At 49.1% G+C, this 57,671-nt stretch carries 29 protein-coding genes (2 of these 29 only partly in view); 22 read left to right on the top strand and 7 right to left on the bottom strand.

What is annotated here, in order from left to right; translation table 11 throughout:
* Positions 1-305: the 5' portion of an FMN-binding protein gene (locus LA360_RS12445; RefSeq protein WP_022200995.1), read on the bottom strand. The gene continues 133 nt to the left of window position 1, outside the view; 305 of the gene's 438 nt are visible here — the first part of the coding sequence; the start codon lies at positions 303-305; its stop codon lies off the left edge, out of view.
* 53 nt (positions 306-358) lie between these two features.
* On the opposite strand from LA360_RS12445, the gene addB reads away from it, so the two are divergent.
* The 3 genes from addB to LA360_RS12430 are packed head-to-tail and all read left to right on the top strand — an operon-like array spanning position 359 to position 8,731.
* Positions 359-3,943 (top strand): helicase-exonuclease AddAB subunit AddB, encoded by a 3,585-nt coding sequence (addB, locus tag LA360_RS12440; RefSeq protein ID WP_112482027.1) that lies wholly within the window; start codon positions 359-361, stop codon positions 3,941-3,943.
* A complete protein-coding gene (gene addA / locus LA360_RS12435; RefSeq protein WP_112482025.1) occupies positions 3,921-7,772 on the top strand; it encodes a helicase-exonuclease AddAB subunit AddA in 3,852 nt (1,283 codons plus the stop codon). Before addB ends, addA begins: the two co-directional genes overlap by 23 nt.
* Positions 7,773-7,786: 14 nt before the next feature.
* On the top strand, positions 7,787-8,731 hold the full coding sequence (locus LA360_RS12430; RefSeq protein ID WP_022200992.1) for a ketopantoate reductase family protein: 945 nt from the start codon (positions 7,787-7,789) through the stop codon (positions 8,729-8,731).
* Between the two features lie 99 nt (positions 8,732-8,830).
* Here LA360_RS12430 and thyA read toward each other — a convergent pair whose 3' ends face one another.
* Positions 8,831-9,661, bottom strand: a complete 831-nt coding sequence (gene thyA / locus LA360_RS12425; RefSeq protein ID WP_002587015.1) for a thymidylate synthase — start codon at positions 9,659-9,661, stop codon at positions 8,831-8,833.
* Between the two features lie 143 nt (positions 9,662-9,804).
* Between thyA and LA360_RS12420 the strand changes: the two genes are divergently transcribed.
* The 12 genes from LA360_RS12420 to LA360_RS12365 all read left to right on the top strand — a co-directional run bounded on the left by LA360_RS12420 (position 9,805) and on the right by LA360_RS12365 (position 35,321).
* Positions 9,805-10,296, top strand: coding sequence for a dihydrofolate reductase (locus tag LA360_RS12420; protein ID WP_022200991.1), 492 nt, complete (start codon positions 9,805-9,807; stop codon positions 10,294-10,296).
* Positions 10,297-10,303: 7 nt separating this feature from the next.
* Entirely contained in the window at positions 10,304-10,798 is a 495-nt protein-coding gene (locus LA360_RS12415; RefSeq protein WP_022200990.1) for a dihydrofolate reductase, read from the top strand.
* Between the two features lie 152 nt (positions 10,799-10,950).
* Complete coding sequence (locus tag LA360_RS12410; protein ID WP_022200989.1) at positions 10,951-11,862, top strand: aldose 1-epimerase family protein; 912 nt, start codon at positions 10,951-10,953, stop codon at positions 11,860-11,862.
* Between the two features lie 74 nt (positions 11,863-11,936).
* A complete protein-coding gene (locus LA360_RS12405; protein WP_022200988.1) occupies positions 11,937-12,827 on the top strand; it encodes a sulfide/dihydroorotate dehydrogenase-like FAD/NAD-binding protein in 891 nt (296 codons plus the stop codon).
* Positions 12,827-14,215 carry an NADPH-dependent glutamate synthase gene (gene gltA, locus LA360_RS12400; RefSeq protein WP_002587020.1) on the top strand — a complete coding sequence of 463 codons (1,389 nt, stop codon included), beginning with the start codon at positions 12,827-12,829 and terminating at the stop codon, positions 14,213-14,215. The genes LA360_RS12405 and gltA overlap by 1 nt, the downstream gene beginning before the upstream one ends.
* A gap of 182 nt (positions 14,216-14,397) precedes the next feature.
* Positions 14,398-14,556 (top strand): hypothetical protein, encoded by a 159-nt coding sequence (locus LA360_RS12395; protein ID WP_160116332.1) that lies wholly within the window; start codon positions 14,398-14,400, stop codon positions 14,554-14,556.
* 539 nt (positions 14,557-15,095) lie between these two features.
* Positions 15,096-27,386 carry a SpaA isopeptide-forming pilin-related protein gene (locus LA360_RS12390; protein ID WP_112482235.1) on the top strand — a complete coding sequence of 4,097 codons (12,291 nt, stop codon included), beginning with the start codon at positions 15,096-15,098 and terminating at the stop codon, positions 27,384-27,386.
* A 204-nt stretch (positions 27,387-27,590) separates the two neighbouring features.
* Positions 27,591-28,730, top strand: coding sequence for an MATE family efflux transporter (locus LA360_RS12385; RefSeq protein WP_022200986.1), 1,140 nt, complete (start codon positions 27,591-27,593; stop codon positions 28,728-28,730).
* Positions 28,731-28,978: 248 nt separating this feature from the next.
* Positions 28,979-29,671 carry an iron-sulfur cluster assembly scaffold protein gene (locus LA360_RS12380; protein WP_002569846.1) on the top strand — a complete coding sequence of 231 codons (693 nt, stop codon included), beginning with the start codon at positions 28,979-28,981 and terminating at the stop codon, positions 29,669-29,671.
* Between the two features lie 27 nt (positions 29,672-29,698).
* Complete coding sequence (locus LA360_RS12375) at positions 29,699-30,709, top strand: GGGtGRT protein (protein WP_002587023.1); 1,011 nt, start codon at positions 29,699-29,701, stop codon at positions 30,707-30,709.
* A gap of 377 nt (positions 30,710-31,086) precedes the next feature.
* Positions 31,087-34,323 (top strand): HD domain-containing protein, encoded by a 3,237-nt coding sequence (locus LA360_RS12370; RefSeq protein ID WP_002587024.1) that lies wholly within the window; start codon positions 31,087-31,089, stop codon positions 34,321-34,323.
* 8 nt (positions 34,324-34,331) lie between these two features.
* Entirely contained in the window at positions 34,332-35,321 is a 990-nt protein-coding gene (locus LA360_RS12365; RefSeq protein WP_057571744.1) for a tRNA-dihydrouridine synthase family protein, read from the top strand.
* Positions 35,322-35,417: 96 nt separating this feature from the next.
* Here the strand turns inward: LA360_RS12365 and LA360_RS12360 are convergent, their stop codons facing one another.
* Entirely contained in the window at positions 35,418-35,927 is a 510-nt protein-coding gene (locus tag LA360_RS12360) for a superoxide dismutase family protein (RefSeq protein WP_022200984.1), read from the bottom strand.
* Between the two features lie 277 nt (positions 35,928-36,204).
* Between LA360_RS12360 and LA360_RS12355 the strand changes: the two genes are divergently transcribed.
* From LA360_RS12355 to LA360_RS12340, 4 genes are all read left to right on the top strand, one after another.
* Entirely contained in the window at positions 36,205-37,275 is a 1,071-nt protein-coding gene (locus LA360_RS12355) for a hypothetical protein (protein ID WP_112482023.1), read from the top strand.
* A 59-nt stretch (positions 37,276-37,334) separates the two neighbouring features.
* Positions 37,335-37,838, top strand: coding sequence for a transcription elongation factor GreA (gene greA, locus LA360_RS12350; RefSeq protein WP_022200982.1), 504 nt, complete (start codon positions 37,335-37,337; stop codon positions 37,836-37,838).
* 134 nt (positions 37,839-37,972) lie between these two features.
* Positions 37,973-39,298: an MATE family efflux transporter gene (locus LA360_RS12345; protein ID WP_022200981.1), complete on the top strand. Its 1,326-nt coding sequence runs from the start codon at positions 37,973-37,975 to the stop codon at positions 39,296-39,298.
* Between the two features lie 71 nt (positions 39,299-39,369).
* Positions 39,370-40,584: an AfsR/SARP family transcriptional regulator gene (locus tag LA360_RS12340; protein WP_112482021.1), complete on the top strand. Its 1,215-nt coding sequence runs from the start codon at positions 39,370-39,372 to the stop codon at positions 40,582-40,584.
* Between the two features lie 153 nt (positions 40,585-40,737).
* Here the strand turns inward: LA360_RS12340 and LA360_RS12335 are convergent, their stop codons facing one another.
* Positions 40,738-41,883, bottom strand: coding sequence for an AAA family ATPase (locus LA360_RS12335; protein WP_022200979.1), 1,146 nt, complete (start codon positions 41,881-41,883; stop codon positions 40,738-40,740).
* Between the two features lie 611 nt (positions 41,884-42,494).
* Here LA360_RS12335 and LA360_RS12330 point away from each other — a divergent pair.
* Positions 42,495-51,704: a doubled motif LPXTG anchor domain-containing protein gene (locus tag LA360_RS12330; RefSeq protein ID WP_146774944.1), complete on the top strand. Its 9,210-nt coding sequence runs from the start codon at positions 42,495-42,497 to the stop codon at positions 51,702-51,704.
* A gap of 274 nt (positions 51,705-51,978) precedes the next feature.
* Here LA360_RS12330 and LA360_RS12325 read toward each other — a convergent pair whose 3' ends face one another.
* From LA360_RS12325 to LA360_RS12315, 3 genes are read right to left on the bottom strand one after another with little or no spacing between them, the layout of a single operon-like run.
* A complete protein-coding gene (locus LA360_RS12325) occupies positions 51,979-53,406 on the bottom strand; it encodes a 6-phospho-beta-glucosidase (protein ID WP_022201867.1) in 1,428 nt (475 codons plus the stop codon).
* 26 nt (positions 53,407-53,432) lie between these two features.
* Complete coding sequence (locus LA360_RS12320) at positions 53,433-55,346, bottom strand: beta-glucoside-specific PTS transporter subunit IIABC (protein ID WP_022201868.1); 1,914 nt, start codon at positions 55,344-55,346, stop codon at positions 53,433-53,435.
* Between the two features lie 24 nt (positions 55,347-55,370).
* Positions 55,371-56,204 carry a PRD domain-containing protein gene (locus LA360_RS12315; RefSeq protein WP_112482017.1) on the bottom strand — a complete coding sequence of 278 codons (834 nt, stop codon included), beginning with the start codon at positions 56,202-56,204 and terminating at the stop codon, positions 55,371-55,373.
* A gap of 347 nt (positions 56,205-56,551) precedes the next feature.
* Here LA360_RS12315 and LA360_RS12310 point away from each other — a divergent pair, with 347 nt between their 5' ends.
* Positions 56,552-57,190, top strand: coding sequence for a hypothetical protein (locus tag LA360_RS12310; RefSeq protein ID WP_022201870.1), 639 nt, complete (start codon positions 56,552-56,554; stop codon positions 57,188-57,190).
* A gap of 208 nt (positions 57,191-57,398) precedes the next feature.
* A protein-coding gene (locus LA360_RS12305) for an SDR family NAD(P)-dependent oxidoreductase (protein WP_022201871.1) crosses the window boundary here: on the top strand, positions 57,399-57,671 show its 5' end (the start). It continues 552 nt past the right edge of the window; only the first 273 of its 825 coding nucleotides appear in the window; it begins with the start codon at positions 57,399-57,401; its stop codon lies beyond the right edge, outside the window.

The raw sequence follows: 57,671 nt of genomic DNA, 5'->3' as shown, positions 1-57,671 counted from the left end.
AGGGTGGGCTGCATCAGCGGGTACATGGTTGTGACGGCTTCGCTTAATGGAACCAGGTCAATGGAGGTGATGCGGTTGGCATCCACAGTTACCTTTACATTCACATCTTCGCTGCCAAGGGTCAGGGCCGCGCTGTATACGCCCGGCAGGTAGCCTGCAGGTTCAGCGGAAACGGAAACGTTGTCCTTCCCAGGCCGGAACATGATGAAACAGAGGGTAATTAAAAGGATGGCAAGGCCTACGAAGATTGCGGTGTAGATGATTTCCTTCATCCTTAGTACCACAATTTTGGTTTTAGAGCTCATAGTCAGGACCTCTAAGATAGTTTGTTAAAGCTTATGTGGCAGAGCGGGAAAATATGAGAAGTTTTCGTTGTCCCGCCTGCCGGAAGGAGAGAGAAAACGTGGCGTTACAGTTCATATTGGGAGGGGCAGGCTCGGGAAAGACCAGGATGCTCTATGACAGGGTCATAAGGGAGTCCATGGAGCATCCGGAACAAAAGTACCTGGTGGTGGTGCCGGAGCAGTTTACCATGCAGACACAGAAGGAAATCATCCGGCTCCACCCCAGACACGGGATTATGAATATAGACATCCTCAGCTTTAAGCGTCTGGCTTACCGGGTATTCGAGGACCTGGGAGTCAGAATCCCGGTTGTTCTGGATGATATGGGAAAATCCATGGTGCTGCGCAAGGTGGCAGGATTAAAGAGAGGAAAGCTGTCCCTCTATAAGGGCCATCTGGAGCAGTCCGGCTTCATCAGCCAGCTTAAGTCCCAGATTTCGGAGCTGTCCCAGTACGGTATCACGCCGGACATGCTGAGAGAGGTGCGGGGGGAGACGGACGCCCCTCTTCTGGCCCAGAAGCTGGAGGATCTGGAGGTGATTTACAGCGGTTTCAGGGAGTATATAGAGAGCCACTACATCACGGCAGAGGAGATTCTGGACATTCTGTGCAGGGAGCTTCCAAGGTGGGAGCCCCTTAAGGACAGTATCATTCTTCTGGACGGATACACTGGCTTTACTCCGGTTCAGTACAGACTGGTGGAGCTGTTCCTGATGCACGCCAGGGATGTGGTGTGCACGGTTACCATTGATTCCAGGGAAAACGCCTACAAGGAGAGCAGTATCCAGCATCTCTTTTATATGAGCCGCCATACGGTGTGCCGTGTGGCCTCCATGGCAAAGCGGCATGGAATACCGAAGAAGGAGGACATAATCTGTAACCGGCGTCCGGCCTGGCGGTATGATGAGAGCCCGGAGCTGGATTTTCTGGAACAGAACCTGTACCGGTATTCTGGCAGAACCTGGGAGGGGAATGTGGAGCGCATCCAGGTGTACAAGGGACGCAACCCGGCAGGGGAGGCAGCCTATGTGTGCAGCAGGATTGAGCAGATGATAAAGGAGGAAGGGATGCGTTACCGGGATGCTGCCGTTATTACCGGGGACCTTCCATCCTATGGACGGGAGCTGGCCCACCAGTTCGATGAGGCCGGGATTCCTTATTTCCTGGATGATAAGAAGAGTATTCTGGAAAATCCCATGGTGGAGCTGATACGGGCAGCGCTGGAGATGGTGAAGGATTTCTCCTACGAGAGCGTGTTCCGGTATCTGAAGACAGGTCTGGTGTATGAGAAGGATGGGAAGCGGATAGAGTCAGAAGCGGACGGGAACACCGCACAGGCAGATGATGAGAACATATTTGACGGTTCCAGGGAACATGTGGAGCAGATGACGGACCGGCTGGAAAATTATGTGCGGGCTCTGGGCATCCGGGGGTGGAAGCGCTGGGATTCCTGTTGGGAACGGCAGTACAGAGGCGGAGAAAAGCTGAACATGAAGGAGCTGAACGGATACCGTATGTGGATTCTGGAGCCGCTGCGGCCGCTGCGGGAGGCTTTTAAGGCAGAGGAAGCCACCATTGCCTCTGTCACGGCAGCCCTGCGCCAATTTTTAGAGCATATGAGGCTGAGGGAAAAGCTGGAGGAATACAGGGATTTCTTTCTGGAGCGAGGAGAGCCGGGGGATGAGAACCTGGCCAGGGAATACGGCCAGGTCTATGACCGTGTTCTGGAACTGTTTGAACGGCTGGAAGGACTGCTGGGGGCGGAAAAGGCGGACATGAAGAACTATATCCAGATTCTGGACGCCGGTTTCCAGGAAATCCAGGTGGGAGTGATTCCGGCCACGGTTGACCAGGTCATGGTGGGGGATATCACCCGAAGCCGTCTGGAGGCAGTGAAGGTACTGTTTTTTGTGGGGGTGAACGAGGGTACGGTTCCTCAGAGAAAGAGCGGAGCAAGCCTTTTATCGGACCGTGACAGGGCGGCTCTCAGAAAAATGGATATAGAGCTGGCTCCCACAGTGAAAGAGGATGGCTGTATTCAGAAATTTTACCTGTATCTTATGATGTCAAAGCCCTCCGGACAGCTGGTGATCACCTATGCCGGACTTACATCGGACGGCAAGAGCCAGAGACCCTCCAATCTCATGGGCGAAGTGGGAAAGCTGTTTCCGGGAATGGAAATCCTGGACGAGCATTCCGTGGAGTGGCCGGTGCGGACCGGGAGGGATGCCAGGGAGCTGCTTATAAAGGGACTCCGGGGAATGCAGGAGCCGGGTGAGGATGACAGGGAGCGGGAGGAAGCGGCCTTTATGCAGCTTTTCCAGCATTTTTATACATCGGCGGAGCACCGGGATAAGGTGAGGCAGCTGGTGGACGCTGCTTTCTATTCCTATGAGGAAAGGGGAATCGGCCGGGCGGCTGCCAGGGCCCTTTACGGCAGGGAACTACAGGGCAGCGTGACCCGTCTGGAACAGTTTGCCTCCTGTGCCTACGCCCATTTCCTGCGGTATGGACTGGAATTGATGGAGAGGCAGGAGTACGAGCTGGAAGCGGTGGACATGGGCAACCTGTTCCACCAGTCCATCGACAGGTGCTTTGCCTGTATGAAGGACAGGGGGCAGGATTGGCGGGATTTGACCGAAGAGGGGAGAAAGAGCCTTGTAAAGGAATGCGTGACCCAGGTGACGGAGGAATACGGCAACACAATCATGTCCAGCTCAGCCCGCAACGCGTACCTGGCAGGAAGGGTGGAGCGGATTACGGACCGCACCATATGGGCTCTGGCAGAGCAGGTGAAAAAGGGCGATTTTGAGCCGGTGGGGTTCGAGGTGTCCTTTTCAGCCATTGATAACCTGAAGGCCATGCGCATCGGCCTGTCAGAGGATGAGGAGCTGCAGCTTCGGGGGCGCATTGACCGCATGGACCTGTGCAGGGACGAGGATCATGTCTATGTGAAGATCATTGATTATAAGTCAGGAACCACATCCTTTGACCTGGCCGCCCTGTTTTATGGATTGCAGCTCCAGCTGGTGGTTTATATGGACGCGGCGGTGGAGATGGAGGAGAGGAGACACCCGGACAAGGAGGTGGTGCCTGCCGGCATCTTCTACTACCACATAGGTGACCCGATAGCGGATAAGCAGGAAGGCATGGATGAAAAGGATATCGAGAAACAGATATTAAAGCAGCTCAGGATGAACGGGCTGGTAAACAGTGAACTGGATATTATCCATCATCTGGACAGGGAGATTGAGAAGGAATCCGATGTGATACCCGTAGCAATCAAGGACGGTTATGTCCAGGAAAGCCGCTCGTCCGTGGCCAGCACCAGACGCTTCCAGGACCTGCGCCGGTTCGTGAACCGGAAGCTCAGGGAGGCCGGGCAGGATATCCTGATGGGAAATGTGGACTTAAAGCCTTACAAACAGGGAAACAGGACGGCCTGCGACTACTGTCCCTACCATGCTGTGTGCGGTTTTGACACCAAGACAGCAGGCTATGGATACCGCAAGCTCAAGGGGCTTAAGCCTGAGGAAATCTGGGCGGAATTGGAAGCTGAAGGAGACGAGGAAACAGATGGCAGTGAATTGGACCAGTAAACAGCAAGAGGTAATAGACAGCAGGAACCGGAACCTACTGGTGTCCGCGGCAGCGGGCAGCGGCAAGACGGCCGTGCTGGTGGAACGTATCATCCAGATGATAAGCGAAGGAGACCGTCCACTGGATATTGACCAGCTGCTGGTAATGACGTTTACCAATGCGGCCGCGGCAGAGATGCGGGAGAGGATAGGCGCCGCGGTGGAGCAGAAGCTGAAGGAGCGTCCTGAGGACGAGCATCTGTGGCTCCAGGCCGCCCTGATTCCCCAGGCTCAGATTACCACCATTGACAGCTTCTGCCTGAATATCATCCGCAGCCATTATAACAGCCTGGACATAGATCCGGCCTTCCGCATGGGGGATGAGGGGGAGCTGTCCCTTTTGAGGGGGGACTGTATGGGTGAAATGCTGGAAAACTGCTACGATGAGGCGGATGCGGAATTTGCCAGATTCGTGGAGCATTTCGGCCGCGGAAAATCAGACCGGGGAATTGAGGATGTGATTCTCCAGGCGTGGCAGTTTTCCCAGAGCCATCCATGGCCGGGGGAATGGCTGGCATCCTGTCAGAAGGAGCTGGAGGAGGAAAGCATCCTGGAAATGGAGGAAAGCCCCTGGATGGTTTTTCTGATGGAGGATGTGGCCAGACAGATGGAGGAGCTTTCCGGGCAGTTGGGGGAAGCACTTCAGGTGTGCCTGGAGGAAAACGGCCCCCTGGCATATGAGCCCATGCTCATAAGCGACAGGAGTAAAATAGAGGCCATAGGAAGGGCCGCGGCCACAGGAAGCTTTGAAGCCCTGTATAACAGCCTTCAGAATATGAGCTTCGGCCGTCTGGCATCCATACGGAGCAAGGATATTGACGGTGATAAGAAGGCATTTGTAAGCGCATGCAGGGACCGGGTCAAGAAGGCCGTGGCAAAATGCAGGGAACTCTACGGCCAGCAGAGCCCGGAGGAAGTGGTGGAAAGCATGAGAGGGACCAGAACGGTCATACGGGAACTCTTAAGGCTTACAGGTATGTTCGACCAGGCGTACAGGGATGCCAAGAGGGAGCGGAACGTACTGGATTTTAATGATTTGGAGCATCTGGCGCTGGAGGTTCTGTATGAACGGGAGGAAACAGGGGACGGGGAGGAGACGGTTTTCCGCCGTCCGTCTCAGGTGGCAGACGAGCTGAGCCGGCAGTATGAAGAAATTTTGGTGGACGAATATCAGGACAGCAACTATGTCCAGGAAGCATTGATTACCGGCATTTCCAGGGAACGGTCCGGCCATCCCAACGTGTTCATGGTGGGGGATGTGAAGCAGAGTATATACAGGTTCCGTCTGGCCAGGCCGGAGCTGTTCATGGATAAATACGAAACATATTCCAGGGAAAGGGGACCGCGCCAGATGATTGAACTGCAGCAGAACTTCCGGAGCAGGGAGTCTGTGCTGACCAGTGTCAATGATGTGTTTTATCAAATCATGACAAAGAACCTGGGAGGAATCACCTATACGCCTGAGACAGCCCTTTATCCCGGCGCGAAATTTGAGGAGGTGAGCGGGAAAACGGTTTTGGACCCGGAGGCGGATGCGGGAAAGTCCGGCAGCCGGGAAGCAGCACCGGTTTCCTTAAAAGCCGGAACGCCTACGGAGCTTCTTCTTGTGGATACGGGCGCGGACACACTGAGACAGCTGGATGAAGATTCCCTTGATTATACGGCAAAGGAGCTGGAAGCCCGGCTGATTGCCGGAAGGATACGCCAGCTGGTAAGCGAGGACCAGGGGATTTTGGTGTGGGATAAATCCAGGGGAGGTTACCACAGGGCACGTTACGGCGACATGGTTATCCTTCTCAGAAGCATGAGCGGATGGTCAGAGGTGTTTGTAAATGTGCTGATGAATGAAGGCATCCCGGCGTTTGCCCAGACCAGGACCGGATACTTCAATACGGTTGAAGTGGAGACGATTCTCAGCCTTCTGTCTGTTGTTGATAATCCCATGCAGGATATTCCGCTGGCCGCAGTCATGCGCTCGCCCATTGTGGGAATGGACGATGAGGAGATGGCCTGGATGATGGCCGTCTACAAGCGGAATTCCAAAAAGGGCCAGGACCGGGGGGTATACGGGGCGTGGAAGCTCTGGCTGGAGGAAGGATGGATCACAGTGGGCTTATCCGGCATACCTGTAAAGACTGCCCACTCTATATCGTTTAAATCCCGAAGGCTGTCGGTCCTTATGGAACGGCTGCGGGGGGAGGCGAGACATCTGCCCATCCATGAGCTGCTGTACCGGGTATACAGGGAGAGCGGATATTACGATTACGTATCCGCCATGCCGGCCGGGGAGACGAGACGGGCCAACCTGGACATGCTGGTGGAAAAGGCTGCTGCCTATGAATCCACCAGCTACAAGGGGCTGTTTCATTTTGTAAGGTACATTGAAAAACTGAAGAAATTTGATACGGACTTTGGAGAGGCCAGTGTGGCAGGTGAGCAGGACAACACGGTGCGCATCATGAGTATTCACAAGAGCAAGGGTCTGGAATTTCCTGTGGTATTTCTGGCAGGTCTGGGCAAGCGGTTTAACAAGCAGGATGCGTACGGCCAGATTCTTCTGGATGCGGATTTAGGGGCGGCGGCGGATTTCCTGGATTTGGAGCTGCGGGTCAAGGCGCCAACTCTTAAAAAGCAGGCACTTAAGCGCCGGACGGAGCTGGAAACAATGGGGGAGGAGCTCAGGGTGCTCTATGTGGCCATGACCAGGGCAAAGGAAAAGCTGATTATGACAGCCGCGGATAAGTCACTGGAGAATAAGCTGGGAAAATGGAAGGATATCCCCCTGTCCCAGGGCCAGCTGCCCTATACCATACTGGCTTCGGCCAACTCCTGTCTGGACTGGCTCCTTATGGCGCAGCCCGCAATCCCGGCTTCCCATATGGAAATGCGCCAGATTCAGGTAAAAGACCTGATTGGCGAGGAAATCACCCGGCAAATCATACGGAAGATGAAAAAGGAAGATCTTCTGAACCTGGATGGGAAGAGAGTGTACGATGCTGCATTCGGAACACGTCTCAGGGAAGTACTGGAATATGAGTACCCGTATGAATCGGATATCGGACTGTACGCCATGGTGTCTGTATCCGAACTCAAAAAGCAGAGCCAGATAGGACGGACAGAGGATGCCATTGGAACGGACAGTGGTAATCTGGAGGGAATAGCCCTTGGTGAGTTAAAGGCGCTGACCGGGAGCCGGGATATGACAGGCTCCGGCCCCGGGGAATCCGGAGAACAGAAAAAAACAGTCTCGGCCGGTCCAAACCGGGCAGCCCTGCGCGGAACCGCATACCACGCAGTCCTGGAGCACATCCATTTTCATGAGATACACGGCCTGGCAGAGGTAAAGCCGGTGGTGGATAAGCTTCTGGAGGGCGGGTTCCTGGACCAGGAGGCCCATGACTTCATCAATCCCAAGGTCATTTGGAATTTCCTGTCCAGTCCCTTGGGAAAGCGTATGGCGAAGGCACAGTCAGAGGGACGTATCCATAAGGAGCAGCAGTTTATCATAGGTATACCTGCCAGGGAAATGGGACTGGGTGACTCAGATGAGCTGGTACTCATACAGGGAATCATCGATGCCTATCTGGAGGAGGAGGACGGACTGGTCCTGATTGATTATAAGACAGACCATGTGCCGGAAGGAGATCCGAAGCAGGGAGCAAAGATGCTGGCAGAGCGCTACAGGGTCCAGCTGGACTATTATGAGCGCGCGTTGACACAGCTGACTGGGAAACATGTAAAGGAGCGCATTATTTATTCCCTTGCGCTTCAGATGAGTATTAACGTATGAAAGAAGGAATCAGGATGAAACAGAAAAGAGAAATAAGGACCGTATCCCTCATTGGACTGGGAGCCATCGGCTGTTTCCTGGCCAGTCATCTGGGCCATTTGCTGGGGAGTGATTTGCGCGTGATTGCGGGAGGAAGCCGCCGCGAGCGCCTGGAGCGGGAGGGAGTTATAGTCAATGGGGTCCGCCACCATTTCAATATTGTATCACCGGAGGAAAACTGCGGTCAGAATTATCCGGATTTAGCTATTATCATCACCAAGTTTCCGGCGCTGCCCCAGGCTCTGGAGGACATGAGAAACCAGATTGGGCCGGATACCCTTATTATGGCTCCGCTAAACGGGGTGGAGGCAGAGGATAAGGTGGCAGAGGTATTTGGCTGGGATAATCTGCTGTATTCCCTGGCAAAGGTAAGCGTGGTCATGAAGGACGGCTGCGCCTCCTTTAATCCAAAGGCTGCCCGGATTGAAATGGGAGAAAAGCACAATGAGACAATGTCCCCCAGGGTACAGGCCGTGAAGGAACTGTTTGAACGGGCGGGCATACGTACCGTTGTCCCGGAGGACATGGAACGGGCCATCTGGTATAAATACATGTGCAATGTCAGTGAGAACCAGAGCGCCGCTGTCCTGGGCATTCCCTTCGGGGCCTGGAGCGTAAGCGCCGATGCCAATTTCATCCGTGAGGAACTGATGCGGGAGGTTATAGCCATTGCCCGAAAGAAGGGAATCAGCCTTTCAGAAAAGGATATGGAAAAACAGGCCAGCATTCTTAGGGATGTGCCGCCTGAAAATAAGCCGTCCACCCTCCAGGACATTGAGGCGGGCCGCAAGACGGAGGTGGAGATGTTCGGAGGCACCATCATCCGCATGGGCCGTGAGCTGGGAGTGCCTACGCCTTATAATGAAATGTTCTACCATGGAATCAAGGTGCTGGAGCAGAAGAATGAGGGGCTGTTTTAGGAACATACGGCGTCAGATGCGCCGGGGGAAGGCAGACGGAAATAAAGAAAGACGGATGGACCGCTGGAATTGGCCATCCGTCTTTTGTTTACAGCCTGTTTATATAGCCACAGGAATCTTCTCGCCGAAGGTGTGATACTGATAATTTTCCAGCCGGAAGCTGCCAGTGGTGAACTGGTAGAAATCCTGGATGGAAGTATCCATGGCCAGGGTTGGACCTGGGTAAGGCTCCCGCTTCAGCAGCTCCTTTACCATCGGTATATGCCGGTCGTAGATATGGGCGTCTGCAATGACATGGACCAGTTCGCCGGGTTTCAGACCGCTTACCTGTGCCAGCATGTGGAGCAGGACAGCGTACTGGCATACATTCCAGCTGTTGGCTGTCAGCATGTCCTGGGAGCGCTGGTTTAAGATGCCGTTCAGGGTTTTTCCGGAGACATTAAAGGTCATGCTGTAGGCACAGGGATAGAGGTTCATCTCGCATAAATCATGGTGGTTGTAGATGTTGGACATGATTCGGCGGCTTAAGGGATTGTGCTTCAGATCATACAGGATGCGGTCTACCTGGTCAAAATCCCCTTCCTTATAATGATGCTTTACACCCAGCTGGTAGCCGTAGGCTTTGCCTATGCTGCCGTCCTCATCTGCCCATGAATCCCAGATGTGGCTGTTCAGGTCATGGATGTTGTTGGATTTCTTCTGCCATATCCACAGAAGCTCATCCACCGCCGACTTAAAGGCAGTGCGCCGCAGGGTGATGACGGGAAATTCCCTGGTAAGATCGTAGCGGTTCACGATGCCGAAGCGCTTGATGGTGTGGGCCGGGGTGCCGTCCTCCCATACGGGACGCACGTCATAGTCTGTATCCCAGACGCCGTGCTCTAATATATCGTTGCAGTTTTGTATGAATATCTGGTCTGCGTAGCTCATGTTCATTGTCCTCCATTTTAAATATGGAACCATTATAACAGAGGACACCTTTTCTTTCAAAGGGTTTCATGATATAATCTGTCAAGACCGGTGAACGGGGCAGGGATGAACAGACATTAGAAGAAAATGGGAGGTACTCATATATGAATCTGATTGTTGCAGTGGATGAAAAATGGGGAATTGGTAAGGACGGCGGTCTCCTCGCGCATCTCCCGGAGGATATGAAGTATTTCAGGGAGACGACCAGGGGAAGGACCGTGGTCATGGGACGCAGGACACTGGAGAGCTTTCCGGGGGGAAAGCCCCTGAAGAACCGTGTGAATATGGTCCTTTCCAGAGATGAGGCGTATGCCCCTGAGGGCGTCCGGGTGTACCATAGTGTGGAGGATGTGCTGGAGGCATTAAGGGACTGCCGTGAGGAGGATGTGTTCATCATCGGCGGAGGCATGATATACAGGGAGTTTCTTCCATATTGCAGTAAGGCATATGTGACCTACATTCACCGCGCCTTTGATGTGGACACGGATTTTGAAAATCTGGATCAGGATGAAAACTGGAAACTGGAGTCGGTCAGCGATGGTAAGGAGCATGAGGGTATTTCGTTTGAATTCAGAGTATACAGAAGGGTAAGGTGAGGGGACATTGAATCTTTGCGTGACAGCGGACAGGCATTGGGCCATTGGCAAGGACGGAAGGCCTCTGGTGACCATTCCGGCCGACCGGCAGATGTTCCTTAAGGAGACAGCCGGCAAGGTGGTGCTTATGGGGCGCAGGACCCTGGAGGGACTGCCGGGAGGGCAGCCCTTTGGAAACCGGGTAAATATTGTCCTGACCCATGATATGCAGTATAAGGTAAAGGGCGCGGTAGTCTGCCACAGCCTGGAGGAGGCGCTTAAGACGCTGGAGAATTACGACGAAAGTGATATCTATATCATAGGAGGGAAAAGCATTTACCGGCAGTTCCTCCCCTATTGTACAACGGCCCTTGTGACCAGTATTGATTATACCTATGACGGGGATGCATATTTTCCTGACTTGGAAAAGGAAGAGGGATGGTATTTGGCGGAAGAGGGCGATGAACAGACTTATTTTGACCTCTGTTATACCTTCCGGAGGTTCCAGAGAAAGGAGCAATAAAAAAATTGTTCAACACGCTGAAAAAAAGAAAATAATTTTTGGAAAAATTTAAAAACCGGTTGTAACATGAAGCAGAAAATGTTAATATAAAGCTTGTGCGAGGGTAAATTCTCACAAGCTTCTTAAAAAACAGGAGAACGGGGGAATATATAGTGAAACAGGATGGAACATTATTTACACTTGAAAATGATAAGCTTCTAGTTACTGTTGCCCGCCACGGTGCAGAACTTACCAGGATTTATGACAAGAAGGCGGACCGCGAAGTGCTTTGGCGCGCTGAACCGTCTGTGTGGGACAGACACGCACCTGTGCTTTTTCCGTTTGTGGGAAAATGTTATGAGGGGACGTATGTCCATGATGGGAAAGAATACAGCATGACGCCCCACGGCTTTGCAAGGGATATGGATTTTGAACCCCTTCTCTGTGATATGGACGAATGCTGGTTCCGTTTGAAGGACACGCCGGAGACATATGAGAAGTATCCGTTCCATTTTGAGGTGGAGATTGGACACAGGCTGGAAGGCAGGACCATCGAGGTCATGTGGAAGGTCACCAATACGGATTCGGGAGAGATGCTGTTTATGATGGGCGGACATCCTGCTTTTCAGGTGCCGGAAGGGAAGAGCATATACGATTTCACCTTTGAATTTAACCGGAGAGGGTGCAGGGAGGGGCAGTTTACGGATTGTCTCCATTATCTTGCGCCTAATGCAAAGGGCTATGAGAAGGAAGAACTTCAGGGAGATTTAAAGCTGTCAGAGGGCCGGGTGCCGCTGACAAAAGGATTTTTCGATACAGCTCTTACATATATGTTTGATGAAGCACAGGTCAGCAGCGTAAGCCTGATTGTGGATGGAAGCCCCTATGTGACGTTGGAATGCAGCGATTTCCCGTATTTGGGAATATGGACAATGGAGGCCACCCATCCCTTTGTATGTCTGGAACCATGGTACGGTATCTGCGCATCAGATGGATATAAGGGGGAATTGAAGGACAGAAGGGGAATCATATCGTTGCCCGGATGGGAAAACTGGCAGAAGAGCTACCGGATACGGGTGGAATAACAATGAATGTCACGTCCGGACGCGCGGCGGAACACCAGCTGAGGACGCGAGTATATATTACTAGGAGGAGAACCATGTATAAGATTGTAAAATCAGAATGCCTGGCAGATAAGATATATCTGATGGACGTGGAGGCACCGCGTATAGCCAGGGCCTGTCAACCAGGCGAATTTGTTATTGTCAAGATGGACGAAGCAGGAGAGAGAATCCCGTTAACCATCTGTGACTATGACCGTGAGAAGGGCCTGATAACCATAGTATTCCAGATTGTGGGAGCATCCACAGAGCGCATGGCCGGACTGAAGGCCGGGGACAGCTTTGCAGATTTCGTAGGTCCGCTGGGACAGCCTTCCGAATTCGTGAAGGATGACCTGGAGGAGGTGAAGAAGAGACGTTATCTCTTTGTGGCCGGCGGCGTGGGCAGCGCGCCTGTTTACCCACAGGTAAAATGGCTGAAAGAGCGCGGCATTGACGTGGATGTAGTAGAAGGCGCCAAGACCAAGGATATGCTGATTTTGGAAGAGGAAATGAGATCCGTTGCAGGAAACCTTTATATTACCACAGATGACGGTTCCTATGTACGCAAGGGCATGGTAACCGACGTTGTTAAGGATTTGGTGGAGAACCAGGGCAAGAAGTACGATGTCTGCGTTGCCATCGGACCTATGATTATGATGAAATTTGTCTGCAGGCTCACCAAGGAGCTGGGAATACCAACCATCGTCAGCATGAACCCAATCATGGTGGACGGTACAGGAATGTGCGGCGCCTGCCGTGTAAGCGTTGGCGGGGAAGTGAAGTTCGCATGTGTGGACGGACCTGAGTTTGACGGCCATCTGGTAGATTTTGACCAGGCTATGAAGCGCCAGCAGATGTACAAGACAGAAGAGGGCAGGGCCATCTTACGGCTGCGTGAGGGAGCTACCCATCACGGCGGATGCGGAAACTGCGGAGGTGAGGAATAATGGACGTATTAAAGAAGATACCCGTAAGGGAACAGGACCCAAAGGAAAGGGCAACGAATTTCAAGGAAGTATGTCTGGGATATAACCAGGAAGAGGCACAGGAAGAAGCTTCCCGCTGCATTAACTGTAAGAATGCCAAATGTATCCAGGGATGCCCGGTTGCCATCAACATTCCAAAGTTCATTGCAGAAGTAAAAGAAGGAAAATTTGAGGATGCGGCAAATACCATAGCAGAATCCAGCGCCCTGCCAGCAGTATGCGGACGTGTATGCCCGCAGGAGAGCCAGTGCGAGGGTAAATGTATCCGCGGCATCAAAGGCGAGCCTATCTCCATCGGAAAACTGGAGCGTTTCGTGGCGGACTGGTCCAGGGAAAACGGATTCGTACCGGCTAAGCCGGAGAAAACCAACGGCATCAAGGTAGCTGTAATCGGTTCCGGCCCTGCAGGACTTACCTGCGCGGGCGACCTCGCAAAGATGGGATACGAAGTAACCATTTTTGAAGCCCTTCATGAGCCAGGCGGCGTGCTTACATACGGAATTCCTGAATTCCGTCTTCCCAAGTCCGGCGTAGTACGGCCTGAAATCGACAACGTAAGGAAGCTGGGCGTTAAGATTGAGACCAATGTTATCATCGGAAAATCCGTGACCATAGACGAGCTGATGGATGAGGAAGGCTATAAGGCCGTATTCATCGGTTCCGGCGCAGGACTTCCCAAGTTTATGGGAATTCCGGGCGAGAACGCCAACGGCGTATTCTCCGCTAACGAGTATCTGACCAGAAGCAACCTGATGAAGGCCTTCCGCGATGATTACGATACGCCAATTTACCTGGGCAAGAAGGTGGCGGTTGTAGGCGGCGGAAACGTTGCCATGGATGCTGCCAGAACAGCACTTCGTCTGGGTGCGGAGGTGCATATAGTGTACAGAAGAAGTGAAGCCGAGCTGCCTGCCCGTGTGGAGGAAGTACATCATGCCAAGGAAGAGGGAATCATCTTCAACCTGCTGACCAATCCGGTAGAGATTCTGACCGACGACAACGGCTGGGTTAAGGGAATGGTAGTGCGCAAGATGGAATTAGGCGAGCCGGATGCATCAGGCCGCCGCAGACCGGTAGAGGTTGCCGGATCTGATTACACCATCGACGTGGACGCTGTCATCATGTCCCTTGGAACCTCACCAAACCCACTTATATCTTCCACCACAGAGGGCCTTGAGACCAACAAGTGGAAATGTATCATTGCAGATGAGAGCAACGGGAAGACCACCAAGGAAGGCGTATACGCAGGCGGCGATGCCGTAACAGGCGCTGCAACCGTAATCCTTGCCATGGAGGCAGGCCGTGCAGGTGCAAGAGGAATCGATGAGTATCTCAATGGAAATAAATAAGTAAATATGGAATCTGAAATGTAGAGAGCCGGTATCCGGGGACTGTCTGTAGCGGACAGAACACCCTGGATGCCGGCTTTTTGGCTCTTTGTCAATAGCTGGGGCGGGCAGGCAGGGGAGTTAATTTCCATTTGAAAAAATAACGGAATTTATTATTACATTTATTCAACGGAAAGAGGGCTATGGAAACAAGAGAGAAAGAAAAAGAGTTGGGTATTGACGTTTTAAGGGTATATATGGTATTCTATATAAAATCGCATGGAAATCTCTGTGCAGGATTCTTATTTGCAGTTTTATGGTCATTTGGCTGGTTCAGCCGTTTTTCACGCAGGAATAATTGAAAAAGGTGGTGGTGTGTGTTTTCGTGTGTTATTCAGGATATAGAGGTGTGTTTTTATGATATCTGTTAGTTTCTCAGTTTCCTAAAGTCAGCGCTGTTTATCAGTAGTCAGTCACGTTCGTAAATCAATATTCTTGAAAAAATCAGAGAGATTATATGTATCTTAAAATTGAAGCATATTATTTTGCACGCTTTGAAATTATTTTGTGCGCCCGGAATATTCATTTTAACAGAAGAAGCGGAAATTTCCCACCTCTGCAGGTGAAGGGATGAATTGCCAGAAACAAACTTAAGGGCAGCGGCGGGCAAAGGGATACAGGAAGAAGAATAACAGGAAGAAAAATAACGAAAAGAAAAACATCGAGAGAATTATGGCAGTAAAGCCGGTTTATGCCGGTCAGTTTATGCCGGTCAGCGGATGCAGGTTGGCAACGGGCGTTGGTGGCGGAATGACGATGGAGCCTGGATAATGGATGGGAAATCCCGCAGCCGGGACAGAGGAGGCATGTAGTGCAAAGTTTTTTTACCGGAGGAGAAAAAATGAGGATAAGGAATACATTGAAACGCGTGATGGCGTTATTTCTTGCAACAGTATTGGTATGTACGGCAGTACGGACCACCAGCGGAGCCGGGGATCTAATTAATTTGAACCCATACCGCCAGGTGTTCCGGGGTAAGAACCTGAATGCATTTGGAAGGACACACCGGGATATGAACATTTACCAGGTGGGGGAAGGCGCGGGAGCCCTGCCGGCATTATGCATACAGGAAGGCCACAAACTTCCGGACGGAAGTCCGGCGAAATATGAGCAATATTATGTGGAGCCGGGGAAGCCGGTTCCCGTCATTGGGCCGTTTGAGCGTTATCTGCCCATGGTGCTTGCCTATGAGTGGCTGGTATCGGATAACTATTATGTTCCGGCGCGCTATGGGGTCGTCCAGGTCTATTACTGGGGATGCATGAATGGATATGAACATAACTGGGCATTGCAGAAGCAGGCCATGGAAAAGTTCCAGGCAGTAATGAATGGGGATCCCATGGTTATGGCCTATTTTGAGGAAATGAAGGCCCACATCCTGGAAGGGGAAGCCGAGTATAATGGTACGGGCAGTTCTTTACTGCCTGCGTGGGCTGGTTCTGTCCAGAAAATGGTCCTGAAAGACGGACATTATGAGCTAACATTGGATATCAGCAGCTGTCCGCAGCTTCAGAGTGCTTCCTGGTCCTTTCCGGATAATCAGTGGTCATATCAACTGGCGCCGGATGGCAGAAGTGTGACATTTCAGTACAATGGAAACCAGGAACCCCAGGGAACAATTGAGTCTGCACAAATCCAGGGAATCGAAAACCGCTTTTACGCTTATATATTTACCCCGGCCGCTTCCGAAAACTTTCAGAAGCAGTTGGGATGGCTGGATTTTAGCCGCCCCATGGCATCTGTCTCCTTTTCAGTTGGAACAGATGCGGTCATGCCGGGCAGCGGTAATTTGGAGTTATACCGCCATTCTGAAACATTTGAGAGCACTTATAACATCGATTTGGAGAAATATTGTGCCGAGACGAATCAGCCGCTAGAGGGAACTGTATTCAACGTGTGGGAAGATTTTGATTTTTCCCAGGTAAATGAGCAGGGGTATGAGGAAGGCGAACCGGATGGGACCAGCGGACAGGTCTATATAAACTGCATGTCGCCGGAACCGGAAAACAATTATATCTGTGACATCCTGACCACGGATACAGATGGATATGCCAGGCACAGCGATGCCAGATATTATAATTACAGCAAAACATACTGCATGGGCCATCCTGCCCCGGAATGGATTGAATGCGACCACGAGGAGGATGAGGATTGCAGCTGTGATGAGGAAAATGACCGGCTTCGCGGGCAGTGGAGGGCAGAACAGGAATTGTGCGCAGCCACATGCGATTTCCATGCCCCGAACCATGATGAGGATAACCGTGAACAGGACACATCGGCTATGGAAGCCATGCTGGCGGACAGGGATGAGACATATGAACGGTTCATAGAATTGGAGTACAGTTATCATTTACAGGAAAAGACGGCGCGGACAGGATATATTCTCCACGGAAAGCACAGCGATGACAAGGAGATAGAAAATGTCCTGCTGTCATCCGCCCAGGCGGGAGGAAATGCCCGTGCAGCTGTATATAGGCCCAGCTCGTTTGTGGGAAAGGCAATTGAGCCTGTATACACGTATGTGGCGGCAATGAGAGAAAGAAGGTCTTACAAATATCCGGTTCCGGATGGTCAGGAGATGGAGCTTGAGGAACAGCGCAGTATATTCAGCCTATTGGGAGATAAGAAGGAAAAGAAGAAGGCAGATGTTCCGTTAAAGGAAGCCGTTGACGGCGGTATTTCTCAGGAACAGGAAAATGCTTCCGGCAGCGCGGGGGAACAGGAGGATGGAGATGGAACACAAGGGGAGGATGAAGGCACACCCGGAAACGGGGGGCAGGATGAGGACGGCAATGAAAGTCAGGAAAGTGAGGCGGATAAAAACGGGAATCTTCAGGCCAAATCGCCGGTGTCCCCACCACCAAATCTATTAAAATCAGGACATGGGAGAACCATTCTATTTTCCGGCATTTCATCAGAAGCACACACAGATAATTTCAAACATCAAACCCAAAAGAAACCAGAAGATACGGAAACTCAGAAAAACGGCATTGCAAGGGAAAATATAGATGAGGACACAGAAAACAGCACAGATAAGGATATGCAGGACATAAAAGACAACACCACAGATACCGCGGATATCCTGGATGAAGCTGAGAGGAATTCTGATAAAGAAAATCAGAGCAGAGCCGTTCAAGGTGATAGGGATGGAGAGGATGGCGTTCAAAGTGAAATATATGAAGAATATGAATATGCCAGAAAGCCAGTCTCACCATCCTATGGCGCGGTTGAATTTGAATATTTCCTGGAAGACACTGAGAAAGATACCGGAGAACCGGATGGGGAAGAAAACCGTGCAGTGCGGTTTATCAGGTCCCTGTTTTCAGGAGAAGAGGATGACGACGACTCCATAACCGTGTCCCTGCCGTCGTTTATGGACGATGACCTGGGATCCATGGATGTATCGGGCTATGGGAAACCGGATACTATACTCTACACCTTTAAGGTCTGGAATCATCGGACAGAGGGCAGGCTGCACATCAATAAAAGGGACTTAGAGCTGCACCGCGCGGACGGGGACAGAAGTTACGGACTGACCCAGGGGGATGCCACACTGGAGGGCGCTGTCTATGGCCTGTTTGCGGCCCAGGATATCATTCACCCGGATGGCAAATCAGGTACTGTTTATAACCAGAATGATTTGACAGCCGTAGCCGCCACGGATAAACAGGGAAATGCCTCTTTCCTGGCATACACGGAAAAACCAGGGTCCAGGCTGGATGATGACGGAAACATAATATCACCGGAGAATGCCGCCGGACCTGAAAATCTTTATAATGGTTCGTCCATCACCTCATCGGACCAGGGATTCGGCACAGATGTTTATCCCGACTATGTGTCTTTAAATGGAGAACAGTGGATTGGGCGGCCCCTTATTATGGGCAGCTATTATGTTATGGAGCTTAGCAGGTCAGAGGGATATGAATTGTCTGTCAGCGGCATTTCCTTAAAGGAAAGCAACCGGACTCAGGATGCGGTCAGCAGGATACATGAGGCCGGACAGGCCCGCATATCAGGCGGCTTGTCCGATTATAATTCCATGGATGCAGACGGCTCCTGGAATAATTTTATTGTAGAGAGCTACAAAACTGAAAATGGATATGATATCACCCTGACCGGATATCCCCAGGGGGCGGAGTTTTATGAAATAAAAACAGGAACAGAGACAAAAACGTACAGGGCGGTTTTGGGAAGTTCCCTTCAGATGAAAGTAGATGACCAGGGCCGCCCTGTCTATCAGACGGCAAAAGGAGGTGAGTATAAGATTGGGACTGACGGTAATCCCATTATCCGGTCGGATACTGCTACGGGCAGTGGCACGGAGGAGCGGATTCCCTATGGGGAGACCCTGCCCTACCGTTTCAGGACAGCCCCATATCCCAGCGGTACGGCTGTACCGGCTGATATGAGTAAATGGGGACAGGCCATTGAACCACATTATCTGTCAGAACAGATTAATGGCATGTTGGAACAGATTGGATACAGACCGGTTTCAGACACTTCGCCGTGGACAAAAATCCGGCTTTCGGGCCAGACCAACGCACAGGCGGCAGAGGAAATCATGGATTGGTACACGGTCCATAACTTCTTTGACTGCGGGTCTGTGGAGGATATATATGAGATGGAGGGTAGTTTCTTTGCTTTGCTGCGCCATGATTATTCATTGGCCGATGCCGCCTTCCCCGCGGTCTATGACTCCGTGAACCGTAAACTGTATGTCCGAAAAACGGCAGAGGTGTCAGGGGGGCTGGCCGGGATGGTTGGTTACTGGATTGAGTATCAAAAGGGTGAATACAGCCTGAAAAGCGCCGTTGTGTCAGTAGGAGAAAAACGGGAAATAAACACGGCCATTCCTTTTGGGAGCAATATAGAAGCTGCGGCCGAAACCGTGTATCAGCCGCTGTATGAGACTTACAGAGAAGGGGATATTGTCCTTGACAGGGAGGGGAATCCCATTCCTCTCCTGGAGCGTGTCTATGAGTATGAAGACAGAACAGAAACATATGAAACAGATAAGCTGGAGCCGGTTTCTGCTGTTTATGATGGGGCCACGGGGAGCTATGTGATTCATGTGGAGAATTCCATGGACTGGAGTGACAGGACAGAGCCGGTATATACGGAATTCCGGGTGGTGACAAAAGAGAAATCCATTGACTGGGAAGGGGAGGAATTGCCTTACAGCCAGTACCTGACAGACATAGCTGGAGTCGGGGTAAGCGCCTTTGCTGCGGTTCCTCCGTTGGATGAAGGAAGCTATGTAGTATTCCAGGCTTTGAATTATCCGGGGCAGAATCAGCCGGTGCAGGAAGCCGGTACTGGTTCTGGTCCGCTGCTGGTATTGCAGAGAGTCATCAAGCAGTCCGTAAAGGTCACAAAAGATATTTCCCAGTCATCCTATGACGGCGTAAATACATACGGAGCTGTCCACAACGACCCGCTGACCGTGCTGCTGGGTTTATTTAAGGGAGACGGCAGTTCCCAGGGCGCAAAGCTGCTGAGTCAGTTTAAATTCAAGGCATATCTGAAGAGTAATCTGGAAAATATCTTTGTGGACAGCGCTGGCAGCATCATTTCAGAAGATATAGGAACAGCGGATTTTAAAGGAGATGTCCAGAAAATCTTTCTGCCTCCTAAGGACGGAAACGGACAGCGGCTTTTGGAAACAAAAGAAGATGGAAGCTATGATTACACAAAATTCTTTGACGCCATGTACGCGGCAGTGCAGGTGGAAAAAGGGAAAAAGCCGCAGGAGGCGATACGGCAGTTTGCTGTGGATTACTATGATATAGATACCTATAAAATGGAAATTCTTGCGGCGGAACCTGGACTTAACAGCGATGCGGCCTACGAAAAGGCGCTACTTCGGGCTGTGAAAGAGGCCGGGAGCTATCTGTCTGTTTTTACCGGACTGGATGACAGGCTGGCCATTGCCTGGGACAGCGACGCTGGCGGAGGGGCTGACAATGATGTGACCACACTGCAATGCAACACCAGGAATGGGAAGGATGATTATTACAATCATTCCATCATGCTTGCGTATGGCACATACGTTATCGTGGAGCAGGTTCCCGCGGACGTGGACAGGGAGCTGGCAAACCGGCATTTTACCAGGGACTATCCCAGGGAGATCACCCTTCCGTTTGTGCCGGATATCGGCCGGGATGAGGGCACGGGGGAAGCGGATGTCAATTATCAGACAGGCAGTCCCTATTTCCGGTATGACAGCACGGATACGCCGGAAGACCTGATCCGCAAATATAAAATACGTTTCAATGAGGAGACCCATATCATACAGGCCAATGGACAGGATGGAAGATTCGAGATATATAAATACGGCCTGGATAAGGATGTGCGGCCGGGCCGCAGCCTGACATCCCAAGCACCCTATGAAGAAGAATATATGGATGGCGGAAATAATGCCGTAAAGGGATATTATGCCGGATATACCTCCCAGAGCGAAGACGCCGGAATCATGGACGGGGTGGTCTATGACGGATATGAAACAGCAGACGGACAGATGGAAGTCAGGGACCAGGTGGCAGCGATGAAAGGGATGCAGACAGCCATAGACGGTAAATTTGCCTCTATGCTGGTTCCGTGGACCGTGCTGCCTCCCGCGGTGGACAGAATCAATCCGGACACGGGAAATGTGGAGACTCTGATTCCCTCCGGAACTGGCGGGGATTTTAATTTCGTGGCCTTTGCCCAGGAGGATTTTGAGGACGAGTATTATAATTCCAGACTTCGTATTGAGAAGCTGGATTCCGAGACAGGCGATTCCATTATCCATGACGGCGCATTGTTTAAGATATATGCGGCTAAAAGGGATGTGGAGAAAAAGGGAATGAGCACGGTCGCAGGGTCCGGAAATGTGTTGTACGGCGAGGCTGTGGACTGGAGGGGAAATCCCGTGACGGATGCAGACGGGAAGAGGATTCTGTATCCGAGAGTAGGTAAGAATAATGGGAGTACGGACGACCTGCCTGTGCGTCTGGATAAGGAAGGGATCCCGCAGTATGATGAAAGCCAGCTGATTAGGCAGGAGGACCAGGAGGGGAATGAGACAGGAATTTTCAGGGCATACTCCACAATCAGGGAAATAGTTATAGACGGTCAGGTGAAAAAGGTGCCGGTGGGATACATTGAGACGTATAAGCCGTTGGGAGCAGGCGCCTATGTGCTGGTGGAGATCCAGGCCCCGGAAGGGTATGTAAAGAGCCGTCCGGTGGCGTTTGAAGTGTACGCGGACAGCGTATCGTTTTACAGGGAAAAAAGAAATACGGACGGAACCACGGATGGATGGGAAGAGGATACGGCTGTGAAATACCAGTATGCCATTCCAGTGGCCGGCAGTACCAATAAAGTCCGGACCCGGACTGTCAGCCGGATAAAGGTGGAGGACTATCCTTCCAGGATGGAAATTCATAAAGTGGAGGACGGGGATTCCCTGGTGGGAAACCAGAACATCCTTCAGAAGACCGATGCACAGGGCATGGCGGAAACAAGCGGAGGTTTTGAGGAAAATGTCACGGTCAATGACGCCGGGGACCGGTTGGCTTATAAGGTAAGCGGCCGTAAGGAAAAGCTGGAGGAACGGGGGGATGTGAGAGATATTGTTTACAATCCGGAAACCATGCAGTGGGATGGGTATGTGACTAAGCCATTTGACGAATACTCAGAACATATAGTGGAGGGGACGGAAAAGGCGCTAAAGGCCATGCCCGGCGTAAAACCGCTGTATCTGCCAGACGGTACCTTTTCAGGCAGGGGAATCCGCTTTGACATTTCCGTATCCGGCGCAGGATTGTCCCTGTACCATGCCATAGAAATTGAAAAAACGGGGGAACATGTCTATAAGGGCGTAAGCGCTACTGTCAAGGACGGCAGGGTAACGGGGATTACGGATACAAATACCGGTACTCATAAGGAAATACGTGTGGTTGGTGAGGAAAACAGTCCGGGTAACGCCATGAAAACACATAAGGCCTCGTGGAATGTGTGGGATACCGTCATTGTGGATAATGCCCCGGTAAATCTGTATTTCTATGATTTGAATCAGGTGGATACCAGGGAAGACCCGGATACGGGAGAGCTGCTGGTGCTGGATAAAAAAGGGAATCCGCTGTGTTTCGCGGATTCCGTCACCGGCATGGCATATGTCTATGATGACTATGGACGTATGCTGGCATACACAGTGGATGATGAGGGAAATAAGATACTGGTCAAATCCATACAGGTACGGAAGGATGAAAATGGACAGACGATTTATGAGAATAAAACAACAGTGGATGATGAAAATGGACTGCCCATCTATTATACAGGCAAAAACGTAGCGGCAAAGGATGAGTCCTGGACAACAGACAACAGCATGGACTCTTACGGAACTCCGGAAACGTCCGGCGCCGGACATTCGATTGCCCGCCTGCCCTTTGGCGCCTATATACTTGAAGAGCAGGGCGTCCCCTATGATCAGGGATATATCCAGGCCAGGCATATGGGGCTTATACTCAGGGACACAGACGAGGTACAGAAATATTTCATGCAGAATGAATTTACCAAAACTGCCTTTGCGAAGCTGGATGTGCGGACCCAGAAGGAGGTAAGAGGAGCGGTCATGACCCTGTACCGGGCCGGTCTGGACAGTGACGGATCCCCCCTTAAGGAGCAGGATGGCATATACAAAAAAGGCCAGGTCTATGCCTCATGGATTAGCGGATACCAGTACGATGATAACGGAAACATGAAGATGGATGAACACGGGGAACCTGTAACGACAACAGAACCCCATTGGATTGACCACATTCCAGTTGGATATTATGTACTGGAGGAAACCATTTGTCCTTATGAACAGGGATATGTTCAGTCAGAGGCGGTGAATATTGACGTACTGGAAACAGGGGATGTTCAGAGCTTTGAGATGGAGGATGATTTTACATCCATTGATATTCTGAAATACGACACAAGAAATGGTGATGTAATCTACGGGGACAGCGAAGCGTACCTGACCTTATACCGTCCAATACTGGATGAAAAGGGATTTCCGGTGCTGGAAAATGGAATTCCCAGGTACGATGAAACGGGAAGGATATTCACATTCCGGGCCGCTACATATAAGGATGGTCAGGAGGTGGCGGCCACAGGCCGCGTGGTCCCGGACGCAGGCGGAAATCATCCAATCATAAAGTATGATTATGATTTCCGGGAAATTCCCGGCACATATCAGGGACGGTATTATTATACGGAGCAAGGGACCGTGCGCCTGGAGTATCTGCCTGTAGGAAATTATGTGCTGGCAGAGACAGAAAATCCTGAGGGCTATGCCACAGCGGACCCCATACTTATTAATATAGAAGAAAAAGGGCACTTGAAAGAGATACAATATTTTAAGATGGGGGATAAGCCGCTTGAACTGGAGGTCTCCAAGGCGGATATCACCGGCGGTAAGGAGGTAAACGGTGCAAAACTTGCCATTTATCCGGTGGATGAAAGGGGAAATGTATCGGAAATGCCTCTTGTGCTCCACCAACCCTCAGAAGATGGACAATATCAGGATATTGAGGCGGTCTGGATTTCGGGACTGGACGGAAGGTACACGAAGGAGGATGAGTACCAAGGGCTTATCCCGCCAGGTTTTCAGCCAGGGGATTTAAAACCTCATATATTGGAGTACATCCCGGAAGGTGATTATATCCTCAGGGAGATAACAACTCCGTACGGATTTCTGCAGTCGGTAGATATTCCCTTTACTATTACGGACAGCCGGATACTGCAAAAAACAGAAATGACAGATGAAATCCCGGATGGAATTCTCCGTATTATAAAAAGTGATTCGGACCAGCCGGATGAAAAACTGCAGGGAGCAGAGTTTTGCCTGGTGAACCAGACAACGGGCTCCATATGCGGTACCGTAACCACGGACCAGCAGGGACAGGCGCAGTTTGGTCCACAACCCATTGGCTATGTGGACCGGGATGGGAATTTTAAACCCTATACCTATGTGTGCAGTGAGACAAAGGCAGCCCCCGGGCACATGCTGACCCTTGAACCGTATGAATTCCAATTTCATTACAGGAATGAGCTGACAGACATCATTGTCTGTGAATATAACCCCGCCAACGACACCAACCGGGTAGTTACGGACAAGCTGTCAGGTGATACAGAGGAAATGCTGGAAGGCGCAGTACTCAGAATCGAGCGCAGGACAGAATCAGGATGGAAGACAGCGGAAGAATGGACAACCGGCAGGCAGGGGCATTATACAAAGAATCTGAGTGCAGGAGAATACCGTCTGGTTGAGGTGAAAGCGCCGGAGGGATATGAACTGCAGGAAACTCCTGTCGAATTTACTATCAGGGACGGAATGACCGAGATTCCCCGTCTGGTTATGCGCAATTATACAACCATCGTAGATGTGGAAAAGACGTCGGCGGAAACAGGAAACCTGCTGGGAGGCGCCAGATTGCAGCTCATTGATAAGTCTGACGGAAAGGTGGTCCGGGAGTGGACATCCGAGGCAGGAAGCGGACAGCGTTTTTACGGGTTGAAACCGGGCACATATATCATCCATGAACTTCAGGCCCCATCCGGATATGAGAGGACTGAGGATCGGGAAATTGTGGTAAAAGACTGGACCGGGACAGAGGGACCGGAAATGGGCCGGGGGGATGATAAGGTATTGCACAATATGGTTCAGGTATTCCGGTTTGAGAACCGGACAGCATCCTCATCCGGCGGAGGCAACAGGCCAAGACCAAAGGTGGAGTACATTACATTTAAGAAAACAGATGTTTCCGGAAGGGTACTCCGGGGGGCGGAATTCACATTTTATGACCAGACGGGCCGGGCAATCGGTACCTCTGTCAGCGACAGCACAGGAACGTTCCGCATAAGAAGGCCCGAAAATGGTACATACACCTTCCGGGAAACAAAGGCGCCAAACGGATATGCATTAAATCCAGACATATTCAGTTTTACAGTCAATGGCAGTGATGTCATAAGGGGTACATATGAGGTTGTGGATAAGGAATTGGAGTTTACAATTACAAAGCTGGATGGAGACAGCGGCCTGCCTCTTATGGGAGCCAGGTTCAGGATCGAAAAAGGAGTAAGCGGTGTTGCGGATAAGGGGCTGGAGACTGAGGGCGAGGGGGGAACCGAAGCTGTAACCGGCGCGGACGGTACATTTACTTATCATTCAGCAACACCCGGCCTGTATGTCATTCGTGAGACAGAGGCACCTCAGGGATATCAGCTGGCTGATGAGGTATACGAGTTTACACTGGATGCGGTGGGGCGGATACTGGGTGGAGCAATGACGCAGGACGGTGCGGTGATGCAGGATGGTATAATCACACAGGACGGAATAATTATATATAATTGGAAGGAAAAGCCGCCGGTCAGGAAAATAGGAAGCATTACAGCTGTGTATCAAGCGGGAAACCGGTTTGGAAAAGGAACATATCATTTTGGGTCCGGCCACAGGGATACGGTAAGGACCGGAGACGACCTGCCCGTGGCAGCGGCAGCAGCAATGACAGTTTTATGTGTGGCGGGCTTTAGTATGTGTCTGCGTATGAAACGAAAGAAGGAATGGAGTCAGGGCAGGAAATGGATGGTATTTATTCTGATTTTGATACCCATAACAATTTATCTGGCCTTTGATGTGATGGCGGAGGAAACGGATACCTTATCTGTCTCAGGGAAGATGATATATACCTCTATGGAAGACATAGAGCCTGTCCCGCAAACCGCCTGGATATTAGCCAGAGACGATATATCAGGAAAGGAACGGAATGTTCTGCTGCCACTGGTAAGTTATCATTTTTCTGATAAACATTGGGAGGACGGGTTCCGGCTGGATTTGACGGTGGCGGATTATGACGCAGGTTTTTATGAAGTTGGCGGGGTGAGGATTGAAGCACGGAAGGAGGATATTAGGGAGAGCCTGACAAGCCATGAGACGGAAATTTTAAGTCAGGCAGGCCTGGATTCGGAAGCGTACAGGATTGAGCAATTCCAGTGGAATGGTGAGATTTATGAGAAGGATGGGGTGCTGTGCCGAAATTTGACAGCGGTCGGACGTAAATTGGTTGCGGACTGCACAGCAGTTTATGGAGGGGAGATTAGCAGGAGCGTATTTCTGGATGACATCGAAGGGGATGACGAGAGCGGACAGATTGGATATTCAGGGATTGACGAGAGGTATGTTGTTAAAAACAGTGTGCGGCCGCTGTTTTCGGGGATAACTGCGTTTGTAGTTGGGATTTGTTCTGTGGTATTGATTGCAGCCGTGGCTCTGACTATGATTAAGCGGACAAGACCGTATGGTATGGCGGTGGCTATGTTCATGTTCTTCGCGGGAGTTGTGTTCAGCCTGCGTTTTCTGGTTAAGACGGGGTTGGACTATGCTGATGGGCGCAGGGGGTATCGTATGGTACAGGATGAGGCTTATGGAAGGGAAGTGAAGGAAATCCGGGAAGGATATGCTGCTGAGGCGGTGGATGTTAATGGAGAGGGATACTCGGATGAGGTGAGGTATACTGACGGGAAGGAAAACCCTAAAGGTAATTCTGCCTGTGGAAAGCCTGACCTGAATGAAGCGGCCCTGGTTTCCATCAATCCGGAATACCAGTTCTGGCTGTCTGTACCTGGAACCGAAATTGATTATCCGGTGGTGCGGCATGAAGATAACGAATATTATCTGAATCATAACTTTTATCAGGAACAGCATATATCAGGCTGCGTTTTTGCGGATTCCTCGGCTGTTCCCCTGGCTGTGGACAACACGGTGCTGTATGGGCATAACATGAAGGACGGAAGTATGTTTGCTGATTTGAAAAAATATGGCGAGGAAGCTTTTTTTCGGGAAAATCCTGTCATACAGGTATTTTACAGGGGAAAGTGGCTGGAATGTCCCATTTTTTCCTGTCAGCTCCGTCATCAGAGCGACGCCGGAGCCTATGGCACTAACTTTATGGAGGAGGAGTGGCTGCCCTATCTTGAGAAAATGGGGGCAGCGTCCCTCTATGAGACGGGAATCATTCCAGAAGGGGATGAGAAACTTATAACGCTTTCAACTTGCTACGGCAAAGACCAATATCTGATTGTGCAGGCGCTGCTGCATGGTATGTGATACCCGTATAGTAGTATTTTCTGAGGTGGACAGCACATTTTTTTCTGGATTTTTTGAATGGGTGTGACGCTGGTTGTTGGGATTGGTGGGGATGGGGCGTGTAAAACAAAAAAGTTAACGCTGCCCCTGGCTGTCATGTATATTGCATATAAAGCAGAAAAATAGTATAGTAATAGAAGCATTATGCAAATACGGTGGCAATAGGTGACATTAGTGAAAAAGAATATAGACTTACTAAATGGAAATATACTCACATCCCTGACTGAGCTGGCACTGCCAATCATGGCCACATCACTGGTCCAGACTGCCTATAATCTGACGGATATGGCCTGGATTGGCATGGTGGGAAGCGATGCAGTGGCAGCGGTTGGAGCGGCTGCCATGTATACCTGGCTGTCCTCCGGTGTTGCCGCCCTGGCCAGGATGGGGGGACAGGTGAAATCTGCTCATGCCTATGGGGAAGGAAACAGAAGGGAAGCGGTACAGTACGGAAAGGGAGCCTTGCAGCTGGCTCTGGTTCTGGCCGCTGCGTATGGAATCATAACAAATCTTTTTGCGGGACCCCTGATAGGCTTTTTCCACCTCAATTCGTCTTTGGTGGTCAAAGATGCAATTGTGTATCTGAGAATTGCATGCGGCCTTATTCTCTTTGCGTTTATTGGACAGACACTGACGGGCTTGTATACGGCTTCCGGCAACAGCAGGACTCCCTTTGTGGCCAACTGCATCGGTATGGGGGCCAATATTGTGTTGGATCCTCTGCTTATCTTTGGCCTGGGGCCAATTCACGGCATGGGAGTAGCCGGTGCAGCCGTTGCTACGGTGACAGCCCAGAGAGTAGGAGGACAGATTGAATCCATTTCGTGGATGACAGCAGATGGTTTCGGGACAGCCATCAATGCATTTGTAGGGCAAAACTATGGCGCGGGAAACCTGAAGCGGGTAAAAAAGGGGTATATGACGGCATCTGCCATTATGTTTATATGGGGTATCTTTACCACATGCCTCCTTATATTTGGGGCAGCGCCCATATTCAGCCTGTTTATCCATGAGCCGGAGGTTATACCGGCCGGAGCTGATTATCTTCGCATTATCGGATTTTCGGAAATGTTCATGTGTGTGGAACTGATGACTGTGGGAGCCCTGTCCGGTATGGGAAAGACAATGGAGGCGTCTGTCATAACCATTATTCTCACAACGGCGCGCATTCCGCTTGCCGTGATACTGGGTGGAACGGCCCTGGGCCTGAATGGCATTTGGTGGGCCCTGACTATTTCAAGCATTGTAAAAGGAATTATTTTCTTTGGGTATTATCTTCATATTATGAAGAGGATGAAGGCATAGGTGCCGCGGCTGATATGCTGTGGCTTGACAGCCTTGCTGTACCGGATGAATCGTTAATAAACAAAATACCAGATTATAAAATTGGTAAAAATGATACTAAATCATGTCGAAAATATAAGGAATACCAGAGAATAAACCACTTGCATAATGTCGGATTTTGTGAGAGAATAGAACCAAGTATGATGTGATAAATTTAACGAATGGGCACTGTACTTGATCAAATTCATTTTTGAAAGGAGTTTTAACACATGATTTATTCACATGAAGTAGAAGAGATGTGCACAGTTGCACAGGGCGTTCATCATGGCGCTGCTCCAATTCCGGAAGAAGCAAAATGGGTAAAATCAAAAGAAGTCAAAGACATTTCCGGCCTGACCCACGGCGTAGGCTGGTGTGCTCCTCAGCAGGGTGCCTGCAAGCTGACACTGAATGTAAAGGAAGGAATCATCCAGGAAGCCCTGGTTGAGACCATCGGATGTTCAGGCATGACACACTCCGCCGCTATGGCAGCAGAGATTCTGCCGGGCCGTACTGTGTTAGAAGCTTTAAATACAGACCTGGTATGTGACGCTATCAATACAGCTATGAGAGAACTGTTCCTTCAGATTGTTTACGGAAGAACACAGAGTGCATTCTCTGAGGATGGACTTCCTGTAGGAGCTGGTCTGGAAGATTTAGGAAAGGGCCTCCGTTCCCAGGTTGGAACCATGTACGGAACCCTGAAGAAAGGTCCCCGCTATTTGGAGATGGCTGAAGGTTATGTAACCGGTATTGCACTGGATGCAGACGATCAGATCATTGGTTATCAGTTCGTAAGCCTTGGCAAGATGACTGATTTCATCAAGAAGGGCGACGATCCTAACACAGCATGGGAGAAGGCACAGGGCCAGTACGGCCGCGTTGCTGACGCTGTTAAGATTATCGATCCACGTAAAGAATGATGAAGACCGAATAGGAGGAATAAGAAGATGGCATTATTTGAATCATATGAGAGAAGAATTGACAAAATCAATTCTGTATTAAACAGCTATGGCATTGCTTCCATTGAAGAAGCTGAGAAGATTACGAAAGATGCAGGCCTGGACATTTATGATCAGGTTAAGAAAATCCAGCCAATCTGTTTTGAGAACGCCTGTTGGGCATACATAGTAGGTGCTGCTATTGCTATTAAAAAGGATTGCAGAAGGGCAGCTGATGCAGCTGCAGCTATCGGCGAGGGCCTTCAGTCATTCTGTATTCCGGGTTCTGTTGCTGACCAGCGTAAGGTTGGTTTAGGACACGGCAACCTGGGCAAGATGCTTTTGGAAGAAGAGACTGACTGTTTCTGCTTCCTGGCAGGCCATGAGTCCTTTGCCGCCGCTGAGGGCGCTATCGGTATCGCTGAGAAGGCAAACAAGGTTCGCCAGAAACCACTGCGCGTTATCCTGAACGGTTTAGGAAAGGATGCTGCACAGATTATCTCCAGAATCAACGGATTTACTTATGTGGAGACAGAGATGGATTACTATACAGGCGAGGTTAAAGAGCTGTGGAGAAAGTCTTACTCCGAGGGACTTCGCGCAAAGGTTAACTGCTACGGCGCTAATGACGTAACAGAAGGCGTTGCTATCATGTGGAAGGAAGGCGTTGATGTTTCCATTACCGGTAACTCCACCAATCCAACCAGATTCCAGCACCCGGTTGCGGGAACCTATAAGAAGGAATGCGTAGAGAAGGGCAAGAAGTACTTCTCCGTTGCATCCGGCGGTGGTACAGGCCGTACTCTGCATCCGGACAACATGGCAGCTGGTCCTGCTTCCTACGGCATGACCGATACCATGGGACGTATGCATTCTGACGCTCAGTTCGCGGGTTCTTCTTCCGTACCTGCACATGTTGAGATGATGGGGCTTATCGGCGCTGGTAATAACCCAATGGTTGGTATGACAGTGGCGATTGCGGTTAGCATCGAGGAAGCGGCGAAGGCTGGGAAATTCTAGGAACCTCCTTGTAAATAGTTGGTTTAATAAGGAAAAAGAATTTTCTGTGGTTGGAACAGAAAAATTGATGTAAGTTATCTTATTGACATTTATGATTATATGACGTAATATAATATTAGCAGAGAAAAGCGAATGTGTTTCAATGGTGCACAGACGAATCCCCAGGGAGTTGCAGCTCCCTGGGGATTCTATTTTCCTTTTGAAGAGGAGTAACTTAGGCTGACTGTTGGTTATTTGTCTCCATCTGGCTGCTTTCGGTTTGCGTTTCCGGTCTGCTGCTGGTTTACGCAAATCACCAATATACGCGGATAATATTTTATAGTATAATATAACCAGGATTAACCAAATACGGTAAAACGGAAATCGGGGATTGTCAGATGAAATATAAAGATACTTTATTATGGAAGAAACTGGAAGGAAATATAAGCGTAAAGAATCAGCATGCCATGGAATCCTTATGCGACGCGGCGATTACCATGTTAAAAACAGTACGGGATACATTTCCCACCTATACCCTGCATGACGAAGTACATGTTGTCAACGTTATACACGCAATAGAAAATTTACTGGGAGAAGAGGGAATCGGGAAGTTAACTGAAGGGGAAACCGAACTTCTCTTATTGGCGGCATGTTATCATGATATAGGCATGTGTTACTCAAAACAGGAAAAACAGTCGGAATTAAACAGTATCCGATTCAAACGGTATTTGGAACAGCATCCGTCTGCGGATGTCCTAATGTTTGAAAATGAGGGGGAAATACCGGCAAAGATTCAGGTTGATTTTTTCAGGAGCATTCACCATGAGAGAATTGCAAAGATTCTGAAAGACTCCCTGGATGTTTCCAATGTCCGCAGGGACAGGCTGATTAAAGTATGCCAAAGCCATGGAGAGAATATCGAAAGGGTAAAAGAAATACCATACGACAATTTCAACGAGATTGATTACTGCTTCTGTGCCGTGTTGCTGCGGTTGGGGGACATATTGGATTTCGACGTGACCAGAAGTCCGGAAATTCTATATGAATACCAGAAAATCGAAGATGCCCAGGACCGTCAGTCTGTAATTGAGTGGAGGAAGCATCAGTCGTCACTGGGATTCAGGTATCCCAAACAGGCTAGCAGGGACGCCCTTGCGTTTAGAGCCGTGAGCAACAGCATGCAGACAGAACACTTTATTCATATGTTCCTGGACTATATAGATTTAGAGCTGAGGAATTGTTCCGAGGTAATAAGCAATAACTGCTCTGACAGATGGAGAAACCTTGCCCTGCCAATCCAGATTGACAGAAGCGGAATTGAGAGTAATGGATATCGGACCGGGGAATACCACTTAACCATGGATTCTGAGCGGGTTCTTGAGCTTTTGGTGGGAAATGATTTATATACCCATTCAGCGGTGTTTATCCGTGAATTGCTGCAGAATTCTCTGGATGCCATTGGTACCCGCAGAATGCTTGACAGGAATTACGGTTTTGACAGTTGGATGAAGGAAAAGCCGTCTGTTGTAATTACCACATGGATGGATCCGGATGGGAATGATTGGCTGAGGGTGGACGATAATGGGATTGGTATGACTGAGAAGATAATTCTGGATTATTTTTTAAAGGTTGGCCGCTCTTACTATACATCTCCTGAATTTTATCAGGGGTATTACAGAAATAAGGATTACTATGACTATAAACCAATCAGCCAGTTTGGTATCGGAATCCTGTCGTGTTTCTTATGCGGAGACAGGATAGAGGTAAGCACAAGACACTATAAGGAGGGCCACGGAATCCGTTTCGGTATGATTGGCACCAGCGGGTATTATAGCCTTGCAGATGAGGAAAATGGAGATACCGGGGAAATGATGCCATCCATGGATGAATCCGGGCGGGAGCCGTTCCGTCAGACACCGGGAACATCCATTGCGGTTAGGATGAATTTATTTCGTCACGGGAATAGCGGCAGCGTAAAGAACATCGTGAAGGATTATGTGCTTTTCCCGGACGTGCCCATTGTGTATAAGGACAGCTATGAGACGATTTATTTTCCTATGGCGGAGGAACTGATTGAGGACATAAAAGCAAACCAGGTGATTCGGATTCCGTTTACAGATGAGGAGATAGATTATATAAGCCGGAGTTTCAAAGAGATATGCTGGGTTAAAAGGCCGGAAATTGTCCTGGAATGCAGGAATATTCAGGACTATGTACCTGTTCCTTCTATAAGGGGCGGCACCTTTCTGATTACGGTTGATGGAGAGCTTGCGCATGACCTGGATTTCAGGATAGGAGATATCCGGGTGGGACGTTCTCTGAACCAGGAGATAAGTTTTGAGAATAAAATGCTGCATATACTTATGTCATATGAAATGCACTGGGATGGTGTCAGTGACAGCGGCTTGAATGTAGGCGGCCTTGAGTCAGTTGTAAAAGAAATGTTTCAGAAATATAAAGATATAAGCCATATCCACAGACAATGCGGAGAAATGCTTCAGACGAAGAAATACAGCAAAGAACAGCTGCTGCAGGAATTGAACGGCAATGACGGGGATGTTGCATCAGATGAACTGGAGGAAATAGTAAACAGAGGGCTGGAGATATATAATGGGTTAGAGAGGACAGAACTTTCAAATCGCAGCACAGTAAACATTTCGGTTCCCCTGGAGAGAAATCCTCAGCTGAAAAGGTTAGCTGAAAAATATATGTATCACTATATGGAGGGCAGGGAAAGGGGCATAAACGGGGTGTCCGTCACAGCCTATAACGGAATTAAAGTTAACTGGAATTGGTCAGACTACAGCTGGTTGAGACAATGGGTTAATTATACAATCGTACTTTTACAGGGAAGGTTTAAACCGATGTTGAATATGAGCAGGGAACGTGTTAAGCACTTTTCCGTGGAGACCATGGGATACCTGTCTGTATTGGAACGCCGGCTTCCGGGAACAGAACTGGATTATGGACAGATAGGATATTATGATAACTGTCCTTTAAGTGAGTATTTGATATTATTGAATAATGCTGAGTTTTCCAAGGCGGCGGAATCGGTTTATCTGTGCGGGATAAATCTGACAATTGAAAAATTAAAGACCATGCTTAAGGAGAACGATGAAGATAATGGCATATGCTTAAACACAGGTTCACTGTCTCACAGTAATTCTTTTGAAATTGAAAACAGACCGGATGAAAACATAGTTCGGGCATTGGTCCAAAAGAATTGCAGACTGAAGTGTAAAATGAGCAGTAACGGATGCAGTATGTCTTTGTACGCCATAGGGTTGAGGGAAGATGGATTCACGGAAAGCGAACTTGTATTTCCTCCTCTGTTATTTGCGGAATCAGATGAGGCGGACAGCCGCATTTTGACGGAAGAAAACAGCATAGGCCGAAATATAATCAATGCCAGCCATCCATTTTCACGATGGCTGACAGATAATGCCATAGAATTAGAAAGGAGTTACAGGGGAAGTCTGAATGCAATTATTAAATGCCTGCGGGAGGAGGATGGGGATATAATGACAGCAGAAATCAATAAAATATTACAGAATTTAAGGATGATATCAAGGTGTAAGGTGAGGGTGCCCAATGATATTGACTTAAAGGGCAGTGATTTTTTGAGGATTGAGTGATATCTGATATGAAAATGAAATATTACATGGCGCCCATGGAGGGCCTCACCGGCTATATATACCGCAACGCGTACCACGCCTGCTATCATCCCATGGACAAGTACTTCACTCCCTTCCTGTCCCCAAAGGCCAACAGCAGTCTAAGCTTCCGGGAGTTAAACGACATTCTGCCAGAACACAACCAGGGCATGTACGTAGTCCCTCAGATACTCACAAACCAGGCAGAGGATTTTATACGAACGGCAAAGGAATTACAGGAATACGGATATTCTGAGATAAACCTGAATCTGGGCTGCCCATCCGGTACCGTGGTGTCCAAGTATAAAGGAGCCGGTTTCCTGGGGCTGCCGGACAGCCTGGACCGGTTTCTGGACGAGGTATGCGGGAAGATGGAAGGGATGGGTATGGAACTGTCTGTTAAAACGAGGCTGGGGTTGGTATCGCCGGATGAATTCACGGGCCTTTTAGAAATCTACAACCGCTATCCGCTGAAGGAATTAATTCTCCATCCCAGAGTCCGCACGGATTACTATAAAAACACCCCGAACATGCCGGCATTTGGCAGCGGGTTTGACGGCAGCCGGGCTCCGGTGTGTTATAATGGGGATATATTTACTGTATCTGGCTACGAGACATTATGCGGAGATTATCCGGAATTGGATAGAGTCATGCTGGGTCGTGGAATCATATCCAATCCCGGACTGCTGGACAGAATTGCGGCAGGGGCAGATTCCGGTGGGGCGGGAACCGGCAAAGAAACCTTAAGGCAATTCCACCAGATGATATACGAAGGCTACCGGACAATCATGTCCGGGGACAGAAATGTCCTGTTTAAGATGAAGGAGCTGTGGACCTGTATGATTCAGATTTTTTCCGACAATGGGAAATACATTAAGAGAATAAAGAAATCACAGAGATTGGAAGAATACGAGGCAGCGGCGGCAGCTGTGTTCCGGGATCTGGATATTATGGAAGGTGCCGGATTCCGCACGTATTAATGGCGGTATCCGGTACTTTCTGTCTGTAATTTGTTCTGCTGCATTTCCTGGGTATTTTTGTGAAAACTGTAGGGATGATATTTTCCTGCCATTGTGCTATACTTTTAGATAATCCGCTTTTTCAATGACACCGCATCCGATTTTTGTTCCGGAGTTTCCGGCGGGTTGGGATGTAAAGTCGTCGGCATGGCTGTGAATGACTACAGATCTGCCGATAATGTCGTCTGTGGAGAAGCGCTTGTCATAGAAGGAAAGCCAGGCATAACCTTCGTTTCCAAGAAGGGGAAGCAGGTCGCCTGCATGGTCCGGATGAGGCTTGCCGGATGGATTGTAGTGGTCCCCTGTTTTGGCGAAGTCATCAGAACAGTCACCGTTCTGGTGGATGTGCATAGCATAAAAGTCTGTGGAGCCGGGTGCCTGTTTGTTTGGCAGATTGAAGATTTCGGCTTCCACCAGTACGCCACCGTAAGGAGTCTGGTAGAATTTTACCAGGCCGCTTAGGTTGGGCGCGGCACTTCCGCCTCTGACCCAGGCAATGGCGGCAGGGGCCCGAAAGCGCAGCAAATCGGCAAAGATGTCAGCAGGAGTGACGGATTGGTTGGTCATATGGTGTCTCCTGTAAAAATGATTTTTATATAGCATATGCGCATAAAAAAATAAGTTTACCTGAATCGGTAAACTTATCTTTCATTTGGAGGGGACCGGCAGAAGGGGAGCTGCCGGTCATAGGTATGAAAAAGTGTTTTCCTGTATAGTAAAAGGTCTATCGCCTTACAAGTATTACTATACAGGGAAAATATGGCCAAAGTTTGAGCACACGCTAAAGAATCAATAAAGAAACTAAAGGGAAAATAAACAATTTATAAAAGCAGGAGACAGGATTATGGTAGGACGATTCGGCGGGGGAGAGACAGACATGAAGCAATCGGATATGAAGCAATCGGATATGAAGCAATCCGATATGAAACAATCAAACATAGGCCGGTCCGTGGTAAGGTTGCTGGCAGCGGCATCTGCGGCAGCCCTTTTATTATCCGCTACTGTCTATGCGGGAGCCTGGTCCCAGGTGGGAGCGGACGGGGCGTGGACGGTTGGAGGATGGGAAGCGTCCTATGATGCCAACTACCCCCTGAAGGATTATATGGACCAGGCCGGGCTTCAGTATGTGGATGTAATCATGGGATGGAATGCAAAAGGTGAACCGGTGATGGAAAGACGCCTGCGTCAGGATTATAATTATGGGCTGTATAATTATTTTGGGCTTTCCGACGACCTGTGCAAGGCATTGTACGGAGAAAGCGATCAGATAGGAACCGGGGAAATGGCTGTGGATGGCGACAGCCTTCTGGTGCTTGGCCAGGTGGCTCTGTATCAGGACAATGTGGGAAGCGATACCTACAAGCAGCAGCGCAATGCCCTGGCCCTGGTGGTCCGGGATTATCTGAACAGTTACCGTTGGAGGGACGCCAGCGAACTGGAACGGGCAAAGCATGCGGCTCTTTTCATTGCTTCCAGCTGTACTTATGATAAGGGATTGTATTCCAGGTTCGTTAACGGAGAGGATACCTCTGGGGATCCCTCATTTACTGCCTATGGCTGCCTGGTAAATCATAAAGCGGTCTGCGAGGGCATTTCCGTGGCATATCAGATGTTAACCAGGGCCATGGGCCTTAATTGCTTCTGTGCACCGGATGACAATGATAAGGACCATATGTTTGTTTACGTGGAAGCGGGAGGCAGCTGGTATAAGGTGGATCTGTCCGTGACCGGTCTGATGCCTCAGACCCTGGCGGACCGGTGTTTTAAGACCACGGCAAATCAGGACGTAGAGCGTATTTTTGCCGCTTACTATAATAAGGCCAATCCATATATTGCCCATGTGGATTATGGAAATCTGGCTCCCGGAAAAGTGTATGACTTAAGTGCCGGCGGACAGCTTCGGATATATCCGTAGAACGGCTGTATGAAGGCACAGACGGGAATTCGGGAAAAGAAAGGACAGGGAACAATATAATGTATGATAATCTGACAGCCAGTGATATAAAGAAAATGCAGGAAGAAATAGAATACCGTAAATTAGTGGTCCGCAAGGAAGCTCTGGAGGCGGTGAAGGAAGCCAGGGCCCATGGGGATTTAAGTGAGAATTTTGAATATAAGGCAGCCAAGCAGGATAAGAACAGGAATGAGAGCAGGATTCGTTATCTGGAGAAAATGATAAAAACCGCCAGAATTATATCTGATAACTCCAGGGAGGGGGAAGTTGGCCTGGGAGATACGGTAGAGGTCTATATTCCCGATGATGATGAGACGGAACGGTATAAACTTGTAACCACTGTCAGAGGTAATTCACTTCAGGGATTAATCAGTATTGACTCGCCTCTGGGAAAGGCCATAAGGGGCCGCAAGGCAGGGGATAAGGTCTATGTAAAGGTGGATGACCGTTTTGGATATGATGTGGAGATTCGATCCATTGATAAGACCACGGAAGAGGATGAAGATAAGCTGCGCAGTTATTAACAGAATACCATTCACATTCCATTCTACATGGAATCAGGCCCGGCAGAAGGTTGAAAGGATTCAGAAGGTCCTGCCGGGCCTTTTCCTTGGATAAAGGTATTTATATATAAAATGAGGGACAGAAGGAGAACCATATGGCGGCAGTTAACATGACGGAAGGCGGAATCACAAAACATCTGGTGGATTATTCCATTCCCCTGATTCTGGGCAATATGTTCCAGCTCACCTACAATGCGGTGGACTCCATCATAGCCGGCAGATTCATTGGAAAGGAGGCGCTGGCAGCGGAAGGTACGGCAAGTCCGGTGATGAATATTGTCATACTCGGAATATCGGGCATCTGTATGGGGGCGTCCGTACTGATGAGCGAGTTTTATGGAGCCGGCCAGAAAGAAAAGCTGAAACGGGAAATGTCCACCACAGTCATATTTGGCTGCTATTTTTCAGTGTTAATAGCCATACTTGGAGGATTTTTCTCAAAACCTCTTCTCGGAGTGCTGGGAGTGCCGGATGAGATACTGGGCAAGGCGGCTTCTTACCTGTCCATCATTTTTCTGGGCGCGCCGTTCACTTATTTTTATAATGCAGTATCGGCTGCCCTTAAGAGTGTGGGGGATTCTAAAACGCCGCTCAAGTTTTTAGCTTTTTCTTCCATATTAAATGCGGTTTTGGATTTGATTTTTATTGGGGGGATGGGATTCGGCATTGTATGTTCTGCTGTTACCACGGTGGTGGCGGAGGCGGCTTCGGCCTTTCTATGCATAACGTATGTATACAGAAAAATTCCCATGCTGCAGTTAAGGCATGGAGAGTTTAACATGGACAGACAGCTTCTCAGGCAGACACTGCGTTACGGCAGCATTACGGCATTGCAGCAGTCCTGCCAGCCCATCGGAAAGCTGTTGATTCAGGGCGCTGTCAATCCGTTGGGCGTGGATATGATTGCGGCGTTCAACGCGGTTAACCGAATTGATGATTTTGCGTTTACGCCTGAGCAGAGCATTTCACATGGAATTACCACATTTGTGGCGCAGAACAGAGGGGCGGGCAGGAAGGAGCGCATCCGAAAGGGATTTAGGAGAGGGCTCATGCTGGAAGCATGTTACTGGGTGTTCATCTGCATAACCATTACATTGTTCAGAAGGCCGCTTATGGGGCTGTTTGTAACGGCGGGAAATGAGGGGATTGTGGCATTGGGCAGCAGTTATCTGGGAATGATGGCGTTATTTTATGTGTTTCCGGCATTTACCAATGGAATCCAGGGATTTTTCAGGGGAATGGGAAAGATGAGCGTTACTTTGTTGGGAACCTTTGTCCAAACCAGCCTCAGGGTAGTGTTTGTGTACCTGTTAACGCCCGGAATCGGACTTCCGGGGGTTGCATATGCCTGCGCCATAGGCTGGAGTGTCATGCTTTTGGTTGAGGTTCCTTACTATTTTTGGTCTATGAAAGATAAATAATGGAAAAACATAGGAATCTGTAGTAAAATGTGTTATATATAAAATAACGCTTTACCACAAGGGGGATACAAATGAAGGGGGAAGGCACATGTTATCCGGCCAGAGAAGGGGAAGGTCTGACCGTATTTATGATGGGAAGTATCATGCTGGAATATAACAGGAAGCCGCTGCAGATTCCCGGAGGACCTTCGGGAAAGGTACTGCAGCTGGTACTTATATTGCTGTATTCAGGAGAGGAGGGCGTACACAGGGAGGAGCTTCTGGATATGCTCTACGGAAATGGTGAATGCTCCAATCCTTCGGGAAGTTTACGGGCCGCGGTATTCCGGCTCCGCAAGCTTTTGGAGGGCAGTGAACTGCCGCCCCGCGAGTATATCCGCACAGACGGAGGAATCTACAGGTGGGACAGCGGGGAGCTGCCGGTGTATATTGATGCCAGGGATTTCGAGAATACGGCAAAGGAGGCCCTGCGCACCCATGATGAGGCACTCTTAAAGCGGGCCTGTGGTCTGTATCAGGGAGAGTTTCTGGCCCAGCTTGCCGGCGAGAAATGGGTATCAGTGGTGGGAGTGCGCTATCAGGAGCTGTACTTTAGCTGCCTGCGGGCTGCCAGCAGTCTCATGAAGAAAAACCGGGAATATAACGGCCTTCTGGAGATATGTAATTATGCCTGCGAGCTGTATCCGTATGAGGAATGCCAGATTATGAAAATTGACTGCCTCATTGCCATGAAGCGCTTCAAGGAAGCCATGCAGGTGTATGACGCCGCAGTTTCCCAGTATTTTGAGGAACAGGGACTTCCTCCTTCCGAGAAGATGCTGGAACGGTTCCGCATTATGAGCGGACAGATTCGTTATACATCGGATACGCTTAAGGATATAAGGGACAGCCTTCACGAGAGGGAACGGATTAACGGCCCTTATTACTGTGCATATCCGGCATTTATCGACTGTTACAGGCTTTTGGCCCGCATGGCTGAGAGAGTGGATTTTTCCAGTGTGCTTCTGTGCTGTACCTTGCTGGATGCCAGGGGAAAACCTCTGGATACAGGAGGGGAGCTTTTAAAGACCGCGTCAGAAAAGCTTCACGATGCCATCGCCAAGTCCCTCAGAAAAGGCGATTTATTTACCTGCTATAATCCAAGCCAATATCTGGTCATGCTAAACGGCACGTCCAATGAGTATTGCCTGCGGATTTATGAGAGGATAGACAGGAACCTGCGTCTCTGGGATGGGGGCAGGAAGGTGAAACTCAATTACCAGGTGATGCCGGAGAGTTTGATATAGGAAGAATAAGGGGAAGCTGACAGAAAGATTAGTAATAGAACAGATTGGTTGGGATTAGATAAGCCGCCGCAGAAGAGTGAATCTGCGGCGGCTTTGTTATTATATAGAAAGAATACGGTATCCGGATTTTGGAATGTAATAATTAAACGCGTTCTAGGCATGTATATTGGGCATGGCACCATAACGGCCTTCCAGATACTGCTTTCCATAGGCCTCATCATTACGCGGGATGAGGCCATTTTCTTTTTTGTAACTGGACAGAGGGTATAATTCCGTATCATGCCCTTCCTGACGGCAGCAAAGCCATATTTCATCCCGGCGCATCTGCGTTGGCTGTAAAATGGCAGTGTTATGGGCGGTGAATAGCAGTTGCGCATTGTGAGGATTTTTCTCGTGATTGGCATAGAGCGCAATCAGATAACGGAGTGCGTGAGGGTGAAGAATACAGTCGAGGTCATCTGCCATCATCAGGCTTCCGTCATCCAGACTGGCCAGGACTGAAGGCAGCAGTGAGAGCAGTTTTTTTGTGCCCATGGATTCATCTTCCCACGGCAGTTCAAAGGTGCAGCCTTCATAAGGACTGTGAACAAGGAATGCAGCAGGGGATTTGTGGTCTGAGTCCGGTATGATACTGTAATCCGTTATATCAAGTCCCAAATCCTTAAGGATACCGCACAGTCTCCGCCGGGTATCCATGTCGGAAGGAAGTTCCCTGGGACTGTTTCCCTGTATTCTGCTGAACCAGGAATAGGCGGCCCTGGCATGTATGGAATCCGTATAGGCATTGAGCCATGACAGCAAAGTTACGGATGGAGGCACGGCCTTAAGGGAGAAGGAGATGAGTTCACGTCCGGGATGGATGACGGATTCTTTCCTATTAAAAAGAATACCCGTATCACTTCCGCCCAGACTGCCGTAGAACAGATTCTCCTCAGCGATGGTTCCCATTGAGAACTGGAGCTGGTAGCGGAACAGGAACCCCTGGCTGCGGAATAACACGTCAAACTGAGTGGGAATATCCTTACAATCTGCCGAAAACAGACAATGCACATCTCTGATTCTGGTTGGTACGGTTACAGATGCTGTGACCAGAGAGGAGAGACAGGATAAAGCATCGAGGACCGTGGACTTACCGCTGCTGTTGGGGCCATAGATTCCGATAAGAGGAAGGATGCGTTCGCCGTCAGCCGGGTCCTTCAACAGGGTATTTTTATGTTCGTTGATGGAGGCAGGTAGGAAATCCAACAAAACTTCCTCTTTGAATGCTTTGAAATTTTTAAAACTGAACTGGATTAGCATAATAGCACCTCAAAACGTGAGAAAAAATCTCAAAAATATGTAGCTTTATGTATCTGTAATCATTTTACCATATTATTGATAATAATACAATTGAAAATGAGGTTTTTTCTCATTCATTCGATAGTTTCTTAAAATTTTATAAATGAAATGTGTGGATACAAATACATGGAAGGGTTATAAAAAACAGGCTAAATTTTAATGATCTAAATAAAAAGTAACGAAAAATCATGGAAAAATAACGCTTTGCATAACGCCCTCTTTGCTATGATTATAGCGAGGGAATCTATAATTACATAATTAATTTAAGAAAAATTTTAAACTTTCTTAAATTGTAACCAGATTGTAACTGTGGTTTGCTATACTAGTTTCAGCCAGTTGGATTTATCTGGAATTATGTAGAAAGAAAAAATTATGAGAGGAGTGTAAGTATGGAAGGACGAAAAAGGTCTGGCATGTTAAAGAAATCAGTCTGTAACATGCGGAAGCGTCTGGTGGCCTTCGCGTTAGCGGCAGCCATGGTTTGTACCAATGTTGGTGCGGACCTGAACGCAGCTTATGGGGCTACATCGTCGTCAGAGTCTGTCACATTCGAAATGACGGGTTCCCAATTGGTGACAGCTATCGAAGAAGCAATCGAAAACGGCAATGTAATATCACCGGGCGATCTCGACTTTACCAATGGAGACATTGCTAAATTCGAGAGTTTGTTTTACGGAGAGGGGAAAGTATTAGAAGTATTCCCGGATCCGGACGGCGGCAGTATGGATGCGGAACTGAGAGTATTCGTTCGACTGCCGGAAGATGCCGATGACATGTATATGGTAACCGGCGATGAGGAGATTATCTTCTTATATGTGAATAATGGGGAAGATACTATCAGCTGCTCCACAAACATCACAAGGATGGAGAATGGCGTAGAAAAGGTTAAAAAGACCAAGAGAATTACTGTAAAGAGCTTTGAAGCGGCATATGGTGATGAGGAGATTAATTACATTTCCAAGCCAGTGGAGGAGACTACAGCCACTGCACCGGAAGATGTCAATGGACCAGGCACTGAGGAAACCATAGCTCCTGATACCACAGTACCAACCGTAGAAGGAACGGTAGATGAAACCACCACAGTTGTTCCGGGTGAGAGTGAGTCTACGGATGCGCCAAGAGAGGAACAGACGACTGCTCCGGAAGAGGGAAGCACGGCTCCGACAGAAGGTGTGACTGAGACATCTACAGAAGCGGCTGCCACAGAGGAAGCGACGACAGAAGAAGCAACGGATGCTCCGGAAACAACTGAGGAAAAAACTCAGGAGGCTGCAGAAGCAGATGCGCCTGAACCGGAAGCAGCCGAGCCAGAAGCGGCAACAGGTGAGCCAGTGGCATCCATCATCCGTCATTATGCGCCGGTAGTAGCTGATAATGAGGAAGGTAATGCTGAGGAAGCTCCAAAAGTTGAAGAAGCTAAGGAACCTGAAGCTGAGCCGGAAGAAAAGACAGAAGCTGTTAAGGAAACAGAGGCTCCGACAGAAAAAGAGACAGAGCCGGTAGCACCAGCAGAGACTGAAAGTACTACGGAAGCACAGGAAGGAAAACAGGAAGAATCCCCAGCGGCTGCATCGGATGAAACTACTGCCGAGGCAGGGGAGAGCACAGACCCGAGTGAAACAACCACAGAGGGAACTACAGCTGCTCCGTCAGAGGGTGACGAGACTACGACTCCTGAGACTACGACAGATGCAGCGGAAACACCCGCTGCAACCGAAGAAGTTCAGGTAGGAACCCCTTCCGATGTTACGAAACCGGAGGTTAAGCCGGAAGAGACAGTTAATAAAGCATCAACAACTGATTTGGTTGGTATGGGGTATTGCAGTACTGCAAAGGTTTATACCACTACGATTAATCAGTTGAAGGCTTTGGATGACTTTGATGGTTACAAAATTACTTACTCCATTAATCCGGGAGCTGGTGCACGTATCGTGGATGGCGCCAGAGGTGTGGAAGAAGGAGAGAGTTTAACCTTTGGAGTTAAGAATCAGATTGGATTTGCGGTTGAGAGTGTTACGGCTAATGGAGAAGTATTGGAAGCTGACTCGATAGCTGATAATGAGGATGGTTCGCAGACTGCGTGGTATACTGTTCCAGAAGTTTATGAGGAGCAGGAGGTTGAAGTCTATACGGTGGAAACTGATATACATCCGGCTTTTGATGCAGAGCTTGTGATGGATGACGGAATGGTAATCCACATAGTGGCGGAAGAAGGGGTGTTGCCAGCAGGAGTAAGAGCTACAGCTGTACGCGTCAATGATAATGTAGAAACAGCTGTTCAGGAGATAATCAGTGCTGATACCAAAAAGAATGTATCTTCAGTCATGGCTTATGATATTAATCTGTGGCTTGGAGACAAACTTCTTGATGCTGAGATGTGGAGTGGAAGTCGGCTTGTAAATGTTACATTCACAGGTAAGCCGATTATAGAACAGAGTGCAGAGGCCGATGTTGTTGAGGTTGTATGTGTTGAAACCGTGCAGGATAGTAATAAGGAAGAGAAAGAAAAGGCAGCCGCCCAGGAAAGTGAAATTGCTCCAGAAGATATAGTAAAGGTTGAGACTGTAAGCGATACAGTGGATGTTCCAGGAGAACAGACAGTTGGCGAGATTTCCTTTGAGGCTGAGCATTTTACTATTTATGCGGTTGTGAGCGGTAATAAACAGTATGATTCGACCACTATTGCCGTTGGTGAAAAATTAACTCTTTATAATGAGAATAATAGAAATACGCTGTTAAATGCTGATTGGAGCGTTACTTCAGGTTCCGATGTTATTAGCTTTATAAGCGGCAGTACTCAGAATAGGAATAGTATTGAGATAGTTGGACTTAAGCCAGGAACAGCCATGGTAAGGGCAGCTAGTAGTTGGGGGCGAGAATATTCCTATACAATAATAGTGACAGATACATCTGGCATTAATGCAGAGTATTGGATTACTAATCGTGAAGTTACAGGTTCGGACGGACAGCAGTCAAAGAATATCAGCAGTACAGACCTGTCACAGTATGGAGACAGCGGTGTGCCGGTAGACGAGATTGCTCCATCTACAGGAACAAGAGAGAATGATGAACTTATTTTTTGGCATGCCAGAGTGCTTCCAGCAAACTATCATCAAACGAATAATGCAGGCATTAACCGTGTAGAAAATGGGCAAAGAATCGAAAGGTTAAGGTTTTTTAACGAAAATATCCAATATTATACATCTTCTGGAAGTTGGAAAGACTTTGCCGCAACTGATCAATTAGTTTTTTATTACCTACAGAGAACAGAATTGGCGAAGCAGGTTGAAATTGCTGTGTCCGATTGGTGGGAGAATAGTAATGACAATACAAGAAAAATTGAATATGAATTAATTGATGAACTAAGCGGAAATAGTATGGGATCATCATTGACGAGTTATCATGATAAACATCCGGGAGTAAGCGGTATATATATTACGCCTAATTTGGATAACGCATATTCCGTTTCTAAGGTAACTGTCGACAATGTTGAAATTAATTGGGAAAATGGGTTTAGCGTTGGATGGACCGAATCAAGTCAGACGGTAACAGTAAGAATTTATATTAAACCGAATGAAGCGAATTTGCAGATACAGTATTTAACTGAAGATGGTCAGCCTTTGACAGGAGAGTTGGAGAGTTCTACGTTAGGCGTACTTACAAGAGAAGGAACTGATTTTAACGGGTATGTACGTAATGGAAATCTGCAAAATACAAAGATAGAGGGGTATTATGGTGAAACATATATCATATATACCGATCTGAAGAGTGTATCAAGTCTTAAAGAATATGCATTAAATTATGAGTATTCGAGCGCGGCAGTTAGTGATAATAATACTGTATTAAAATTGTATTACAGGAGTGTCTCCCATGAATATACGGTGAACTACTACAAGGACAGCATAAGCGACCGTAATTTCCTTGGAGAAGTTGAGGGAACAGGTTCTGTTGGAGATACAATCCCGGCAGATTTAACACTGTTCGCCCCGGAAGGCTATGCAGTACCCGGAACCAGGAGCGGAGCGGAGAAGATCAGTGCTGACGGCGGAGACGTCGTAAACGTGGTATACAGCAAGAAGACGAACCTGAGCTACACGGTGAACTACTACAAGGACAGCATAGAAGAAGGAAACTATCTTGACAAGGTGGAAGGAACAGGAACCTTTGGAGATGCAATCCCAGCCGATTTAACAAAGTTTGCCCCGGCGGGTTACGCAGTACCCGGAGCCAGGAGCGGAGCGGAGAATATCAGCGCGGATGGCGGAGACGTCGTAAACGTGGTATACAGCAAGAAAACGAACCTGAGTTACACGGTGAACTACTACAAGGACAGCATAGAAGAAGGAAACTACCTTGACAAGGTGGAAGGAACAGGAACCTTTGGAGATGCAATCCCAGCCGATTTAACAAAGTTTGCCCCGGCGGGTTACGCAGTACCCGGAACCAGAAGCGGAGCGGAGAATATCAGCGCGGATGGCGGAGACGTCGTAAACGTAGTATATTCCAGAAGGACAGATTTGTCTTATGAAATTCACTATTATAGAGATGTAATAGATGAAGCTCATTATCTTGGCGCAAGTGAGGAAATAACTAATAAGACTTTTGGGGAAGGAGTTACCCTTGGTCCAACCTTGCTTAACAAAGAAAGGCCGGATGGATATAAAGATGGTGTCCAGACGCCAGCAGGGCCATATATAATTAAAGAAAAAGACAATGTAATAGATGTCCTTTATACAAAGAAGACAAACCTGAGTTACACGGTGAACTACTACAAGGACAGCATAGAAGAAGGAAACTACCTTGACAAGGCGGAAGGAACAGGAACCTTTGGAGATGCAATCCCAGCCGATTTAACACTGTTTGCCCCGGCGGGTTACGCAGTACCCGGAGCCAGGAGCGGAGCGGAGAATATCAGCGCGGATGGCGGAGACGTCGTAAACGTGGTATACAGCAAGAAGACGAACCTGAGCTACACGGTGAACTATTACAAGGACAGCATAGAAGAAGGAAACTACCTTGACAAAGTGGAAGGAACAGGAACCTTTGAAGATGCAATCCCAGCCGATTTAACAAAGTTCGCCCCGGCGGGTTACGCAGTACCCGGAGCCAGGAGCGGAGCGGAGAATATCAGCGCGGATGGCGGAGACGTCGTAAACGTGGTATACAGCAAGAAGACGAACCTGAGTTACACGGTGAACTACTACAAGGACAGCATAGAAGAAGGAAACTACCTTGACAAAGTGGAAGGAACAGGAACCTTTGGAGATGCAATCCCAGCCGATTTAACAAAGTTCGCCCCGGCAGGCTACGCAGTACCCGGAGCCAGGAGCGGAGCGGAGAATATCAGCGCGGATGGCGGAGACGTCGTAAACGTGGTATACAGCAAGAAGACGAACCTGAGCTACACGGTGAACTACTACAAGGACAGCATAGAAGAAGGAAACTACCTTGACAAGGCGGAAGGAACAGGAACCTTTGGAGATGCAATCCCAGCCGATTTAACAAAGTTCGCCCCGGCGGGTTACGCAGTACCCGGAGCCAGAAGCGGAGCGGAGAATATCAGTGCGGATGGCGGAGACGTCGTGAACGTGGTATACAGCAAGAAAACGAATCTGAGCTACACGGTGAACTACTACAAGGACAGCATAGAAGAAGGAAACTACCTTGACAAGGCGGAAGGAACAGGAACCTTTGGAGATGCAATCCCAGCCGATTTAACAAAGTTCGCCCCGGCGGGTTACGCAGTACCCGGAGCCAGGAGCGGGGCGGAGAATATCAGCGCGGATGGCGGAGACGTCGTAAACGTGGTATACAGCAAGAAGACGAACCTGAGCTACACGGTGAACTACTACAAGGACAGCATAGAAGAAGGAAACTACCTTGACAAAGTGGAAGGAACAGGAACCTTTGGAGATGCAATCCCAGCCGATTTAGCAAAGTTTGCCCCGGCGGGTTACGCAGTACCCGGAGCCAGGAGCGGAGCGGAGAATATCAGCGCGGATGGCGGGGACGTCGTAAACGTGGTATACAGCAAGAAAACGAACCTGAGCTACACGGTGAACTACTACAAGGACAGCATAGAAGAAGGAAACTACCTTGACAAGGTGGAAGGAACAGGAACCTTTGGAGATGCAATCCCAGCCGATTTAACAAAGTTCGCCCCGGCAGGCTACGCAGTACCCGGAGCCAGGAGCGGAGCGGAGAATATCAGCGCGGATGGCGGAGACGTCGTAAACGTAGTATATTCCAGAAGGACAGATTTGTCTTATGAAATTCACTATTATAGAGATGTAATAGATGAAGCTCATTATCTTGGCGCAAGTGAGGAAATAACTAATAAGACTTTTGGGGAAGGAGTTACCCTTGGTCCAACCTTGCTTAACAAAGAAAGGCCGGATGGATATAAAGATGGTGTCCAGACGCCAGCAGGGCCATATATAATTAAAGAAAAAGACAATGTAATAGATGTCCTTTATACAAAGAAGACAAACCTGAGTTACACGGTGAACTACTACAAGGACAGCATAGAAGAAGGAAACTACCTTGACAAGGCAGAAGGAACAGGAACCTTTGGAGATGCAATCCCAGCCGATTTAACACTGTTTGCCCCGGCGGGTTACGCAGTACCCGGAACCAGGAGCGGAGCGGAGAAGATCAGCGCGGATGGCGGGGACGTCGTAAACGTGGTATACAGCAAGAAAACGAACCTGAGCTACACGGTGAACTACTACAAGGACAGCATAGAAGAAGGAAACTACCTTGACAAGGCGGAAGGAACAGGGACCTTTGGAGATGCAATCCCAGCCGATTTAACAAAGTTCGCCCCGGCGGGTTACGCAGTACCCGGAACCAGGAGCGGAGCGGAGAATATCAGCGCGGATGGCGGGGACGTCGTAAACGTGGTATACAGCAAGAAGACGAACCTGAGCTACACGGTGAACTACTACAAGGACAGCATAGAAGAAGGAAACTACCTTGACAAAGTGGAAGGAACAGGAACCTTTGGAGATGCAATCCCAGCCGATTTAACAAAGTTTGCCCCGGCGGGTTACGCAGTACCCGGAGCCAGGAGCGGAGCGGAGAATATCAGCGCGGATGGCGGAGACGTCGTAAACGTGGTATACAGCAAGAAGACGAACCTGAGCTACACGGTGAACTACTACAAGGACAGCATAGAAGAAGGAAACTACCTTGACAAGGTGGAAGGAACAGGGACCTTTGGAGATGCAATCCCAGCCGATTTAACAAAGTTCGCCCCGGCGGGTTACGCAGTACCCGGAGCCAGGAGCGGAGCGGAGAATATCAGCGCGGATGGCGGAGACGTCGTAAACGTGGTATACAGCAAGAAGACGAACCTGAGCTACACGGTGAACTACTACAAGGACAGCATAGAAGAAGGAAACTACCTTGACAAGGTGGAAGGAACAGGGACCTTTGGAGATGCAATCCCAGCCGATTTAACAAAGTTCGCCCCGGCGGGTTACGCAGTACCCGGAACCAGGAGCGGAGCGGAGAATATCAGCGCGGATGGCGGGGACGTCGTAAACGTGGTATACAGCAAGAAGACGAACCTGAGCTACACGGTGAACTACTACAAGGACAGCATAGAAGAAGGAAACTACCTTGACAAGGTGGAAGGAACAGGAACCTTTGGAGATGCAATCCCAGCCGATTTAACAAAGTTCGCCCCGGCAGGCTACGCAGTACCCGGAGCCAGGAGCGGAGCGGAGAATATCAGCGCGGATGGCGGAGACGTCGTAAACGTGGTATACAGCAAGAAGACGAACCTGAGCTACACGGTGAACTACTACAAGGACAGCATAGAAGAAGGAAACTACCTTGACAAAGTGGAAGGAACAGGGACCTTTGGAGATGCAATCCCGGCAGATTTAACACTGTTCGCCCCGGCAGGCTACGCAGTACCCGGAGCCAGGAGCGGAGCGGAGAATATCAGCGCGGATGGCGGAGACGTCGTAAACGTGGTATACAGCAAGAAAACGAACCTGAGCTACACGGTGAACTACTACAAGGACAGCATAGAAGAAGGAAACTACCTTGACAAGGTGGAAGGAACAGGAACCTTTGGAGGTGCAATCCCAGCCGATTTAACAAAGTTCGCCCCGGCAGGCTACGCAGTACCCGGAGCCAGGAGCGGAGCGGAGAATATCAGCGCGGATGGCGGAGACGTCGTAAACGTGGTATACAGCAAGAAGACGAACCTGAGCTACACGGTGAACTATTACAAGGACAGCATAGAAGAAGGAAACTACCTTGACAAGGTGGAAGGAACAGGAACCTTTGAAGATGCAATCCCAGCCGATTTAACAAAGTTCGCCCCGGCGGGTTACGCAGTACCCGGAGCCAGGAGCGGAGCGGAGAATATCAGCGCGGATGGCGGAGACGTCGTAAACGTGGTATACAGCAAGAAGACGAACCTGAGCTACACGGTGAACTACTACAAGGACAGCATAGAAGAAGGAAACTACCTTGACAAGGTGGAAGGAACAGGAACCTTTGGAGATGCAATCCCAGCCGATTTAACAAAGTTCGCCCCGGCGGGTTACGCAGTACCCGGAGCCAGGAGCGGAGCGGAGAATATCAGCGCGGATGGCGGAGACGTCGTAAACGTGGTATACAGCAAGGATACTTTCAAGTACAGTGTGCATTACTTCTATGATGAAGTAGAGGATGAACAGGCATTGGAGCAAGGTATCGGAGAATTCGAGAGCCAAGTAACGACTTATAAAGTAAAGCCAAGAACAAAGTATGCACTTGATTATGTGGAGAACTTACCACTGACTATTGGAACTGATGTGTCGAAGAACGTCATTAATGTTTATTATGCATTAGATGACAATGAGGACGAAATCCCGGATAAATACCAGATTCTGTTCACCTATGTGAGTGCAGGAAATGGTAGCGTAGACGGAGAGATAAAAGAGGTTCATACATTTAGAGATGATAATGACAATTATATTAAGCCTACACCTACAAGTCCAAAAGCTAATATAACTGTAAATGCAGATGATAAGTATGCATTTGATTATTGGACGGTAGATGGAAGCAGCAAAGATTATCATATCAATATGGACACCTTTAAAACAAATACCTATTTAGAGAATACCACCTTTACAGTATACTTTGATAAGGATGAAATAGGAACTAATCCAGAAAATCCGGATAATCCAGATGGAATCCCAGATAAGTATCAGGTAGTATTTGAATATAGGTCTGAGGACACAAACCGTGGTACTGTTTATGGAACTGTCAAGGAAGTAGTAACCAGGCCACAGAATGAAGATGGAAGCTACAATATGGAAGCACCTGTATATCCATCAGCTAACGTAACAGTATCCGGCATTGGAAGTTATTCTTTCAATAACTGGACAGATGGAAGCAGGAGCTATGCTAACGCAGATGAAATCAAAGCTGCGGAGTTCACACAGAGCACAACCTTTACCGCACAGTTTAATTATAACGGCGGTGGAGGCGGAACCGGCGGCGGTGGAGGCGGAACCAGTGGTGGCACCACAGGCAATAGACGCTACACAAGTACACCTGGTGGCCCAGGCTCCACAACCATCACCCCAGAAGATGTGCCGTTAGCACCTCTTCCAGAATTACCAGTAGATGTAACCTTAATCGATGACGGTGAAGTACCGTTGGCACCACTGCCAAAGACAGGTCAGACATCTAAGAGAACCACATTGACCATGATATTATCAGGAATCTTCGTTGCGGTGACAGCGTTAAGCAGGAAACGTAAAGAAGAGGATTCATAACGGTCCATTACAGTCAATGTAAAAACAAAATAGCAGTATAACAGGAACCCCTGGCCAATATGGTCAGGGGTTCTTTTACAATCAAATTTGCAGTCAAATGAAATAACTCAAACTTCCCATAGCTAAAATGGGATTGTTCCTTGAAAACTCAATACTTTAGAACACAAAATAGCTTTCAGGCAGCCGACTGAGCATCAGAAAGCGCATCCTGCATGTATTTTGGAAGATGCCCGATAAAGCTGGATGTGATTCTTCCAGCTGTGCCGGCTTAAATCTACAGACTTTCCCCGTTCGTCTCAATCACTTTCTTATACCAGTCAAAGGAATCTTTCTTACTGCGCTTCAGCGTACCCTTTCCTTCGTTGTCCTTGTCCGCATAGATGAATCCGTAGCGCTTCTTCATCTCGCCGGTGCTGGCGCTTACCAGATCAATACAACCCCAAACCGTATAGCCCAAAAGCTCCACTCCATCCTCATTGACCGCATCCTTCATGGCCTGAATATGCGCCCTTAAATAGTCAATGCGGTAATCGTCATGGATCGCTCCGTTCTCGTCCGGCGTGTCCACCGCGCCCAGGCCGTTCTCTACGATGAACAGCGGCTTCTGGTAGCGGTCGTACAGGCTGTTCATGGTGATGCGAAGGCCCAGCGGATCAATCTGCCATCCCCACTCGCTCATTTTCAGGTACGGATTGCGCATGGAGGCCATCACGTTGCCCGCGGTCTGCTTACTCAGCTCCGGATTGGCGCTGGTCAGACGGGATGCGTAGTAGGAAAATGAGATAAAGTCCACTGTGTTTTCCTTGAGAACAGAAAGGTCTTCCGGCCCCATAACAAGCTCCACTCCCGCTTTTTCCATGCGTTTTCTCGCAAAGGGCGGGTATTCGCCGCGGGACTGTACATCGATAAAGAAGTAGTTGTCCCGATCCCGTCCCATGGCCGCCCACACATCCTCCGGGGCGCAGCTGTAGGGATAAAAGCTTCCTGCCGCCAGCATACAGCCTACCATGCAGCCCGGCATCATCTCGTGAGCCATCCTGGTTGCCAGGGCGCTTGCCAGCAGTTCATGATGAGCCGCCTGGTACTTCACCTGGGTCTCGTTCTCTCCCGGATCAAACACAAGACCTGCGCCCATAAAGGGTAGGTGAAGCAGCATGTTGATCTCATTGAAGGTCAGCCAGTATTTTACCTTCCCTTTCAATCTGGTAAACAGGGCGCGGCAGAAATTCAGGTAGAAATCCACCAGCCTCCGGTTTCTCCAGGAACCGTACTCCGTTACCAGGTGCATGGGCACATCAAAGTGACAGATAGTGACCAGCGGTTCAATGTTGTACTTAAGGCAGGTGTCAATCAGCTTCTCATAGAAATCCAGTCCCTTTTCATTAGGCTGTTCCTCGTCCCCCATGGGGAATATCCTGGACCAGGCAATGGAAAAACGATAGCATTTGAATCCCATCTCCGCAAACAGACGGATATCTTCTTCATAGTGATGGTACATATCAATGGCTTCATGGGAGGGATAGTAATGGTCGCTGTCACAGGCCAGCATCTTCATCCTGCCGCTCATGACCGCACGCCTGTCTGCCCCTGCCGGAAGCACATCCACGTTAGCAATTCCTCTTCCGTCCAGGTCGAATCCGCCTTCACACTGGTTTGCCGCCGTAGCGCCTCCCCACAAAAATCCTTCTGGCATTTTGCTCATGATGATTTCCTCCTTCCATATCTCTTTTACATAACTACAAGCAGTTCATCCGCCACATCCACCGTTCCAGAAGCGCTGGTTACAATGTCCGCAAACTGATTGGTGTTGGTGATGATGACAGGAGTAACCAGGGAATATCCTGCTTTCTGGACAGCGTCCATATCAAATTCCACCAGGATCTGTCCTCTCGTTACCTTGTCTCCTTCTTTCACCTTCTTATCAAAGCCCCGGCCTTCCATCTTCACCGTATCCATACCGATATGAATCAGAACCTCCACGCCGTCATTGCTGGTTACTCCTACCGCATGTCCGGTGGGGAAGATTGCGGAAACCACTCCATCGCATGGGCTGCATACCTTGCCCTCTGTGGGAATGATTGCCATGCCTTTTCCCATCACTCCGCTGGCGAATGCCTGGTCGTCTACCTGATCTAGCGGGATTACTTCGCCTTTTACCGGAGCAAACACGGATTTGGGAGCGTCCTCATCCACCGAAGCCTTTTTTGCCAGAGTGGTTTTTTTTGCCTTCGGCTCATCATCTGTATAGGTAGCTATTGTCATTACAAAGGCTAAAACCATCGCCACCGCCACTGCGATCACAGCCCAGATTACATTGGACATAGGCTCGCCGTCTTTGACAAATGACATGAATCCGAAGAAGCCCAACGCGCCGGACTGATATCGTAAAACCTTGGCTCCGCCCAGGATACCGCCGCCCACTGCTGCCGCGATACAGGAGATAATGAACGGTTTTTTCTTAGGAAGTGTAATACCGTAAATACAGGGTTCCGTAACACCGAACAGACCGGAAACCAGGGCTGGGAGCGCCATTGTCTTCATATTCTTATCTTTAGTCTTAATATAAATAGCCGCAACTACCATAGACTGCGCGAACGAAGCCGCAAAGTAAGGAGTCATGAATAAATCGCTTCCATATGTACTGATATTGGCAATTCCGATCGGGATAACCGCCCAGTGCAGACCGAAGATAACCAAGATCTGCCACAGCGCGCCAATCAGGATACCGGTTACCACGCCGCCCAGCACCGGAATCGCAAAGATCGCCTGGAAAAACGCGTTCAGCAGGTTGGTAAGGATGCCGGCCACCGGACCAATCAAAATAAAAGTCAGCGGAACAATGATAATCACCGTCAAAAACGGTACAAAGAACAGTTTTAAGGTATCCGGAACAATCTTCTTAAAGTATTTTTCAAGCTTCGCTCCCACTCCGGTGGCCACCAGGATTGGAACTACGGATGAGGCGTATCCTGACTTGGGATATACCACCGGGATTCCCAGAAAGGTGGTCTTATAATCCAGAGCCATCAGGGTGCCCTCAAACAGGGTGCCGGTGGTCTCCAGGCCAACCATGGCCGGATACAAAAGGGCAGCCGCGATGCTCATGCCCAGATATGGGTTACATTTAAACTTCTTTGCGCAGGATGCCGCAATGATCATGGGAAGGAAGTAGTAAAATCCATCTCCAATGGCATACATCATCTGGTAAAATCCGCTGTCCTTCACCGATGCTCCGGCAACGAACACCAGCACGGCCAAAAGACCTTTTACAATACCGGCCGCTGCCAAAAATCCCAAGATCGGCTGGAAGGTTCCGGACAGCAGATCCAGCATCCAGGCCCCCCAGGCCATATTTTTGTCGCCTTCTGCTTCTTCGGATTGCGCGCCGGATATATGTGCTTTTTCGCAAACCACCTCATATACCTGCGGCACATGATTGCCGATCACCACCTGATACTGTCCTCCTGACCGCATGACCGTAACGATCCCGTCGGTTGATTTTAACACCTCCGTGTTGGCCTTTGACTCGTCCCTCAGCTGGAAACGCAGCCTGGTAATACAGTGCGTCAGACTTACAATATTTTCCTTTCCACCCACGTTCTGAATGATTATGCGGGCCAGTGCGTCATACTTACTTGCCATGTTCTCTCCTCCTATAGCTTAAGTTCATTTGTCTCGCATGGCTCTGTTGATATTCAAAGTCATGTAAGCAATTTCCTCCATGTTGGGCTGTACCTTCATCTGCTGTAAGATGAATTTTGCAATTTTAGCGCTGCAATCATATGCCGCCAGAAATTTTGTACAAATCAGCGCGCAGATCTCCTCATCCTCACCATGATGCATCTGATTGGTGATGATTCTTCGCAGCATATGTTTGATATAGACCATCAGTTCCTCAAACGCAAATGACCTGTGGTCCAGATCTTTTTGGAAATGATACTGGATGATATTGATGATATCTTTTGTCATGACAACAATGTCGTAGCCCCTTGAATTGAAATTCCCCATCTCCGCATTGACGATGTGGATGGCGATAAATCCTGCTTCGTCTTCCGAGAGGACTATGTTCAGCTTTTCCACAATAATACTGAGGGCTTCGATTCCCACAGCGTATTCTTCCGGATAGTAATTCTTGATTTCCCACAGAAGCGCATTGGGCAATTCAATGCCCTGATTTTTCCGCTCCACAGCACAGCAAAGGTGCTCTGTCAGTCCGATGTGAATGCTGCGATCCAGCCTGTGACGCAGCTTTTTGTGGGCAATGCTGATAATCTCCTCTGCCGTCTGAATGTACTCATAGGGAATCCCAGCCGCAATTCCGGCAAATTTGGATACTGCTTCTGAGTCCTCCAGGTGAAACTTCTTCTGGATTATGCTTTCATCAAACACGCCTTCGGTTTTGTAGTGAAAACCGATTCCGGTTCCGATCCAGATGGTTTCCCGCCCGCTCTCATCCAATCCACTGACCACATTGTTATTAATGATCTTTATTATCTCCATAACCAGTCCCTTTTCCCAAAACAAAAGACCGGCATTATCCCAGACTGCTGCATTGTATATACAACAGAATAGGATAACCCAGTCTTGCCTGCTTTACCAGTGACACCTTACGGCTATACCTGACCTTTTGTTTAAATTATATAGTAATATTACCATGCGCGGAGGGGTTGGTCAACTTGTTTTTTGGCAATTTTACTTTTTCGTGGTAGACTTCCCCCGTTTTTTTGACTTATGTTACATGTCTTCAAATTTTGTAAACCCGACTCTACTTCCACTGTTTTTTCAGTAGCCCTTATGAACGGCATGTAGACGATGAGCTGAAGCACAACATAGCAGTTGTCTTTGATTTGAAAGGCGGAACACTGAATGATTCTACGGACCCGCTGCTGACCTACAGCCTGCAGAAATATGGGGTGATTACAGACAACCTGATTCCTTCACTGGAGGGAAGCGGATTCAGCGGCTGGAAGGTCGTGGAATCCTCGGATGCAGGTTTTAAACCAGATCAGTTATATCAGGCATCAGAAATCAACAACCATGAGTTTACCGGCAATGTTGCCTTTGAAGCGGTTTGGGATATCAATATGTATACTGTAAATGTGGAGATGGTAAACAAGGAAGTTCCGGCGAATGTGCTTGACAGTAAGCTCTGGAGCAGGTGCCCTTTGGGACGGGATCCGGAAGCGGACGGCAGGCTGAACGGACTGATTCCTGAATCAATCGACGGGACAGACGGAAACCATTATATCTATACCGGAATGATGTACAAGTCCTATGAGCCTGTACAGGGTGTCAGGAAAAATGGAACCGCGGTAACACTCCGGATATCAGAGGAAACAGCGGTGAGGTTCTGGCGGAAGCGGCGGCTCAGGAGGCGGATCCGGCAGAAGGTATGTATCCGCAGATGCAGGTCCAGGAGTAGTTACCCTGGAGGAAACCCTGTTCCGCTGGCCGAGGCCCCGGAGAACAGGTATGGCAGTTATTGATGACGGATTAAATAAGCCTCATTAAATAAAGCATAATAAATAAGGCATAATATAAACCATAAAGTGAGGGGACACAGCAGTATGGAGGAATTCTGTACTGCTGTGTTTTTTATGAAATTTTAATAATTTTTTCACAATCAGACGTGGTGGAAATACCTTTGTATTTGGGATAAAATAACCCCACCAAATAACAGGAGGCAATTCATACATGAAACAATTTTATCCCAACCGTTTTAAAGATAAGGTAATCATTCTGACTGGCGCGGCCAGGGGTATCGGTGAGGCCACAGCCATCCGGGCGGCGAAGGAAGGAGCGAAGCTGGTGCTGGCTGACCGGCTGAAGGAGGAGGGAGAGCGTGTACTCAATGCTGTCAGGGCAGAAGGAGGCACAGCCATTTTCCTGAATCTGGATCTGTCCGCGGAGGAGCATGCAGAACAGATGGTGGATGCGGCAGTGAAGACTTATGGACATCTGGACATT

This window comes from Enterocloster clostridioformis (genome assembly GCF_020297485.1).
Lineage (GTDB): Bacteria > Bacillota > Clostridia > Lachnospirales > Lachnospiraceae > Enterocloster > Enterocloster clostridioformis.
This window is presented reverse-complemented; position numbering and strand designations above follow the sequence as displayed.

Bases quoted from the DNA above. Each gene is read 5' to 3' on its own strand.
- LA360_RS12320 (WP_022201868.1), bottom strand. From the start codon at position 55,346: ATGGCAAGTAAGTATGACGCACTGGCCCGCATAATCATTCAGAACGTG.
- addB (WP_112482027.1), top strand. From the start codon at position 359: ATGAGAAGTTTTCGTTGTCCCGCCTGCCGGAAGGAGAGAGAAAACGTG.
- gltA (WP_002587020.1), top strand. From the start codon at position 12,827: ATGGACGTATTAAAGAAGATACCCGTAAGGGAACAGGACCCAAAGGAA.
- LA360_RS12395 (WP_160116332.1), top strand. From the start codon at position 14,398: ATGGAAACAAGAGAGAAAGAAAAAGAGTTGGGTATTGACGTTTTAAGG.
- LA360_RS12355 (WP_112482023.1), top strand. From the start codon at position 36,205: ATGGTAGGACGATTCGGCGGGGGAGAGACAGACATGAAGCAATCGGAT.
- LA360_RS12345 (WP_022200981.1), top strand. From the start codon at position 37,973: ATGGCGGCAGTTAACATGACGGAAGGCGGAATCACAAAACATCTGGTG.
- LA360_RS12365 (WP_057571744.1), top strand. From the start codon at position 34,332: ATGAAAATGAAATATTACATGGCGCCCATGGAGGGCCTCACCGGCTAT.
- addA (WP_112482025.1), top strand. From the start codon at position 3,921: ATGGCAGTGAATTGGACCAGTAAACAGCAAGAGGTAATAGACAGCAGG.
- LA360_RS12420 (WP_022200991.1), top strand. From the start codon at position 9,805: ATGAATCTGATTGTTGCAGTGGATGAAAAATGGGGAATTGGTAAGGAC.
- LA360_RS12325 (WP_022201867.1), bottom strand. From the start codon at position 53,406: ATGAGCAAAATGCCAGAAGGATTTTTGTGGGGAGGCGCTACGGCGGCA.
- LA360_RS12390 (WP_112482235.1), top strand. From the start codon at position 15,096: ATGAGGATAAGGAATACATTGAAACGCGTGATGGCGTTATTTCTTGCA.
- LA360_RS12370 (WP_002587024.1), top strand. From the start codon at position 31,087: ATGAAATATAAAGATACTTTATTATGGAAGAAACTGGAAGGAAATATA.
- thyA (WP_002587015.1), bottom strand. From the start codon at position 9,661: ATGAGCTACGCAGACCAGATATTCATACAAAACTGCAACGATATATTA.
- LA360_RS12360 (WP_022200984.1), bottom strand. From the start codon at position 35,927: ATGACCAACCAATCCGTCACTCCTGCTGACATCTTTGCCGATTTGCTG.
- LA360_RS12380 (WP_002569846.1), top strand. From the start codon at position 28,979: ATGATTTATTCACATGAAGTAGAAGAGATGTGCACAGTTGCACAGGGC.
- LA360_RS12405 (WP_022200988.1), top strand. From the start codon at position 11,937: ATGTATAAGATTGTAAAATCAGAATGCCTGGCAGATAAGATATATCTG.
- LA360_RS12340 (WP_112482021.1), top strand. From the start codon at position 39,370: ATGAAGGGGGAAGGCACATGTTATCCGGCCAGAGAAGGGGAAGGTCTG.
- LA360_RS12315 (WP_112482017.1), bottom strand. From the start codon at position 56,204: ATGGAGATAATAAAGATCATTAATAACAATGTGGTCAGTGGATTGGAT.
- LA360_RS12430 (WP_022200992.1), top strand. From the start codon at position 7,787: ATGAAACAGAAAAGAGAAATAAGGACCGTATCCCTCATTGGACTGGGA.
- LA360_RS12375 (WP_002587023.1), top strand. From the start codon at position 29,699: ATGGCATTATTTGAATCATATGAGAGAAGAATTGACAAAATCAATTCT.
- LA360_RS12335 (WP_022200979.1), bottom strand. From the start codon at position 41,883: ATGCTAATCCAGTTCAGTTTTAAAAATTTCAAAGCATTCAAAGAGGAA.
- greA (WP_022200982.1), top strand. From the start codon at position 37,335: ATGTATGATAATCTGACAGCCAGTGATATAAAGAAAATGCAGGAAGAA.